This is a genomic window from Dactylosporangium sp. NPDC049525 (assembly GCF_040676755.1).
Lineage (GTDB): Bacteria > Actinomycetota > Actinomycetes > Mycobacteriales > Micromonosporaceae > Dactylosporangium.
Window position 1 is genome coordinate 1 of record NZ_JBFAPO010000044.1, and the last position, 55369, is coordinate 55369.

Below are 55369 nucleotides of genomic sequence, written 5' to 3' on the forward strand. Positions count from 1 at the left end.
CCGTGGCGCCGTGCCGGGGGCACTGGGGCGTGGCGCGTCAATCTTGGGTGGGGCACTCGGGGGCTGCGGCCCCCGCGACCCCGCCCCCCCCCCCCCGACCCTGGTTCCGGTTGGCGCAGTTCTTTGACATGCCCTGCCGGGGGCATCAGGTCGCCGGTGACGTGATCGGCGCCGTCAGTGGGGGCACCGCCGCGGCGGCTGAGCACTCGCACGGTGTGGCCGGCGTCGCGGAGCAGCGGCACCACGAGGCGGCGACAAGTGGATCGCACTCAAGACTGACGCAACCTTTTGGTTGCTATTCGCGAGGCGATGTGCAACCGTTGAGTTGCGATGGAAGGGAGAGCAATCATGATGGATCACAAGGTCGGTACGCGTGAGGAGTGGCTCGCGGCACGGCTGGAGCTGCTCGAGGCTGAGAAGGAGCTCACGCGGCGCAGCGACGAGGTGGCTCGGCAACGTCAGGCGTTGCCCTGGGTTCGTGTCGAGAAGGAGTACCGCTTCGACACCGACGACGGGCCGGCGACGCTTGCCGACCTGTTCCGTGGCAACTCGCAGCTGCTCGTTTACCACTTCATGTTCGGGCCCGACTACACCGCCGGCTGCCCGTCCTGTTCGGCGATCGCGGACGGCTTCAACGGCTCCGTCGTCCACCTCGCCAACCACGACGTCACCCTGCACGCCGTGTCGCAGGCGCCGCTGCCGAAGCTGCAGGCGTACAAGCAGCGGGCCGGCTGGACGTTCCCGTGGGCGTCCTCGGCCGGGAGCGACTTCAACTACGACTTCCGCGTGACCCACTCCGCCGACGAGTGGCGGTCCGGCAGCGTGGAGTACAACTTCCGGCAAATGGACGTGCGACCGCCGGCGTCCGGTGAGATGCACCCGGATCTCATCGGCCTCGCGGCGGGGGTTGGCACCGACTGGTCGACGTACCGGCAGCAGGGGCCCGGGCTGAGCGCGTTCGTGCTCGACGACGGCGTTGTCTACCACACCTATTCCACATACGAGCGCGGTGTGGATGCCATCTGGGGCATGCACCCGTGGCTGGACCGGGCGCCCCTCGGCCGCAACGAGACCGGCATCTGGTGGCGGCGCAAGGACGAGTACGACCGGCACTGAGCTGCTGGATCAGGCCGTCCGGGTCTGATACGCGGCGCGGCTGGCCTCGATGTGTGGGGCGTGTTCGATCGCCCAGCCGGCAAGGGCCAGTGCGGGTGGGATCAGGCTCTTGCCGGTGGCGGTCAGCGTGTACTCGACCCGTGGCGGCACCTCGGCGTGCACCTTCCTGGCGACCAGGCCGTCGCGCTCCAGGTTGCGCAGGGTCAAGGTCAGCATGCGTTGGGAGATGCCCGGGATCTGCTGGTGCAGGTCGGTGAAGCGCAGCGTGCCCTGGTCGAGGGTGGCGACGATCAGCAGCGTCCACTTGTTGCAGATCTGGTCGAGGATCGCCCGGATGGTCTGGCCGCCGTCTCCGCGGATCATGCAGGTGTGCTCGTAGTGCGACATGACAACCCCTTGTGCCTCACGCACACGCGTGTGCCTTTTGTATGCCTCCCGATAGTGACGCATCATGTGGCTACTTACGAGTGGTAACCATCCTGGTGAGGGGCTTCTCATGGAGATCGGGTACTGGATCGTCGGCGGGCTGCTTGCGGTGTTCTACCTGTACGCGGGAGGGAAGAAGGTCGCGCAGAATCAGCAGCAGCTCCTGCCGATGATGGGCTGGGTCGACCGCGTGCCGATGCCGTTGGTCAAGACGATCGGGGTGCTGGAGGTCCTCGGGGCGGTCGGGCTGATCCTGCCGCCGGCGACCGGGATCGCCCCGTGGCTCGCGGTAGCCGCGGCGGCAGGGCTGGTGCTGATCCAGGTCGGTGGCATCGCCGTACACCTGTCCCGGGGCGAAGGCAGGCTGATCGGACTCAACATCGGCCTCCTCGTCGCCGCCGCCGTGGCAGTCTGGCTGGGCACCACCTGGCTCTGACCACCGCCGCCGCAGCGCCGCCGCAGCGCCGCCGCAGCGCCGTGCAGCGCCGTGCAGCGCCGTGCAGCGCCGCAGCAGCGTCACGCCGCCGCCGCGCCGCAGCGTGCCACGGGCACCGGCTCAGTGCAGCGTGACCTTGAGCAGGATCATCACGACGCCGAACGCGCCGGCGACCGCTGCCGACACCAGACGTTCGATCCGGGTGAGCTGACCGTGGCGGCCCATCTCCCAGCCCGCCAGGCACAACAACAACGCACTGCAGACGAGGGCCGAGAGCACCGTGGTGCGGAGCGCGACGCCCACGAGGTTCAGCGCGGCCAGGACTGTCACCGGCACGGCGGAGGCCGTCACGATCTCCCAGCCGCCGCTCAGCTGTGACCGGACCTCGTGCGCGGTCAACCGCCGGCCCTCGTGGATGCGTTGGGCCACGAGGCGGGCGTACCGCTCGGCGCTCCAGTAGATGACCAGGGTGACCAGGACGGCCACGATCACCGCGCCGGCCGACGTCGCGTGGGACGAGGCCATCACGGCCGCGCCGATGATGACGCCGTAGACGCCCGCCGCCGTGCCTTCCTCGGTGGGGCCGGTCACCCTGAGCCGGTGCCCGAGCGGGTGCTGCATGTGCGTGGTCACCGTCCTGATCGGCTGAGGCGGGAGCGCGGATTCTCCCCCGCGTTGGGCGATGGCGGGTCGTGGTGGCGGGTGAAACGTGGGTGGAAACGAGCGATGGAGGGAAACATGGCGACGTTTTCAGCGAGACACGGCGACGCCCCACGGCGTGGCGTGGCACATGGGTCCTCCGCGGCGGTTGCCGTGCCGTTCTGGCAGACCTTGACGTTGGGGTTGGTCACCGCGTTGTTCGGGATCGTGGTGCTGGCCTGGCCGGGTGAGACGTTGCGGGTCCTCGGCGCGCTGGTCGGCGTCTGGCTGATCGTCGCCGGGGTGATGCGGGTGGCGTCGGCCCTTGCCGAACATCACGGGCTGGGACGGCGCATCCTGACCGGGGTGGTGGGCGCCGCGTTGATCGTCGGTGGCGTGGCGTGCCTGCGCAACGTGGCCAACGGTGTGGTGGTCCTCGCGTTGATCGTCGGGCTGGCCTGGCTGCTGACCGGCCTGTCGGAGATCGGTATCGGGCTGATGACGCACGGCCGGTCCCGGCTGTGGCTGACGACCATGGGCGTCGCGTCGCTGGTCGCCGGCATTGTGTTCGTCGTGTGGCCGGGCGCGTCGCTCACCGCGATGGTGCTGCTGACCGGGATCAGCGCCCTGGTGATCGGGTGTGTGGAGATCGCGATCGCGATCATCATGCGCCGCGACGCGGCCACCGCCACATAAGAAAAGCCGCAAAGAAGAGGGCGCGAGCGACGGCGGCGCACAGGGCGCCGCCGTCGCTTCCTGTCATCCCCGCGTCATTTCGACTCGGATTTGCGGGCATGGGACCTGCTGGCCGTGGCCTTCGCCGGCGGTGCGGTGTTGCCCGCCGGCTCCTCGTCGCCCTCCAGGACCTTCATGATCCTGGGCGTGAGCGCCTCCGCCAGGGCCGGCGCGAGCGCGTCGGCGAGCACTCCGGCGAGGGCCTCGGCGATGAGTACCCGCTCCAGCGTCGAACTGCGGGGACCGACCCGCGACATGGCGGAGCGGACGCCCTCGAGCAGGCCGCCGGGCAGCGGGGAACGACCTCGACCGGCCGCGACCTTCGACGGCTGTCCCTGCTCGGCGCTGTCAAGGATCTCCAGGATCAGCTCGTCGATCAGTGCCTCGACATGCTGATGTGATTGGTCCGGATCGTTGGGTACTGGCGAATCAGCCGCCACGATGGGTGCCTCCCTCCTTCGGGTGGGCAAACGTCCCGCGTCCCCCGGCCGCGAACAGCCGGAGGACGGGATCACGATGGGCGGGCGCCCCTGCTCAGTTGCGTGCCATCAGCGCGGCCAGCAGCAGGGGGTTCTCGACGATGTTCTTGCCCCGCCGCTTGCGGCTCGCGAGAGCCATGAGCATCAGCGGGTGCTCCATGATGCCGCCCTCGCTGTCGTCGTCGCGGCGGCGGCGGGCCAGCGCGGCGAGGAGCAGCGGGTGCTCGATCATGCTGCTCTCGCTGTCGTCGTCGCGGCGGCGGCGGGCCAGCGCGGCGAGCAGCAGCGGGTTCTCCATGATGCTGCTCTCGCTGTCGTCGTCGCGACGGCGGCGGGCCAACGCGGCGAGCAGCAGCGGGTTCTCCATGATGCTGCTCTCGCTGTCGTCGTCGCGACGGCGGCGGGCCAACGCGGCGAGCAGCAACGGGTGTTCGAACAGCGCGTCACCGCGCTCTTCGCGGCGGGACATCAGCGCGGCCAGCAGCAGCGGATGCAGCGAACCCTCATCCCCTTCCCGCTCGCCGGATTCGGAACGGGCACGTTCAGCGGTGGAACTGGTCACGGGTACTCCCTTGATCAGCAGATCCGTCACGAGCCGCGTCGCGACCCGTGCGCTTACGCATCCACCATCCGCGCGGCCGACCGGCGTACACCACACCCGACCGGCATGAGCCGCCCGGGAAGGTTGGACGGGCTGTGGTGCAATCTTCGCTGTGACCGTTGCGATCCTGGCCCGTGGGCAGAACACCGCGCTGCCGGTGGCGTCGTCCTACACCGTCGTGGTCAGTCATGCGGCCGGGCCCGAGGTGGACCTCGTGGCGTTCCAGCTCGACGAGGCCGGCCGGGCGCCCGGGGACCATGCGATGGTCTTCTACAACCAGCCCGCGGGGGCCGGCGTCCGGTGGTCGCCGCCCGAGACCGCCGGCGGCGTCACCCGGCACCGCCTCGAGGTCACGCCCGGCGGCTGGGCGAGCACGACCGCCCGGGTCCGGATCGGGTTGACCGTCGCGGATGGCACGTTCGCCGCTGTGGCGGGGCTGCGCGCGGCGGTACACGGTGCGGACGGCGAGCTGTACGCGCTCGACCTCGGCACCCCCGACGTCCAGGACGCACTCATCGTCGGCGACGTCTACCGGCACCGCGACGCGATCAAGGTGCGCTGCGTCGGCGACGGCTTCACCGACGGCCTGCGCGGACTCATCACCGACGTCGGCCTCACGGTCGACGACGAGCCGGCACCGGCAGCGGCGGCAGTTGCGGTACCGGTGGCACAGCCCGCCGTCACATTGACCAAGGCGAAGCAGATCAGCCTCGCGAAGCCCGCCGCCGGTGCGTCGAGCGTCGACCTGCGCAAGTACGCCGTCGCGGTGTCGCTGGTCAAGAGCGGCCTGGACGGGCGCACGTTCCGGGTGGTGCTCGCGATCGACTGCAGCGGCTCGACGAAAAAGCTCTTCCGCAGCGGCGTCATGCAGCGCTCGCTGGAGCGGATGGTCGCGATCGCCGACCTCCTCGACGACAACGGCGAGATGGAGGTGTGGTTCTTCGGCGACTTCCCGGTCCGGTCCGCGCCGGTGCGCACCACCACCGCGCCCGACTACCTGGAGCGCCAGGCCGCCGACAAGAAGCGCGCCGAGGGCGGCAACTTCGAGCCCCGCGTCATGAAGGAGATCCTGGACTGGAGCACGGCCGAGCCGTCCCCGCACCCGACGCTGGTGCTGTTCTGGTCCGACGGCGGCGTCCACGCCGAGAAGCAGATCACCGAGCTGCTGGTCCGTTCGAGCAACCGCCCGGTGTACTGGATGTTCCTCGGCCTCGGCGTCGCCGACTACGGCGTCCTCGCCCGCTTGGACAACGTCCGCGGCGGCGTGGTCGACAACGCCGGTTTCCTCCCCATCGACGACATCGACCTGCTGTCCGACGACGACCTGTACGGCCAGATCTTCGGCACCTTCGTCAGCCGCTGGCACACCGCCGCCGCGGCCGCCGGTATCCTGCACTCCTGAATTCGCAGTCACCCCCTGGAGTGAGGTGCCGGCAGCCGTAAGGACCCGGTAAGCGCGCATCGTCTGGTGCCGATCATCGACGGCCGGTTCACTCGGAGACATGACGCGCAGACCGTTGACGTGGGTGCTGGTTGCCGTGCTCGCCGTAGGGGCAGGGGTCGGGCTGTACTGGTTCGCGCCGTGGCGGCTGTTCACCGACACCACCGTGCGCGAGGCGCTCACCGCGACGGACGCACCCACCGCCGGCCCCACCGCCGGCCCCGCTGCCAGCTCCGTGACCGGGCCGGCTGCCACGGCAGTCGTCGTGGCGCGGGGGGCGTTCGTGGCGCATGAGCACGACACGTCCGGCAGCGTGCGGGTGGTGCGGCTGGCCGACGGCACGCATCGGCTGGAGATCGAGGGGCTGGACACGTCCGACGGGCCGGACCTGCGGGTGTGGCTCACCGACCAGGCGGTCGTCACCGGCAAGGCCGGATGGCAGGTCTTCGACGACGGCCGGTACGTCGAGCTCGGCCGGCTCAAGGGCAACAAGGGTGACCAGGTGTACCCGATTCCCGCCTCGGCCGACCTCGCCGGCCTGCGCTCGGTGACGATCTGGTGCAAGCGCTTCTCCGTGTCGTTCGGGGCCGCGCAGCTCGCCTAGGCTTCTGCGGTGTGACGATCCGCGTGCTCATCGCCGACGACCAGCCGATGGTCCGGGACGGGCTGCGCCGGATCCTCACCGCCGAGCCTGACGTCGACGTGGTCGCCGAGGCCGCCGACGGGGTCGAGGCGCTGCGGCTCGCCCGGGAGCTCGCGCCGGACGTCGCGCTCCTGGACATCCGCATGCCGCGCATGGACGGCCTCACCGTCACCCGGCACCTCGCCGGCGGCCCGACCAGGGTCGTCGTGGTCACCACGTTCGACCTGGACGAGTACGTGTACCCGGCGCTGCGCGACGGTGCCTCCGGCTTCCTGCTCAAGCGGTCCGGCCCGGCGTTGCTGGTCGAGGCGGTCCGCGCGGCGTACGCCGGTGACAGCCTGATCAGCCCGTCGATCACGGTGCGGTTGCTGAAGCATGTCACCGGTCCCCGGCCGGCCCGGCCCGCACCGGTCGAGGCGCTCACCGAGCGGGAGCTGGAGGTGGCCGCGCACGTCGGCGCCGGCCGGACCAACGCGGAGATCGGCGCCGAGCTGTTCATCTCGGCCGGCACGGTGAAGACGCACGTGGCCGCGATCCAGCGCAAGCTCGGCGTCCGCAACCGTGTCGGCATCGCCGTGTGGGCCTGGGACACGGGCACCGTGGCACCGTGACGCGGCCGAAGCTGCTGACGCTGCTCCTGCTGGTGGTGCCGGTCGGGCTGCTGGGGCTGTGCGCGCTGCCGCTGACCGGCCCTGCCGGGATCGTCCCGGCCGTCGCCGCGGTCGCCGCCGTGGCGGTCGCGGCGCTGGCTCGCTCGCCCCGCCCGGCGATCGCCGCCGCCGCGCTGTCCCTGCTGGCCGACGGGCTGTATCAGGGGCCGCCGCAGCCCGCCGCGCTGTGGGCGCCGGTCGAGTTCGCGGCGCTGACCGTCCTGCTGGTGTCGCTCGCCCGCCGCGCGCCGGCCCGCGCCGTGGTCGTCGTCGCCCTCGCCGCCACGGCGCTGCCGCTGCGGATGTCCCTGCATGTGCCCGGCGACCGGGTCGAGGCGTCGGTGCTGCTCGTCGCGGCCGCGTTCACCGCGACGGTGTGCGCGGCCGGCGCCGGGCTGTACCTGCGGCTCGGTGACCACCGGCGGCGGCTCGCGGAGGAGCAGGCCCGCCGGGCGCACCGCCTCGACCTGGCCCGTGACCTGCATGACCTGGTCGCGCACGAGGTCACCGGCATCGTGATCGCCGCGCAGGCTGCGGCGCTGCCGGAGATCGAGGCCGCGGGCCTGCGGGCCCTGGACGCCATGGACCGGATGGTCGGCACGCTGCGCGGTCCGGTCTCGCAGCGCGTCCACGGCGTCGCGGACCTGCCGGACGTGGTGCGCCGCTTCTCCGCGACCGGCCCGACCGCGGCCACGCTGTCGATGCCGGTCGTGCCGGACCTGTCGCCGGACGCGTCGAAGGCCGCCTACCACGTGGTGATCGAGGCCCTGACCAACGTCCGCCGCCACGCCCCGGCCGCGACCACCGTGACGGTCGCCGTGACCGCCAAGGCCGGCCGGATGGAACTGACCGTCGCCAACGACGGAAGCACCACAACCGACCCAAGCAAAGCGAGCGAAGCAAGCAAAGCGAGCGAAACAACGAGAACCGGCGGCGGCACCGGCCTCGCCGGCCTGGACGAGCGGGTCACCGCACTCGGCGGCGACCTCCACGCCGGCCCGCGCGGGGCCGGCTGGCAGGTGACCTGCCACCTACCAGCCGGCTGACCGGGTCAGGAGTCGCTGGTTGCGACGATGATGACGATCAACGCGATGATCAGGATGAACGGCATGAACAGCCCGATGATGCTGATGGGGCGGGCGAGCAGCCGCTTGCCCGGGTCCATCGGCTGGCGGGCGCCGCCGTAGGGGGACGGCTGCGGCGGGGCGAGGCTGGCGACCTTGCCCCGGTTGATGATGTTCCACAGCACGATGAACGGCGTGATCACGAACGACGCGTAGCCATACCAACCCTGGATGAGGGTCTTGGAGGTCATCTCGCGGAACGTGGCCATGCCGCAGTCCCGGCAGAACGGGCCGTCGACGTGGCGGAACTGCATCATGATGATCATGCCCCGGTGGCCGCGGAACTTGGTCTGCGCGGTGGGGACGTTGTTGCAGAAGCGGCAAGGCGTGAGCTGGGCAGCCTGCTGTTGCTGCTGAGCCGAAATGGACATGGTCTTTCCTCCCGTGGAAGCGGCAACAGGCTACGACATCCGCGCCGGTCGTGGGGGGCACCGGATCTGCCGTTCGGCAGATGTGCGCGGCGCCGCCGGCGGAGACGCTCGGTGGATGCTGGAACTGATCGACATCACGAAGGTCTACAAGGGCCGCAAGCGCGCCGTCGACGGGCTGACGCTGCGGCTCGGGCCGGGGCTCGTCGGCCTGCTGGGGCCGAACGGGGCCGGGAAATCCTCGCTGCTGCGCATCGCGGCGACGGTCACCCGGCCGACGGGCGGGCAGGTGCGCTTCGACGGCGGCGACGCGGTGGCCCGGCCCGGCCCGCTGCGCCGGGCGCTCGGCTACCTGCCGCAGGACTTCGGCGTGTACCCGCACCTCACCGGGCACGAGTTCCTCACCTACCTGGCCGCCGTCCGCGGGCTGGCGGGACGCTCCGCCCGGGCCCGCGTCGGCGAGCTGCTCGAACTGGTCAACCTCACGCACGCCGCGAAGCGCCCGCTCGGCGGGTACTCCGGTGGCATGCTGCGGCGGATCGGGATCGCGCAGGCGCTGCTCGCCGACCCGAGGATCATCGTCGTGGACGAGCCGACGGCGGGTCTCGACCCGGAGGAACGGGTCCGGTTCCGCAACCTGCTGAGCGACCTGTCCGCGGACCGGTCGGTGCTGCTGTCCACGCACATCGTCTCCGACGTCGAGTCGGTCGCGACCCGGATCGTCGTCGTCACCGGCGGCCGGATCCGCTTCGACGGCGAACCCGTCGAGCTCCAGCGCAGCATCGCCGGGCACGTCTGGGAGCTGGCGGTGCCGCCGGCCGAGCTGACCGGCGTCCAGCAGCGCCTGCCCGTGACCCGCCTGGTGCGCACCGCCGAGCACGTCCGGGTGCGGGTCCTCGCCACGCACCGGCCGGCGCCGGACGCGACCCCGGTCCCACCGGATCTGGAGGACGCTTACCTGGCCGTCGTCCACAGCTCCCGGGCCACCCGATGAGCGCGCTCTGGGGCCTGGCGGTCGCGGACTTCCGGGAGCGGGTGCGCCGGCCCGCGTACCTGGTGATGCTGATCTCGGCGGTCGGCCTGGGCTGGCTGGCGGTGCCGCCCACCGACGCGCGGTGGGTGGTGCTCGACGCCGGCGGCTCCCGCGGTCTCTACACCAGCGCCTACGTGGGCCTGGTGACGGCGCTGACCAGCGCGCTGTGGCTCACGTTCGTCGGTTTCTACCTGGTGCGCGACGCCGTCGCCCGCGACGTGCGCACCGGCGTCGGCCAGCTGCTCGCGGCGAGCCCGCTGCGCACGCCGGTGTACCTGGCCGGCAAGTTCGCCAGCAACCTCCTCACCCTCGGCTCGATGGCAGGGACGATGGCGGTGACCGCGCTGGTGCTGCAGTTACTGCGGGGCGAGTCCCGCACCGTCGACCCGGCCGGGCTGCTGGCGCCGTTCGTGTTCCTGGCGCTGCCGATGCTGGCCGTGACCGCCGCCGCGGCGCTGCTGTTCGAGACGACGCCGGTGCTGCGCTCCGGGTTCGGCAACATCCTGTGGTGCTTCGTGTGGATGGCCGGCGCGATCGGCGGCCAGTCAGCGTCGGCACCGCTGGGTGGCATCGGCGTCGCCCAGCTGGCCGGGACGATGCCGGCGACGGCCGACACGTTCGGGCTGGGCCTCATGTACGTCGACCGTCCACTGCGGACATTCGAGTGGTCCGGGCTGCCGCTGGATGCCGGGTTCGTCGCGGGACGGGTCGCGGTGACGCTGCTCGCGGTGGCCGTCGCGCTGCTGCCGGCGCTGTGGTTCCACCGCTTCGACGTCGCCGCCCGCTCCGCCGCGGCCCGGTCGCTGCCCGAGCCGTACACCGTCTACAAGGGACTCCCGCCGACGGCCGCGGTCGCCGGATCCGCGACCGGCCGGCTGCTCGCCGCCGAGGTCCGGATCCTGGTGAGCGGCGCACCCTGGTGGTGGTGGGCGGGCGCGGCGCTGCTGGCCCTCGCGGGGCTCGCCGCGCCACCGGGACCGGTGCTCGCGATCGTCTGGATCTGGCCGGTACTGCTCTGGTCCCGCCTGGGCACCCGCCGCGAGGCGGGCGCGATCCTGGCGGCGTACCCCGCGCCGCGCCGGCGCCTGCTGGCCGAGTGGGCCGCCGGTGTCCTGCTCGCCGCCACCACCGGCGCGCCGCCGGCCGTCAGGATGCTGGCCGCCGCCGACCTGCCCGGCCTCGCCGCCTGGACCGCCGGCGCGCTGTTCATCCCGGCCCTCGCCCTGGCGCTCGGCACGCTCACCGGCGTACCCCGCACCTTCCAGGCGGTGTACACGATCCTCTGGTACCTGGTGATCAACGACGTCGCGGCGCTGGACTTCATGGGGGCGCTGCGCGTGCACGGCCACCCGGCGGGCCCGCCGGCGCCGCTGGTGGCGGCGGTGGCGGTGGCGCTGTTCGGGGCGGCGTTCGGGGCGGTGCGGCTCCGCCACGCGCGCCGCTGAGGAAGTCCGGCGACACGCAGAACATCCGGCGGCGGTGGGAGCGTCTGTTGGACGTGACATTCGAGGAGTTCGTGCACAGCAGAGGCGCCGCCCTGGTGCGCTTCGCCCGGCTGCTCACCGGCGACGAGCACCGGGCCGACGACCTGGTCCAGGAGGTCCTGGCGAAGGCGTTCGTGCAGTGGCGCCGGGTCGCGGCGGCGGAACGCCCGGACGTCTACGTGCGCCGGATGCTCGTCAACGCCAACACCTCGTGGTGGCGGCGCCGCTCCAGTGGCGAGATCACCGTCGCCGAACCAACCCCGGGCCTGGTCGGTGCCGACATCGGCACGGAGGTCGCCGCCCGCGACGAACTGTGGCGGATGGTCCTCGCCCTACCCGTCCGCCAGCGGGCGGTGCTGGTCCTGCGCTACTACGAGGACCTCGACGACGGCCAGATAGCCGAGATCCTCGGCTGCTCGACCATCACCGTCCGGACCACCGCACTGCGGGGCCTGAACACGCTGCGCGCCCGCCACCGGCCCAACCCCGTTGACGCACCGAGGAGCTCGCTATGAACGACCAGCTCGAGCAGGACCTGGCGACCGCGTTCGGCGAGCACGCCGGCGGCGTCGTGGACACCGGCGTCCTCGCGGTCTCCGCCACCCGCCGCGGCCGGCGCCTGCGGGCCAGGACGTACGCGGTGCGCTGCGCCGCCGCGGTCGCCGTCGTCGCGGTCGTCACCGCCGGCGCCCTCTCCGTGCACCGCTCCCCCGTCGTGCCGCTGCCCGGCGGCTCGGCCTCCGCTCCCGCGTCACCGGACCGGGACTGGATCCAGTACCCGCCACCCGACGGGTGGTCCGTGCCCCCGCTGCCCGCCGCCGGCGTCCCGGCCGACCCGTCGAAGGTCGGCACCGACCCGTCGCTGCTGCACTTCACGGTCGACGAGTGGGCCGTCGACTCCCCGTACACCACATGGCGTTCCACCGCCGGGCTCGAGACGATCTCGTTCAGGCGGGGCGACGCCGCCTACCAGGTGTTCCTGGCGAAGGCCGCCGACACGCTCGACTTCGAGCTGTCGAAGCAGGGCGACGGCAACATCCACCACGAACGCTGGCAGCCCGCCCCGGGTCTCTGGGCGGAGGTGTTCAGCCGGAACGCCCTCGACGCCGCCGCCGACGCCGGCCAGATCAAGTCCCGTCTCCGGCTGGACACCACCGTGCGCTGCACGACCCCGATCCAGCTCAGCAACCTGCCGGCGGGCGCGGGACTGCTCGGCTGCGAGGTCACCCTCGCCGGCGGCGACCTGCCCGGGCGCCTGCTGAACTCGACCGTGTGGGTCGGCGAGAACAACAGTGACCAGGCGCAGATCATGGTGACGCGCCGGAACCCGTCGCCCTCGCCCGGCACCTTGACGCTCGGCGGACGCCCCGCCCGGGTGTTCACCGACGACCAATTCCGCCCGAGTGTCGAGTTCCCCGACGCCAACGGCCTGCGGATCCATCTTGCCGGCACGGGCACATACGGGAGCCCGACGCTGATCGTGATCGCCGAGGGCCTGCGGATCGCCTCGTCCGCCCTCGACCCCACCACCTGGCCCGTCCGCCTCGTCATCTGACCGCGGCACGCTCCGACCGGCGAGCGAACCACAAGCCGAACTCTGCACGAAACGTGCAGTCGACAATGTCCACTTGTGCAGGAAAGCTTGTGAGGCGCGCATGAACACGCAACGCTGGTGGGCATGACGGACACTGCGGACGAGATCGCCAGCCAGCCCGAGACGTGGACGCGGGCACGCACCGTGGACGGCACCGCCCTGGTGGCGCCCGGGGAGCGGGTGCTGGTGCTCGGCTGCGGCACGTCGTGGTTCATGGCGCAGAGCCTGGCCGAGCTGCGCGAGTCGGCCGGGTTCGGCGAGACCGACGCCGCGTGCGCCTCGGAGTTCGTGCCGCGCCGCCGGTATGACCGGGTCATCGCGATCACCAGGTCCGGCACGTCGACCGAGGTGCTCGAGGCGCTGCGGCAGGTGCCGGAGGAGACCCACCGGGTGGCGGTGACCGCCGTGGCCGGCGAGCCGGTCGACGGGCTCGTCGACGAGCGGATCCTGCTGGACTTCGCGGACGAGCGCAGCGTCGTGCAGACGAGGTTCCCGACCACGCTGCTGGCGGTGGCCCGGCACGCGTACGGGGAGGACCTGGCGCACCTGATCGCCGACGGCGAGGCGGCCCTGGCCGCGGACCTGCCGGGCGACCCGGCCACCACGGAGCACCTGGTCTTCCTCGGCACCGGCTGGACGGTGGGGCTGGCGCACGAGGCGGCGCTGAAGGTCCGCGAGGCGGCGCAGGCGTGGTCGGAGTCGTATCCGGCGATGGACTACCGGCACGGACCGGTCGCCGTGGCCGGGGCGCGCAGCCTGGTCTGGGCGTTCGGCGCGGTGCCGGCGTCGCTCGACGAGACGATCCGCGGTGCCGGTGCGGCGCCGGTGCGCAACGGCCTGGACCCCCTGGCGCAGCTGGTGCTGGCGCAGCGGTTCGCCGTCGCGCTCGCGGAGCACAAGGGGCTCGACCCGGACCGGCCCAGGCTGCTGACCCGTTCCGTGATCCTGGCCCGTTCATGATCGTCACGGTGACGTTGAACCCCGCGCTGGACCTGACGTACACCGTCGACGCGCTGGTGCCGCACGCCACGCACCGCGTCGCGCGGGTGGCGCAGCGGGCCGGCGGCAAGGGGCTCAACGTCGCCGCGGTGCTGCACGCGCTCGGGGAGCCGGTCCTGGCCACCGGACTGCTCGGCGGGGCGACCGGCGCGGCCGTCCGCGCGATGGCGGCCGTGCCGCACAGCTTCACGACCATCGGCGGGGAGACCAGGCGGACCGTGACGATCGTCGACCGGGTCGACGCGACGGGCCTGTGGGAGCCGGGGCCGGTCGTCACCGCCGAGGAGTGGGCCGCGTTCCAGGCGCACTACGTGACCCTCGTCAGGGACGCCGCCGTGGTCGTGCTGTCCGGCTCGCTGCCACAGGGGCTTCCGGTGGACGCGTACGCGGAGCTGGTCCGGCTGGCACACCAGTACCGCTGCCGCAGCGTGCTCGACACCAGCGGCGAGGCACTGCGGCTGGGTGCGGCCGCCGGGCCGGACGTCGTCAAGCCCAACGCCGACGAGCTGCCCGCGATGGGCCCGGCGCGAAACGCGGTCGTCGAGTCGCACGGGCCGGAGGGGCTGATCGCGCGGACGCCGCAGGGGTCGTGGCGGGCGGCGCCGCCGGAGGTGGTGACCGGCAATCCGACCGGCGCCGGCGACGCGTGCGCGGCGGCGCTCGCCCGCGGCCTGCGGGACGGCACGCCGTGGCCGGAGCTGCTCGCGGACGCGGTGGCGCTGGGCGCGGCGGCGGCCAGCACACCGGTCGCCGGAGAGATCGACATCAACCACTACCGAGCGACGAGGGACCGGGTCAATGTTCAGCCCCACGGGTGAGATCGTCGAGGCCGCACGGGCGGCGGGCGTCGGTGTCGGCGCGTTCAACGTCATCACCGTCGAGCACGCCGAGGCGATCGTCGCCGGGGCGGAGGCCGCGGGCTGCGCGGTGGTGCTGCAGATCAGCGAGAACGCGGTGAAGTTCCACGGCGGGCGGCTCGGGCCGATCGCAGCGGCGGCGCGCCGGGTGGCGGAGCTGTCGAGCGTGCGGGTTGGGCTGCACCTGGACCACGTGGAGAGCGACGAGCTGTTCGACCTGGCCGCGGCGCACGGGTTCGGGTCGGCGATGTACGACGCGTCGAAACTGCCCTACGCCACGAACGTGGCGGCGACCAGGAAGGCGGTCCTGCGGGGGCGCGCGGCCGGGCTCTGGGTGGAGAGCGAGCTCGGCGAGGTCGGCGGCAAGGACGGCGCGCACGCCCCGGGAGCGCGGACCGACCCGGCGGAGGCGGCGGCGTACGTGGCGGCCACCGGCGTCGACGCACTCGCGGTCGCGGTCGGGTCGAGCCACGCGATGACGACCCGGACGGCGGCGCTGGACCACGCGCTCATCGCGCGGCTGCGCGCCACGGTGCCGGTGCCGCTGGTGCTGCACGGCTCGTCGGGCCTGCCGGACGACGAGCTCCGGGCGGCGGTCCGGGGCGGGCTGGTGAAGATCAATATCGGCACGGCGCTGAACGTCGCGTTCACCGGCGCGATCCGCGCGGCCCTCGACGATCCGGCGGTGGTCGACCCGCGCCGATACCTGAAGGTCGCCAGGGCCGCGATGGCGGAGACGGTGACGCAGTCACTGCGCGTGGTAACTCAGCTTTAGGCCACCTTTACGTTCGACTTAGATCTCCCCGGAACGCTTGAGAGAGCGCTCTCCAGCTGTCTACGGTCGCGTTGCTCGCCCCAACCAGACCCGTTCCCGGAGGGCTCATGCCGACCCAGCGGCAGACCAGACGACGTACCTTGCTCGCCCTGCTCGCCGTGCCGGTCGTCGGCGCGGTGGCCACCACCGTCATCGTCACCACCAGCGCAGGCGCCGAACAGTCCGACACCGCCGGCCTCGTCCAGGCCGAGGCGTGGAGCGGGCAGTCCGGCGCGAAGACCGAGAACACCGGCGACACCGGCGGCGGCAAGAACGTCGGCTGGCTCGCCAACGGTGACTGGATGCGCTACGACGCCATCGACCTCGGCAGCACCGGCCCGCTGACCGCCAGCGTCCGGGTCGCCGCGGCCAGCCGCGCCGGCGGCACCGTCGAGCTGCACGCCGGCTCCCAGACCGGCGAACTGCTCGCCAGCTACCCGGTGAACTACACCGGCGGCTGGCAGACGTGGACGACCAAGACCGCCGTCAGCCCGACCGCGCTGACCGGCCCGCAGACCGTCTTCGTCGTGCTCAAGAGCGACCAGGCGAGCGACTTCATCAACATCAACTGGCTGCAGTTCAAGCGGACCCCGACGGCGACCGTCCCCGGCTCCCCGACCGGCGGCACCACCACCAAGCCGCCGACCGGCGCGCCGACGAGCGCCCCGCCGCCCCCGCAGACCGGCTGGCCGACCGTCGACCCGGCGAAGCAGGCCGCCGACACCGCGGCGTTCTTCGCCCGCAAGCCCAAGCCGATCACGAACAACCCGGTGAAGGTCCCCGAGTTCAACGCGCAGTGCACGGTGAGCCACCACAACAACGACGACCCGATCGTCTTCCCCGGCCTGACCGGCGCCGCGCACAACCACACGTTCTTCGGCAACAAGACCACCAGTGCCGCCTCGACCACCGACAGCCTGTTCGCCGGCGCCACGACCTGCAACCCGGCCGGTGACCACTCGGCGTACTGGATTCCCACGCTGTACCAGAACGGCAAGGTCGTCGACCCGAAGGGCGCGGTGACCGTCTACTACGGTTCGCGCCTGAAGGATCCGAGCAAGACCCAGCCGTTCCCGCTCGGCCTGCGCATGATCAGCGGTGACGCGAAGACCCAGACGGACACGCCCGACAAGCAGGGCAACCACTTCTGGTGCGCGGGCATCGGCGGCTCGACCGGCCGCACTCCGGACGGGGAGTACCCGGTCTGCGCCCCGACGGCCGAGCTGGTCCGCCAGATCACGTTCCCCGACTGCTGGGACGGCGTGCACCTGGACAGCCCCGACCACAAGTCGCACATGGCCAACGGTGACTACACCGGCGCCTGCCCGAAGTCGCACCCGGTGCCGATCCCCTCGGTGTCGTTCGTGATCGCGTACCCGCTGAACACGAACACGACCGGGATCACGCTCTCCTCCGGCAACGGGTACTCGATGCACGCGGACTTCTTCAACGCGTGGGAGCCCGAGGAACTGGCCCGCCGGGTCCGTGACTGCCTCGACCAGGGCTACAAGTGCAACTCGGCAGGCAACTTCTAGGAACAGAGGACTCGGAAAGGCCACCCGCCGCCACGGGTGGCCTTTCCGCATTTCACAGGCTGCTGCCACCATCGCCGGACCCGGCTGCCAGGGGCGGCCGCGAGAGTTGCGGCCAGCGGCCCTCCCGGAGCGGGCCGACCGAGCGCGGGAGCGACAGGATGAACGACACCGAGCAGACCATCCCCGTCTGGGCCGAGCCGATCGCCGTCAACGGCACGCCGGTGCCGCACCTGACGGACCCGAGTGGCCGGGGCCGAGCCGGTGGCAGGCGCCGCGGCCGTGCCGGTGGCGGGCGCCGCGGCCGCGCCGGCCAGGTCGTCGAGGTTCAGGACCGCCATCGTCGGCGCCGTCGCGGCGCTGGTCATCGGCGGTGGTGGTTTCGCGGTGATCCGGGCGTCCAGCAGCGGTGGCGCGTCGACAAGCCAGCAGACCGGCGCGCAGGGGGCGCAGGGTGCCCAGGGGGTTCAGGGCGGCGGCCAGGGTGCTCCGGGCGGCATGGGCGGCGGCGGTACGGGCGGCATGGGCCGCGGCGCCAGCGGGCTGGCCGGAGTGATGTACGGGGACTTCGTCGCCTCGGACGGCAGCGGCGGATACGTCACGCGGCGCCTGCAGACCGGCACGGTCTCCGCGGTGAGTGCCACGTCGATCACGGCGAAGAGCGCGGACGGGCACGGGACGACGTTCGCGGTCACGTCGTCGACCACGGTCGGCAACGGCGCGATCGGCGACGTCAAGGTCGGCGACACCGTGACCGTGGTCGGCACGCTCAGCGGCGATGCCGCGACTGCCACCACGATCACCGACTCGACGCTCAGCCAGGCGAACGGCGGCCAGCAGGGCGGTGCCCCGCAGGACGGCCAGTCGCCGGCCACGAACTAATGCCGGGGACGTCAGACGGCGGCGAGGGCACGGGTGCACAAGGTGCGGGCCCACTGGATGCGGTCGAGCGCGACCTCGGGGCGGTCGCCGAAGACCTCGGCGGCGCGGGCGTAGCACTCGTCCGCGCCGAGCTGATCGAGGGTCCGGTCGACGGTGTCGCGAACGGTCGCGTCGTCGAGGTCGGCGTGGTTGGGGGTGTCGGAGACGAACAGGGCCATGCACAGGACCGGGTCGACCAGGCAGGTCGTCATCGTGGCTCACCTCTCACAGAGGTCGTGGGTGTCCTGTCCACCGTCGCTCGGGTGAGGGTGTGAGGCATCTGCGCCAGCATGCGTCCGGCCCTGCGGGTTTCCCGACCCGGATATACCCGCTGGCCGCCACCGGCTTCTCAACCGGCGTCACCCTTCGCGGGTGCGGCAGCGAGGGGGATCCGGATCTCCAGTGTCGTGCCCCGCCCGGGACGGCTGGCGATGTGCATCGTGCCGCCGAGTGCGGCGACCCGGTCACCGAGGCCGATCAGGCCGGTGCCGGTCTGCGGATCGGCGCCGCCGACCCCGTCGTCCTCGATGGAAAGCTCGAGCGTGCCCGCGTCGGATTCCGGCTCGGGGTCGCCGCCGCCGGTGTCCACGATCGAGGCGCGGATGCAGATGAGCGTCGCGTGGGCGTGCCGGATCGCATTGGTGAGTGCCTCGGCGACGACGTAGTAAACCCCGATCTCGATCTTCGTGTCGAGGCGGGAGGGTAGCGTGAGGCGGACCTCCACCGGTACCGGCGACCTGCGGCCGAGTGACTTGATCGCCGGCACCAGACCACCCTCGGACAGGATCGACGGGTGGATGCCGCGGGCCAGCTCGCGCAGCTCGTCGATGGCCTCGGCGAGATCGGTGCCGATCACGCGCAGCCGGTCCTGCACCCCGTCCTCGACCTGGGTCTCGGTCGCCCGCAGCTGCAGCAGCAGGGCGATCAGCCGCTGCTGGGTGCCGTCGTGCAGGTCGCGTTCGATCCGGCGGCGGCTCTCGTCGGTCGCGGCGACGACCCGGGCCCGGGAGGCGGTCAGGTCGGCGCGGGCCTGCGAGTTGGCGATCGCGCTGGCGATCAGGTCGGTGAACTCCGCGGCCCGGGCCGCGTCGTGCTGCAGCAGCGGCCGGGCGCGGGTCGACAGGGCCTTCAGCACGCCCCAGGTGCGGCCGGCGACGAGGACCGGCGCGCCGATCGCGGAGCGGATCGACAGGTCGCCGAACTCGCGGCCGAGGAAGTCCGCGCTCTTGGGCCCTTCGAGGCGGATCGGCTTGCCGGAGCGCAGCACCCGGCCGGTGACGCCTTCGTGCTCGAGCTTGACCTTGCCCAGCGAGATGCGGTGCGAGACGTCCCAGCTCCAGCTGGCCACGACGGTGGCGCTGCCGTCGGGTTCGAAGCGGAGCAGGGCGGTGGCGTCGGCGCCGAAGAGCTTGCCGGCCTCCTCGGTGACGGCGCCGAACACGGCCTCCGCCGGTCTGCCCTTCGCCGCGACGGTCGCCACCCGGCGCAGCGCCGCCTGTTCCGCGGCGATCGAGCTGAGCGTGGCGCGGCTCTGCTCCAGGGCGCCGACCATGGAGTTGAACGTGCGCTGCATGCTGCCGACCTCCACCGGCCCGTCGGTGGCGACCCGGACGCTCAGGTCACCGCGGGCGACCTTGTCGGCGGCGGACACCAGCCGGTGCAGCGGGCGGGCGACCATCACGGCGAGGGACCGGGTCAGGATGGCGACGCCGATCAGCGAGGTGGCGAAGCCGGCGACCCCGGCGACGAGGGCCCGCTGCCCGGCGATCATCGCCTCCTGCCGGCCCTGTTCGACGGTGGTGCGCTGCGCGTCGGCGAAGTCGTCGAACTGCTCGCGCAGCGCGGAGATCTGCTGCTGGCCGGCGAGGATCGACTCGGCGTTGATGTTCTTCGGAACGGCGCCCTCCTGCATGGCGATGGACGGGTCGGCGTAGTCGTCGAGGTACGCGGTGATCGCCACGTTGATCTGGGCGATCCGGTCGACCTGGGCGGGTTCGCCGGCGACGGCCGCCTCGAGCTCCTCCTGGCGGGCGGGGATCTGGTCCTGTGCCGCCTTCCACGGCACCAGCAGCGCCGGGTCGCGGGTGAGCGCGAACCCGCGGCGGCCCGCCTCCACGTCCAGCAGGAGCCGTTCGAGGGTGGTCGCAGCCGAGACGGCGCGCTCGGCCCTCGTGACCGCGAGCACGGATTCCCGCAGCTGGTAGACGGACAGCAGGATGACGGCGAATGCCGTGCTGATCAGCAACGTGAACAGTGCGCAGGTCACTCCCAGGCGGAGCGTCAACCCCCCGTGCATGGGGGTGTCTTACCCGGTTATGCGGGGATATGTTGGCTTTGATGACATCTGTGGTGGTCGCTGACGATGACGTGCTGCTCCGGGAAGGCCTCGCGAGCCTGCTGGACCGTCATGGGTATTCCGTGGTCGGGGTCGCCGACGACGGGACGCACCTGCTGCGGCTGGTCGAGGAGGTCAGGCCGGACCTGGCGGTCGTGGACATCCGCATGCCGCCGACGCATACCAACGAAGGCCTCGCCGCGGCACGGGAGATCAGGACCCGGTTCCCGTCGGTGGCGATCCTGGTGCTTTCGGCGTTCGTGGAGGTGGAGCACGCGATCGAGTTGCTGGCCAGCGGCGAGCGCATCGGTTATCTGCTCAAGACCCGGATCACCGACGTCGAGGAGTTCTTGGAGACGCTGCACCGGGTCCAGGACGGGGGGACCGTGGTGGATCCGGCCGTTGTGCAGGAGCTGGTCGCCGCGCACCGGCGGCGGGACCCCCTGGACGTGCTGAGCCCGCGGGAGCGGGAGGTCCTCGCGCTGATGGCGGAGGGGCGCTCCAATGCGGGCGTGGCCAGGCAGCTGTGGGTCACCGAGGGCACCGTGGAGAAACACGTGCGATCGATCCTGACGAAGCTCGACCTGCCCGAGACCGACGAGACCCACCGCCGGGTCCTGGCGGTGCTCACGTTCCTCGAAGCCGCGTCAGCAGGCACCTGATCGCGGCGGCGGACAGGTGCTCCTTCGGCAGGAAGCCGATGGCCTTGCTGTCCGCGAGCAGGTCCGCGATCTCCTCGGCGGCGAACGCCGACACCATGATCACCGGGCTGGTGTCAATACGGGCGGCGAGGTCGAAGCCGCTCTCCTCGCCGAGGCCGACGTCCACCAGCACTACGTCCGGCGCCTGTTCCTGCACGGCGCGCAGCGCCTCCTGGCTGTTTGCCGCGTCCGCGACGACGGTGATGCCCTGTGCGGTCAGCAGGCGCCTGGCACCGACGCGGAAGCGCTCCGAGTCGTCGACGATGACGCAGCGGATCGTCATACCGTGAACGGTGCCAGGTGTAGCCGCTTCCGACCTTGCGGCTAGCCGGAAAGAGCAGACCTCACACTGCCACCGTGGCCGGGACCGCCTCGGCGGCGGGTTCAGCCGCGGCGGGGCGGCGAGCGGTGCGCGCCGCCGCCAGGCCGGCGAGGACCAGGCCGAGGGCCGCCCAGCCGAGCAGCACCCAGACGTGCGGTGCGGCCGCGTGACCGTCGAAGAACGCCGTGCTGCGCAGCAGCGATCCGGCCGCGCCCGGCGGCAGGAACTGGCCCAGGGTGCCCCAGCCGGACGGCAGCATCTCCGGTGCGCTGGACAGTCCCGACAGCGGGTTTCCCAGGAGCATCATGCTCGCCGCCCCCAGGCCCAGGCCGGCCGCGCCGAGCAGGGACTCCAGGCCGAGGATGGTCAGGGCGGTGGCGGCGATGCCGAGCGCGACGGCGCCGGAGTTGAGCCAGTAGGAGCCCTCGACCGAGCCGAGCCAGAACTGCAGGATCGCGACGAGGGCGAGCGCGCCGGTGACGGCGAACGCGAGCGCACCGGCGAGGCGGCGGGCGACGCCGACGACGAGGCTGGTGAGCACGCCGGCCGCCGCGATCCCACCGAGGACGAGGGGCAGGGCACCCGCGGCCAGCCCGGCGCCGCGCGGGTCGTCGGCGGGCAGCGGGACGAGGTCGCGGACCGGCACGCCGGCGTCGGTGCCGCCGAGCGCCTGGGCCACCTGCTGGAGGGCCTGCGCGACGGCGGGACTGGCGGCCGAGGCGATGATCAGCTGCGGGTGGCCGCTGGAGACGTCGATCGCGCCGTAGACCTCGCGGTCGAGGATGAGCCGCTCGGCGGCGGCGGTGCCGTCGACGACGGTCACGTCGAACGTGCCGGGGCGCTTCGCCGACAGCTGCTGGGCGACCTGCGCGGTGGCGGCGGAAGGGCCGGCGACGGCGATCGGGATGTCGTGGACGCTCGAGCGGGTCGCGGGCCAGGCGAACGCGATCATGATGACGCTGAGCAGCGCGGTCAGCAGGAGCACGATCGCGCCGACGCGAGGCCAGGGCGACCGGGTTGCGGTGGGTGCCATCGGAATCTCCTAAAAGGAACGTTCGTTCACTCACTGCCGAGCATGCGACACTCGGCCGATCGCGTCAAGAACGAACGTTCGCTTTGACAGGGTGGTGTGTGACACGCCGCGCCGCCTCCGGCAGGGTGAACACGAACCGCGAGCCGCCGCCCGGGTTGTCCGTGGCCACGATGGAGCCGCCGTGCCGCTCCACGATCCGCTTGCAGATCGCCAGGCCGAGGCCCGTGCCGGCGTAGCCGCCGGAGCGGTGCGCCCGGTGGAAGTTGTTGAAGATCGCCTCGTGCTGCCCCGCCGGGATCCCGATGCCGTTGTCGGTGATCTCGACCCGGACGAGGTCCCCGCCGGCCCGCGCCGAGCCGATCTCGATCCGCGGCACGACCCCGGGCGCGGTGTACTTCACCGCGTTGCCGATCAGGTTGTCGACCAGCTGCCGCAGCAGCACCGGGTCGGCGTGGACGTCGTGCAGCCGGCCGAGGGCGAACAGCGGCGCCGGCGTGCCACCCGCGGCCGCCAGGTCGGCGCGGGCCGTGGTCACGTCCACCACCAGGTCCCGCAGCGGCACGTCGACGGGCGCGATGACGGCGTTGCGGGTCGTGGTGTACGCGAGGAGATCGTTGATCAGGTGCCGCATGCGGCCGGAGGCGCGCACGATCCGGCTGAGGCTGTCGGTGGCGTCGCGCTGCTCGGCGGTGTCAGGCATGCCGCGCAGTGTGTCGTCGAGGTTCTCGGCCCAGCCGTCGATCGTGGTCAGCGGGTTGAGCAGGTCGTGCGCGACCACCCCGGCGAAGGACGCCAGCTCGTCGCGCTGCCGCCGCTCGGCGGTGACGTCGTGGAACACGACCACGACCCCGTCGTCACCCTGCAGCCTGCGCGCGCTGACGCTCACGACCCGGCCGTCCGGGACGCCGCTGTTGCGCACCAGCAGCTCCATGTTGTGCACGTCCTCGCCTGCGAAGGCTCTGGTGTGCGCCATGTCCGCCGCCGGCAGCGGCGTACCGTCGGGATGGAAGAGACCGTAGTGGCCGGGCTCGGCAATGGTGCCGGTGCCGCTGGTGACGCCGCCGAGCAGCGCGACCGACGCGGGGTTGCGCATCGCCCAGCTGCCGTCGGCCCGGATCACCGCCAGGCCGTCGCTCATCGAGTCGACGATGGTGGTCAGCAGCCGGGCCTGCGCCGCGGCGGCCCGCCCGGTCTCGGTGAGCTGCCGCAGCAGCTCCGCGCGCTCGTCGCGGCCGAGGGCGATCGACAGCCCGACGATGGCGACCATGCCGACGAACGCCTGCGCGACCAGCGCCCGCGCCTGGAACGACTCGATCATGGCGAACGGCCCGTCCCCGTGCAGCGTGAAGAGCACCGCGAGGCTGCCCAGGCACAGGTCGTGCAGCACCACGAAGGTGGTGTGCAGCCGCAGCGCCGCCCAGACCGTGACCGCGAGCAGCGGAAACGCCAGCGGCAGGCCGTGGTTCACGGCGAAGCCGACGACGTACGCGCTGATCGAGCACACGATCAGTGCGCCGTACTCGGCGAGGCGCAGCGCCGGGACCCGCCGGGTGTGCCAGCCGTCGCGCCAGTGGTGGCCGATCCGCAGGCCGACCGCCGCGATCAACAGGATGCTGACCGTGTTGCGGGTGAACCAGACGGCGGCGTCCACCCACGAGACGTGCCCGGAGATCAGCCACACGGCGGGCGGCCCGATCGCGGCGCCGGCGAGGGTGCCCGCCGCCGTGGCGAACAGCAGCCGCCACAGGTCGGCGGAGCGGGCCAGCGGCGCGTCGCCGCCGGCGCCCCACAGGTGCGGGCTGACCCGGGCGTGCACCCGCAGGAACACCGCCACCTGGGTCAGGTTGGCCACGACGAACCACAGCGCCAGGGCGGGCGGCGCCCCGGTCGCCACGTTCACCAGCAGGGTGATGACCGCCAGCATCAGCGGGTCCGCCCAGCGCAGCCGGGCCCGGCGCTGCATGGAGAACCACAGGACCGTGACGCCCGCCGCCGGCCAGACCAGGCTGAGGCTGGTGCCGTCCATGATGGTGAGCCGGCCCGCGAACGTGGCGAGGACGCAGAGCGCGGACCAGGCCATGGTCCGCGCGAGCGAGCCCGTCATCCGGGCACCAGCACCATGTCGAGCGCGGTGCGGAGGCTCTCGGTGGTGAAGGGTTTGCGCAGGTACAGGGCGCCGGTGTCGCGGACCCGGGCGACGACCGCGCCGTCCCACAGCACGGTCAGGAACATGGCGGGCAGGTCGGCGCGGCGCTCACGCAGCTGGAGCAGCAGCTCGATGCCGTCGATGCCGGGCAGGTCCACGTCGAGGATCGCGGCGTCCGGCAGCCCGTGCCGGGCGACCGCCTCGAGCGCCTCGGCACCGCTGCCGGCGGCGAGGCACTCGTGCCCGTCGGCCCGCAGCCGCTTGACGATCAGTTCGAGGACGTCCTGCTCGTCGTCCACGACCAGAATCCGCGCCATACCGGCCCCCTGCCTGTCACCCTGATGATCGACAGGCAGGGGGCGGTGTTGAGCTTGCTTGCGTGCGTCGCGGAGCGGCGCACGGGCGAAACCGCGACCGTCAGGCCGGGCGGCCAGTGACAGCGTTACCGCTTGCTGGGGATCACGTCCTGCAGGTGGCGGCCGTTGACGGAGGCGCGGCGGCCGGCGTCGACCTCGCGCTTCCAGGTGCGGACGTAGTTGGACGCGGTCAGCCGCTCCACGTCGTTGAGCTCCAGCAGGTCACCGACGAACGACGTCAGCGCCATCGTGTCGCGGGGGTCGTTGTCCGGCACGTGCTCGTGCAGCGCGGCGTGCACCTGGCTGCGCAGGGAACCCTCGCGGATCGCCCGGCTCGGAGTGAGAGTCGGCTCGTCGCCCAGATCCGGCGCGGACGCCTGCTCAGGGCTGATGACCTTCGACTGGCCGCGGGCCCGGCGCGGCGTCGGCGGCACCAGGATCTCCGCGATCTCCCCGCGCCACTCGCCGAGCGGCGAGACGGCCGGCTGCGGCGCCTCGGGCGCCTCCGCCACCTCGGGCACCGCTGCCACCTCGGGCAACGTCAGCTGCTCGTCGACCGGCTCCTGCGCCGCCTCGGTGATCGCGGGGCGGTGCGGCGGCTCGTCGACAACCGAGATGACCCGCGCGTCGGACGCCAGCCGGGCCGGCGACAGGTCCGCGGCGATGAGCGCGGTGAGGCCGTCGTAGTCGGCGCCGTCGGCGAGCCGCACGGCGATCTCGTCGAGGTCGTAGACGGCGACCGCGATGTCGGCCGTCGTCGGGTCGACCGCGGCGCGGATCTTGCGGTGCAGCACCTTGGCGATCGCCTTCGTGCGCACCTCCTTGCGCTTCTCGGACCGGGCCGCGGCCAGGGACGTGTAGAGCCCGAGCCGGTCGTCGGCCTTCGCGAGGTTCTTGGCCCGCAGCGTGATCCACGGGTGCCGGATCCAGTGCCCGACCACCTCGTACGCCGGGGTGGTGGGCGGCAGGTCGCCTTTGGCCCGCAGCCGGTCGCGGCGCTGGTTCTCCGTGTGCATCAGCCACACCAGGTAACCCAGCGCGGACATGCCGGCGAAGAACCCGGCGAGGAGCTTGTTGTCGTGTGCCATCCAGTTGAAGGCGACGGCGAATCCGGCGATGGCCGCGGACAGCACCCGGGAGGCGGTGGCCCGCTCACCGAGCCGGCGGCGCACGTCGGCGTTGGCGAGGACGACGATGCCGCCGAGCTCGAGCGCGCCGACGGCCGGGATCGCCCACAGCAGCGGGATGCCGAGCGCCTCGACGGCGCCGGACACCTGGCCGGCGAGGGCGACCAGCAGCACCACGAAGTAGAACAGCTGGCGCATGTATGAGGTGCGCCGGACCGTCCGTTGCAGGTCCGCGTCGAGTTCGACAATTCCAGGTCGAGCATTGCCCGGCGTGGTCACCGGCTTCTCCTGTCATCCGTTGCGGGCAGCGGGTAGCCCCGAGCCGCGAGGAACTCGGCCAGCGCGAGGTCCACGGAGCTCTGCACCGTGGTGTTGTGGTCTTCGACGAAGCGCTGGAGCATCTGCTCGATCTCCACCCGGACCCGCGTGTTGAGCTGCACACGCTCGAACCGCGGACGCTGCGGCGGCATCGCCACCGCCTTCTCTGTCGCTTCCAACCCACACTCCTGCTAGCCGTTTGCTAGCGGCGACGCTAGCAAAGGACACGTCGATGTCCTCAATCGACGCGCCGGGCCAGGGCGATTCCTGTGGCGGCCGCGGCCAGCACGCCGCCGGTGCCGGCCACGATCAGGGTGGTGGGCGCGTCGGTGGCGTCCAGCAGCAGGCCGCCGCCCACGTAGGACAGCGCGGCGGACGCGCCGACGGCGCCGTACAGGTTGGCGAACACCCGGCCCAGCAGCGCGTCCGGAACGAGCCGCTGCAGCAGCGTGTTGCTGGCCACGTCGATCGCGGCGATGCCGAGCCCGCGGCCCGCCTGCATCGCGAACACCACCGCGGCGGCCCACATGGCGTGCGCGAACACGCCGGTGAACAGGTTGCCGGCCGAGCTGACCGCGAACCCGGCGACGAGCAGCGCCGTCATGCGCAGCCGGTCGCCGAGCCGCGACAGCAGCGCGTAGCCGGCGGTGAGGCCGAACCCGACCGCGCCGAGCAGCAGCGCCGCCACCGAGTCACTCGTGCGCAGTTCCTCCTTGGACAGCACGACGAGGGCCACGTCGTCGACGCCGGTGCAGAGCACGACCGCGCAGAAGCCGAGCGCGACGATCCGCACCGTGCGATGCCGCGCCAGGTATCCCAGGCCGGTGCGGGCGCCCTTCCACAGCGACTCGACCTCCAGCGCCGCCGGCGCGAGCCGCGGCAGCCGGGTCAGCAGCGCGGCGGACACCAGGAACGACGCCGCGTCGACGGCGAGGACGCCGCGCGTCCCCAGCCACGGCAGCAGGGCCGCGGCCAGCAGCGGGCCCGCCAGCTCCGCGACGTTGGTGACCAGACCCAGCCGGGCGTTGCCCGCGGCGAGACCCTCCGCCGGCACCAGCGAGGGCACGGCGGCCCGCGACGCCGGCTGGAAGACCTGCCCGGCGACAGCCCGGGCGGCGACCAGCGCGAGCAGCAGCCACACCGAGGGCAGGAACAGCGCGATGACGAAGACGGTCAGCGCCTGCACCAGCTCGCAGCCGATCATCAGCCGGCGGCGGTCGAACCGGTCCGCCAATGCCCCGGCGAACGGCGCCACCAGTGACGGCACGAAGTCACCGGCGAGCAGCAGGGCCGCGACCGCGAGGGCCTGACCGGTCGACGTGGCGACGTGCAGCATCAGCGCGACCATGCTGAGGGCGTCGCCGGCGTAGGAGATGCCGCGCGCCGCCAGCAGCGTCCGGAAGCCCCTCGGGGTTGTCTCGGGGTCGCTCCCTGATGCGTCTCTTACACGCTCGGCCATACCGTCATCCACATGACCGAGTGGCTCGAACCGCTGTACAGCCTGCCCGCCGCCCTGCTCGGGCTGGCGCTGGGGCTCGTCATGCTGCTCGACTCCATCCCGTTGCTCGGCATCCTGATCCCGGCCGATGTCGCGATCCTCACCACGGCCGGCGCGGCCGATCCGTTCAGCAGTCTTGGCTGGATCATCGCAGGCTGCCTCGCCGGCTGGTCACTGAGTTTCTTCGCCGGCTGGACGTTCGGGCAGCGCCTGCGCGAAGGGCGCTTCGGCCGCTGGATCGGCGAGGAGCGCTGGGCGAAGGCCGACCACGTGGTCCGCACCGGCGGCACCCGGATCCTGGTCACGGCGCCGTTCCTGCCGTTCCTGAACACCCTGGTCCCGCTCGCCGCCGGCGGCCTGCGGATGCCGTATCTGCGGTTCCTGCGCTCCGCCGCGCTCGGGTCGGCCCTGTGGGGCGGGCTCTACGTGGGCCTGGGTGCCGGCGCCTCCCGGCTGTCGGGCCTGCTTCCGACCGGTGACCTGACCACGGTCGCGACGGTCGGCCTGGGGCTCACGTTCGGCTGGGTGGCGCTGTTCACGACCCGCCGCATGGCTACCGTCAGTAGCTGACCGGACGCGTTCTCGGACCTGTGCTTCCGGGTGACAGTCGGTAATCTGACGACGGATCGCCTGGCTGCACCCCCGCGGCTTCGCGGAAGGGACAGCGTTGCGGAAGCGCATCATCGCCTCGCTCCTCGTGGCGCTCGTCATGATCGGCGCCTGGGCCGTGCCGGCCGGTGCCGCGCCGGGCGACCCGACCGCCGCACCGGACGAGGGCAGCGCCAACATGACCCTCGGCGAGCTGCTGGAGAAGGCCAACGGCGACTTCCTCGACGCCCAGGGCATTCTCGAGGTCTCCAAGAAGCGCCAGGCGGAGCTCAACACGCAGATCGAGTCGATGCAGCGCGAGCTCGACGTGATCCTCGCCGAGGTCAACGTCATCGCCGGCGCCGCCTACCGCACCGGCGGGGTGCGCACCGCCGCGGCGCTGCTGCAGAGCCAGAACACCGAGTCGTTCATCGAGCGCACGATGATGGTCAACACGATCGCGCGCTACAACGACCGCCAGATCGGGCGGCTGACGAAGCTGCAGACGGAGCTCACCGAGGCGAAGAAGGCCGTCGACGCGGAGGTCGCGCAGCAGCAGGCGCAGACCGACGTCATGGCGAAGAAGAAGAAGGACGCCGAGACGGCTCTGGTGAAGATGGGCGGCCGGGCCAACGGCTACGTCAACGCCAACTCGCCGCTGGCGACGCCGGCGCCGCGCAACGCCGACGGTTCGTGGCCGAAAGAGAACTGCATCATCGACGACCCGACCACGTCCGGCTGCGTCACCCCGCGCACCATCCACGCGGCGAAAGAGGCGCAGAAGGCCGGCTTCACCCGCTACTACTCGTGCTTCCGGCCCTCCGGCCCATACGAGCATCCGAAGGGCCGGGCGTGCGACTTCGCCGCGGCGGCCAACGGCTTCGGCGGCGTGGCGACCGGCGGGGACAAGACCTACGGCGGCAACCTGGCCGCGTTCTTCGTCCGCAACGCGAGCGCGCTCGGCGTGCTCTACGTCATCTGGTTCCGGCAGGTGTGGACCCCGGCGGCCGGCTGGCACTCATACAGCGGCGGCAACGGCGACCCTTCCAGCGACCACACCAACCACGTGCACCTCTCCGTGTACTAATTACTGTGCGTGAATTGGCGTTGATCCGACGAAGGTCAGCGTCCAGGCGTCCTCCCAGCTGGCGACCGTCCGAGCGATGGTCAACGGCGAGCTGAACACCTACGGACACGGCACCGTCATCGGCATTCTGGTGATTTCCGCGATTCTGACGATGATCAACCTTTTTGCGCTGGTCGCCATGCGCCGCCGCGACTTCGGCCGCCGGCAAGCGCTCGGGGCCACGCAGCATCTCATTGTTGCGCGTTCCCTAGCACCGATCGGCGGGTGTCCTGGCAACAGCGGTGAGGCCGGGGGCCGCGGGATGCCCCGGCCTCATCCCTGGCGAGCCGGCCCACTACCCCGCGGCGATCTCGGGCGCAGGTGGTGCGATCGGCCGGCGCCAGCCGAAGAGGTCCTCGACCGTGCCGCGCTGGATGCCGACGAGCAGGTCGCGGATCTGTGCGGTGACCGGGCCCTCGACCGCGCCGGAGACGGTGAACTCGTCGGCGGCGGTGCGGGCGGTGCCGATCGAGCTGATGACGACGCCGGTGCCGCTGGCGAAGGTCTCCTTGAGCCGGCCCGAGCGGGCGTCGTCGCGCCACTCGTCGAGCGCGTAGGGCCGCTCGCTGACCTTGAGACCCAGGTGGGCGGCGAGGCGCAGCACCGAGTCGCGGGTGACGCCCGGCAGGATCGAGCCGTTGAGCGGCGGGGTCACCAGCTCGCCGTCGTAGACGAAGAAGAGGTTGTTGCTGCCGGACTCCTCGATGTAGCGCCGCTCCACCGCGTCGAGGAAGACGACCTGGTCGCAGCCCGCCTCCTGGGCCTGCGCCTGGGCGCGGAGGCTGGCGGCGTAGTTGGCCGCGGTCTTCACCGCGCCGGTGCCGCCGGGCGCGGCCCGCGAATACTCCTGGGAGACCCACATGGTGACCGGCTTGGCACCGCCGGCGAAGTAGGAGCCGGCCGGCGAGGCGATGACGGCGAACAGGTACTCCGAGGACGGCCGGACGCCGAGGAACGGATCGGTCGCGATCATGAACGGGCGCAGGTAGAGGCTCTGCCCTTCACGCGCGGGCACCCAGTCGCGGTCGGCCTCGACCAGGACCTCGAGGGACTTCAGGAAGAGCTCCTCGGGCAGCTGCGGCATGGCGAGGCGCTCGGCGGTGACGTTGAGCCGGCGGGCGTTGGCCTCCGGGCGGAACAGCGCGACGCCGCCGTCGGGCTGTGCGTAGGCCTTGAGCCCCTCGAAGATCTCCTGGCCGTAGTGCAGGGCGGCGGTCGCCGGTGAAAGGTTCAGCGGGCCGAACGGCTCCAGGCGGGCGTCATACCAGCCCTTGCCGTCGGCATATTTGACCGTGACCATGTGGTCGGTGAAGACGCGCCCGAACCCGGGGTCGCTCAACAGGGCCGCGCGCTCGGCCGCGGGGCGGCGCGGCGCGGGAACGGTTGCGAAATCAAGCATTCCGCGACTGTAATTGCTCACTGAACGATCCCTAAGTTCCTTCCCGGAAACTGGGCGGTAGTAAAGCTCGAGTGGGAGCGGAGCGAGCATGGGGGTGTGGGGATGCACAGCCCCCCACGGAACCGCCGGCGAAGCCGACGGAGCCAGGAACAGCTAGAAGATGCCCGCGGGGGGCGCCGGTGACTGCGTGGCGATGGCGTCGGTGACGACCCGGGCGCCGGCGACCAGGCGGTCGAGGTCCTCGCCGTGCACGAGCCGGGCCGGGAACGCGTCGGCGGCGCCGGCCCGGGCGAACCCGGCGACCGGCAGCGGCGCCGACGACGCGGCCAGGATGACGTTGCCGAACCGGCGGCCGCGCAGGACGGACGGCTCGGCGAGCAGGCACACGTCGGCGTAGAGCTGCCGCAGCGTCGCGATCTGCCCCCGCGCGAACGCCAGGCCGGTGCCGTCGGCCAGGTTGGCGGTGTAGACGCCGCCGGGGCGCAGCAGCTTCGCCGCGGCGGTCAGGAACTCCAGCGACGTCAGATGGGCGGGCACCCGGGCGCCGCGGTACACGTCGGCGACGATGAGATCGAAGCGCCCGCCGGACATCGATTCGACGGCGGCGCGGGCATCCATCGCGCGGACCCTGATGTCGGCGGTGCGCGGCAGCGGCAGCACCCGCCGCACCAGCGCGATCAGCGCCGCGTCGAGCTCGACCACCCGCTGTGACGAGCCGGGCCGGGTCGCGGCGACGTAGCGGGCCATCGTCAGCGCGCCGCCGCCGAGGTGCAGCACCGACAGCGGGGTGCCGGCCGGTGCGACACCGTCGACGATCGAGGCCAGGCGGCGCATGTACTCGAAGTCGAGTCGCCGGGGGTCGTCCAGGTCGACGGCGGACTGCGGGTAGCCGTCGACGAGCAGCGTCCACCGCCCCGGCCGCCCGTCGTCGGGGTGCAGTTCGGCGACGCCGCCGTCGATCTCCTCGACGATGCCGCCCACGCGCTTCTGTCGACCCATGGCCCCAACCGTAGTGACACAGTGTGTGAAGAATTTTTGTCACCGGGTGTTGTTCAATGTCGCCTTTAGGACGAACATTCTCCCGTTGGAGCCCGAACGAACTCCTCACGCGGAGGCGCGATGCAAGTACCCGCCGCATTCGAATATGCAAAGGCAACGACGGTGAGCCAGACGCTGGACCTGCTGGCCCAGTGGGGCGAGGACGCCCGCGTCATCGCCGGCGGTCACAGCCTGATCCCGATGATGAAGCTGCGCCTGGCCCGACCCACGGCGCTGATCGACATCAACGACGTCGGCGAACTGTCCTACATCAAGGTCGAGGGCGGTGAGCTGCGGATCGGTGCGCTGACCCGGCACGCCGAACTGCTCGACTCGGCGCTCGTCGAGGAGCACTACCGCATCTTCCGCGACGCGGAGCGGGTGATCGCCGACCCGATCGTGCGCAACCGCGGCACCATCGGCGGCTCGCTGTGCCAGGCGGACCCGGCCGAGGACCTCTCCGCGGCGTTCGCGGCCGTCAACGCCTCGGTGGTGATCCAGGGTGCGCGGGGGTCGCGTACCGTGCCGCTCACCGAGTTCCACGTCGGCCCGTACGAGACGGTCGTCGAGGCCGGCGAGCTGCTCACCGAGGTGCGCGTGCCGATCCGCCCGGGTGGCGGGTCCGCGTACGTCAAGGTCGAGCGCCGCGTCGGTGACTGGGCGGTCGCCGCGGCCGGTGCCGCGCTGTGGACCGACGCCAGCGGCAACGTCAGCAACGCCGGCATCGGCCTGGCCGCCGTGGGCGCCGCGCACTTCCGGGCCGCCGAGGCCGAGGCGTACCTGGTCGGCAAGCCCGCCACCGAGGAGAGCTTCGCCGAGGCGGGACGCATCGCCGCCCAGCACAGCAACCCGGTCGCCGACCAGCGCGGACCGGTCGACTACAAGCGGCACCTCGCCGGTGAGCTGACCGTGCGCGCGTTGCGCGCCGCGGCCGCCCGCGCACGGGGTCAGGAGGCCTGAACCATGCAGATCACCGTGACGGTGAACGGCGAGAGCCACACCCGCGACGTGGAGCCCCGGCTGCTGCTGGTCCACTTCCTTCGCAACGACCTGGGCCTCACCGGGACCCACTGGGGCTGCGACACGTCCAACTGCGGCGTGTGCACCGTGACCCTCGACGGCGTACCGGTCAAGTCCTGCACCGTCCTGGCGGTGATGGCCGACGGCAAGCAGGTCGGCACCGTTGAGGGCATGGAGCAGGCCGACGGGCTCGACCCGGTGCAGCAGGGCTTCGTACAGTGCCACGGCCTGCAGTGCGGATTCTGCACCCCGGGCATGATGCTCACCGCCCGCTGCCTGCTCGACAAGAACCCGGACCCGTCGGAGCACGAGATCCGTGAGGCGATCTCCGGCCAGATCTGCCGGTGCACGGGCTACGAGAACATCGTCCGCTCGGTCCGCTGGGCCGCGGAGCACGAGGCCGCACAGAAGGCCGCGGAGAAGGCAGAGGCGACGTCATGACGGTGACCGAGAACCCGACTCCCATGGGCTTCGGCCGCATGCACCGCAAGGAAGACGCGCGGTTCGTGCGGGGCAAGGGCAACTACGTCGACGACATCAACCTGCCGGGCATGCTGCACGGGTCGTTCCTGCGCAGCCCGTACGCCCACGCGAAGATCGTCTCGATCGACACCAGCGCGGCCGAGGCGCTGCCCGGGGTCAAGGCCGTCATCACCGGCGCCGTCCTCGAGACGCTGAGCCTGGCGTGGATGCCGACCCTGTCCTACGACACCCAGGCGGTGCTCGCGACCGACAAGGTCCGCTTCCAGAACCAGGAGGTCGCGTTCGTCGTCGCGGACAACCACTACATCGCCCGCGACGCCCTGGAGCTCATCGAGGTCGAATACGAGCCGCTGCCGGTCGTCGCCGACGCGAAGCAGGCGCTCGCCCCTGGCGCCCCGGTCATCCGGGACGACAAGGAAGGCAAGACCGACAACCACATCTTCGACTGGTCCGCCGGCGACAAGGAGAAGACCGACGCGGTCTTCGCCTCCGCCGAGGTGGTCGTCGCGGAGGACATCCTGTACCCCCGGGTGCACCCGTCCCCGCTCGAAACGTGTGGCGCGGTCGCCGACTTCGACAAGGTCACCGGCAAGCTGACGATCTACTCGACCACCCAGGCGCCGCACGCGCACCGGACGGTCTACGCGCTCGTCGCGGGCCTGCCGGAGCACAAGATCCGGGTCATCTCCCCCGACATCGGCGGCGGCTTCGGCGGCAAGGTCGGCATCTACCCCGGCTACGTCCTGGCGATCGTCGGCTCCATCGTCACCGGCAAGCCGGTGAAGTGGATGGAGGACCGCAACGAGCACCTGACCGCCACCGCGTTCGCCCGCGACTACCACATGCGCGGCGAGATCGCGGCGACGAAGGACGGCAAGATCCGGGCGCTGCGGGTCGACGTGCTCGCCGACCACGGCGCGTTCAACGGCACGGCCCAGCCGACGAAGTTCCCGGCCGGCTTCTTCCACATCTTCACCGGGTCCTACGACCTGGAGGCGGCGTCCTGCAACGTCAAGGGCGTCTACACCAACAAGGCACCCGGCGGCGTCGCGTACGCCTGCTCGTTCCGGATCACCGAGGCCGCGTACCTGGTCGAGCGCATGATCGACGTGCTCGCCTTCGAGCTGAAGATGGACCCGGCCGAGCTGCGGATGAAGAACCTGCTCCAGCCGGCGCAGTTCCCGTACACCACGCCCACCGGCTGGGAGTACGACTCGGGCGACTACCCGAAGGCACTGCGCCTGGCCATGGACATGGTCGAGTACGAGAAGCTGCGGGTCGAGCAGGCCGAGAAGCTCCAGCGCGGCGAGTACATGGGCATCGGCATCAGCTTCTTCACCGAGGGTGTCGGCGCCGGCCCGCGCAAGCACATGGACATCCTCGGCCTGGGCATGGCCGACGGCGCCGAGCTGCGGGTCCACCCGACCGGCAAGGCGGTGCTGCGGCTGTCCGTACAGACCCAGGGCCAGGGACACGAGACGACCTTCGCGCAGATCGTCGCGGAGGAGCTCGGCATCTCCCCCGACGACATCGACGTCGTGCACGGCGACACCGACAACACGCCGTTCGGCCTCGGCACGTACGGCTCCCGCTCCACCCCGGTGTCGGGCGCGGCGACCGCGATCGTGGCCCGCAAGGTCCGCGACCGGGCCCGGATCGTGGCGTCGGCGATGCTCGAGGTGTCCCCGGACGACCTGGAGTGGGAGAAGGGGAAGTTCTTCGTCAAGGGCGACCCGGACCAGGCCAAGACGATCCAGGAGATCGCCATGGCCGCACACTCCAGCCTGGAGCTGCCCGACGGCGTCGAGGGCCACCTGGACGCGACCACGGTCTACAACCCGCCGAACCTGACCTACCCGTTCGGCGCGTACATCTGCGTCGTCGACGTGGACCCGGCCACCGGCCAGGTCAAGGTCCGCCGGTTCATCGCGGTCGACGACTGCGGCGTGCGGATCAACCCGATGATCGTCGAGGGCCAGGTGCACGGCGGTCTCGCCGACGGCATCGGCATGGCGCTCATGCAGCTCATGGCGTTCGACGAGGACGGCAACCACCTCGGCGCGTCGCTCATGGACTACCTGCTGCCCACGTCGCTGGAGTGCCCCTCGTGGGAGCTCGGCGAGACGGTCACGCCGTCGCCGCACCACCCGATCGGCGCCAAGGGCGTCGGCGAGTCCGCGACCGTCGGTTCGCCGGCCGCCGTGGTCAACGCGGTCCTCGACGCGCTGAAGCCCTTCGGGGTCCGGCACGCCGACATGCCGCTCACCCCGTCCAACGTGTGGCGCGCCGCGCAGGGCCGCCCGATCCGCACAGATATGGCCATTCAGTAATGGACCTCCTTCATCGCGCCGACCGGTTGCGCGCGGACCGCACCCCGTTCGTCCTGGCCACCGTGGTCCGCGCCGAGCGGCCGACCAGCGCCAAGACCGGCGACCGCGCCCTCGTGCTGCCGGACGGCACGATGGAGGGGTTCGTCGGCGGCACCTGCGCCGAGTCCACCGTCCGTCTCCAGGGGCTGCGGCTGCTGGAGACGGGCGAGTCGACGCTGCTGCGGATCACGCCCAGCGGCGACGACGACGAGCGGGAGGGTCTGCTCACGATCAGCAATCCCTGCCTGTCCGGGGGGACCCTGGAGATCTTCCTGGAGACGATGATTCCGGCGCCGCTGGTGTACGTGCACGGCGAAGCTCCCGTCGCCCGCGCGATGGTCGACGTGGCGCAGGCGGTCGGCTGGGCCGGTGTCCGCGGGCCCGCTTCGGCGCTGCCGCTGGATGCCTCGGCGGTCGTCGTCGCCTCGCACGGGCGGGACGAGGTCGAGGTCCTCACGGCCGCGGTGCGCGCTGACGTGCCGTACATCGCGCTCGTCGCCAGCCGCAAGCGCGCCGCCGCGGTGCTGGATGAATTGCCTTTGACGGCTCAGGAGAAGGCGCGGATTCACGCCCCGGCCGGCCTGGACATCGGGGCCCGGACGGCGCCGGAGATCGCGCTGTCGATCCTGGCCGAGGTCATCTCCAGGCGGCCCCGGCAGACGGCACCGCCCCCGGGCCGCCTCGACCTGCCGCTGCTGCAGCCGCAGGTGCGGCCCGTGTCGCAGGTCGCGGTCGCCAAGGACGTCGTCTGCGCGATGGACGTGGCGATCTCGCCGGACGCGCTGCAGTACGAGCACGAGGGCACCATGTACTACTTCTGCGGGTCCGGCTGCCGGCGGGCGTTCATCGACGACCCGGCCCGGTACCTGTGATGGAGTCGATCGAGGAGCTGGTCGACGGCCTCTCGGGGCAGGGGTACCTCGCCGACCAGAGCCTCGCCACGGCGCTGTTCCTGTCGGTGCGGCTCGGCCAGCCGATCCTGCTCGAGGGCGAGCCCGGGGTCGGCAAGACCGCCGCCGCGGGCGCCCTCGCGGCGGCGATGGACACGCCGCTCATCCGGCTGCAGTGCTACGAGGGCCTCAGCGCCGCCGAGGCCCTCTACGAGTGGAACTACCCCCGCCAGCTGCTGGGGATCCGGCTCGCCGAGGCCCGCGGCGAGGTGCCCCGGGAGGCGGACCTGTTCGCCCCCGAGTACCTGCTGCGCCGGCCGCTGCTCGCCGCGATCGAACACCCCGGCCCGCGCCCGGCGGTGCTGCTCATCGACGAGGTCGACCGGGCCGACGACGAGTTCGAGGCGTTCCTCTTCGAGCTGCTCGCCGAGGGGTCGGTGACCATCCCGGAGCTCGGCACCCGCACCGCGATCGTGCCGCCGGTCGTCGTGCTCACCAGCAACCGGACCCGTGACCTGCACGATGCGCTGCTGCGACGCTGCCTGTACCACTGGATCGGCTATCCGGACGCGCACCGGGTCGCGGCGATCATCCGGCAGCGGGTGCCGGGCGCCGACGAGCTGCTCGCCGCCCAGGTCGCGGGCGCGGTGTCCCGGCTGCGCGGCCTGGACCTGACCAAGCCGCCCGGCGTCGCCGAGGCGATCAGCTGGGCCAACGCGCTGCGCCTGCTGGGGCTGCCGCTCGATGAGAAGTCCGCCGAAGCGACGCTCGGCGCGGTGCTGAAGTATCGCGAGGACGAGGAACTGGCCCGCGGCACGGGACTGGCGGACCTTGTCTCGTGACGTGGGCAGGGGTGACCTGGCCGGGCTCGTCGCGGCGTTCGGCGCGGCGCTGCACGATGCGGGCCTGCCCGTCGGCCCCGACCGCGGCGAACGCTTCGCCCGTGCCGTCACGCTGCTGCGGCCGACCACGACCGCCGAACTGCACCGCTGCGCGCGGGCGACGCTGACCTGCCACCCCGAGCAGTTCGAGATCCTCGACCGGGTCTTCGACGCGGTCTTCCGCGGCTACGCCGACGACCCGGCCGACTTCCGCGGCGACCCCAACGCCGCCGGCACGTCCACCACCACCACTTCCGCGGGCGGCACCCCGTCCGCGGGGCCGCCGTCGGCGTCCTCCTCCACGTCGTCCAGCACCCGCGAGATCGAGATCCCGATGGCGACCGTCGGCAGCGCGGCGGAGCGGCTCGCCGGGCGGGACTTCGCCACGCTCACCGCCGAAGAGCTCGCCGAGCTCATGGACCTGATGCACCGCCTCGCCGTCGCCACGCCGCTGCGCCGGACCCGCCGGATGCGTGCGACGGCCTTCGGCAACGCCGTCGACCTGCGGGCCACCCTCCGCCGGGCCCGGCGCACCGGCGGGCACCCGCTGCGGCTGATGCGCCGCGAACCGCGCCTGCGGCCGCGGCGACTCGTCGCGCTCTGCGACATCTCCGGGTCGATGGAGCCCTACGCCAGGGCCATGCTGCAGCTGCTGTACTGCGCGGCCGGCACCTCCCGCGCCGAGGTGTTCACGTTCGCGACCAGGCTGACCCGGCTGACGAAGGTGCTCGCCCGCACCCGCCCTGCAGTCGCCCTCGCCCGCGCCGGGCAGGCCGCCCCCGACTGGTCCGGCGGCACCCGCATCGGCGCCGCGCTGAAAGCGTTCAACGACGGCTACGGCCGCCGCGGGATGGCCCGCGGCGCGGTCGTCCTCATCGTCTCCGACGGCTGGGAGACCGGCGACCCGGCGCAGGTCGGCGTCGAGATGTCCCGGCTGTCCCGCCTCGCCCACCGCATCGTGTGGGTCAACCCGCGGACCCAGAGCCCCCGTTACCGGCCCCTGGTCGGTGGCATGGCCGCCGCGTGGCCCTACTGCGACGCGGTGGTCAGCGCACACTCCCTCGCCTCCCTGGCACCCCTCCTCGCTGCCCTTGAAGGACGTGACCGTCATGCTGCTCACCAATGAGTTCGTCGTCCACCGCCCCCTCGACGAGACCTGGGCCGCGCTCACCGATCTGGAGCGGATCGCGCCGTGCATGCCCGGCGCCCAGCTCACCTCGGTGCAGGGCGACGAGTACCACGGCAAGGTCAAGGTGAAGGTCGGCCCGATGACCGCCCAGTTCTCGGGCGTCGCCACGTTCAAGGAGCTCGACGCCACCGCGCACCGCGCCGTGATCGACGCCCGCGGCCGCGACGCGACCGGCAAGGGCCGCGCGTCTGCCCTGGTCACGGCGGTGCTGGTGCCGGACGGCGACGCGACGAAGGTGACCGTGGAGACGGACCTGACGATCGCGGGGCCTCTGGCGCAGATGGGCCGCAGCACGATCGGCGACATCAGCACCCGCCTGCTCGGCCAGTTCGTCACCAACCTGGAGGCGCAGCTGGCCGCCGACCCGCCCGTCACGGCCCCGGCCGCCGCCCCCGTCGCCGCCCCCGCTGCCGTCTCGGCCGACGCCCCCGCCGCCGCCGCTGAGCCGGCTGAGCCGGCCGCCGCTGACCCGGCCGCGGCCGCCGCGCAGGTGGACGAGGTTGTCGCGGTCCTGCCGGGCACCAACGTCGCCGACGCGAACGGCGCCACCACCGCACCGGCCCAGCAGGCCGCCGCGCAGACCACCGCTCAGGGCGCCGTCCCCATCCGCACGATCGACGGACCGGAGGCGGAGCCCGTCAACCTGCTCGAAACGGCCGGCACCACCAACCTCATCAAGATCGCGGTCCCGGTCGTCGTCCTCGTCGCGGTGGTCGTCGCCCTGATCATCTGGCTGACCTGAGTCGACCCGCACAGGGCGAGGGGCACCGGCCGGGTCGCGGTCGGTGCCCCTCTCTTTTCCTCACCCCATCCGATGCGGCCGCCCAATCAACCGCAGGTGAAGACTGCCGGGGTCGCGTTCGGCCCCCATGCCACCTTGCCGATCAGCAGGATCGTCGTCGACTCTCCCGGCTTCAGCTTGGCCTGCCACGGCTTGACCTGCACCGAGGCGCCGGTCTGCGTGGCGGTGCCGTTGACCGCCAGCTCGACCTTCTGCGTGCCGGTGTAGGCGAAGCGCAGCGACCAGTTGTTCAGCGTCTGCTTCGAGGTGTTGCGGACCGTCGCGGAGGCGATGTAGACGCCGCCGAGGTCCAGGACCTTGCTGTAGGTCACGGTGCACGGCGACTTCGGCACCGCGCCGCCCTCGCCCTGGTCGGCCAGGAACGACGACACCCACGACAGCGTCGAGTTCCAGTTGATGGTGATCTCGTTCGTCGACCACGACTCGATATCGTCCAGATAGCAGAACTGCGGCTTGCAGCCCGGCAGGATCTTGGACGCGACCGGGTCCTGGATCGAGGAGTTCGGGCCGCCGGACAGCGATCCCACCGGCGGGCTGGGCAGCGCCGGGTTGAGCTGGTGGGCGTACATCCGCGAGTGCTGGTTGTGCGACGCCCGCTCGCCGTAACCGGTCACGTAGGACTGGTTGAGCGCGTTGCGGCCGAGGATGTAGTCCATGCCCGACAGGACGCCGTCGCGGAACTTGGTGTCGCCGCTGATGTCGTACGCGGTGGCGATCACCACGAGGTTGTTCATGATGAGGCCGTTGGAGCCCCAGTCGAACTTCCCGTTGCTCGGGTTGTAGGCGATGTTGTACGCGTTGCCGCGCACCGTCGCCAGGTAGCCCTGCGCACCGTCGACAACGGACTGCCGCACCCGCGCCCGGTCGGGCAGCGCGTTGGGCACGGTGGCCAGGTCGAGCCGGCCGGCCGTCGCGGTGAACTTCCAGTCGAAGCCCTCCGGGCGGAACACGTCGGCGGTGTGCCACGGCGACGCGACGACCGCGTCCTGGTAGGCCTTCTCGCCGGTGCTGATGAACAGCTCCGCCGCCGCCCAGTAGAACTCGTCGGTGACGTTGTCGTCGTCGTACGCGCCGCCGCCGGTCCCGTCCGTGACGAGGGCGTAGCGGGCCGGGTTGGCCAGCGCCGCGGCGTAGGCGGTCTTCGCGGCGGCGAGCAGCTTGGCCGCGAACGCCTTGTCGTACGGCTGGAAGAGCCGGGCGCCCTGAGCGGCGGTCGCGGCGAGGTTCAGCGTCGCGGCGGTCGACGGGGCGTGCAGCTCGCGCGGCTGCGGGTCGGCGGCCGGGTCGAGCGGCAGGCCGGTCCAGGCGGCGTCGTGCACCTTGTGGTGGACCATGCCGGCCAGAGGCTTGCCGGTCGGCACCTGCATGCGGAGCATGAACTCGAGCTCCCAACGGGCCTCGTCGAGGACGTCGGGCACCTGGTTGCCGTGCTCGGGGATGCGCAGCGAGCCGTCGCCCAGCTTGTCCGCGCGGGCACCCGCGGCGACCTTGGTCCGTTCGAAGGTGTTCAGCAGCTGGTACACGGAGATGCCGCCGTTGACGACGTACTTGCCGTGGTCGCCGGCGTCGTACCAGCCGCCGCGCACGTCCAGGCGGTAGTCGCAGACGCCGGGCTGGCACGGCACGTCGGTGTCGCCCTGGTTGGGTGCGACGCCGAGGTGGCCGGCGGCGCGGGCGTAGCCGGGGGCGATGCTGTCGAGGATCTCGATGCCGCTGCGCTGCGTGTAGTACCACGACAGCGAGTCGGCCCGCAGCTTCTCGTAGGCGGCGTTGACGCCGATGTCGAACGGCACGCTGGTCTCGCCGTCCGCGGTGAGCGTGTACCCGGTGCCTTTGACGACGTACGAGCTGAAGTCGGCCGTCTGGACGTTCTGGCCGGACGTGGCGTCGACGCCGGCCGGGGTGGTCGTGCCGGTGGCGACGACCGTGCCGGCGGCGTTGCGCAGCTGCCACGGCAGGGCCGCGGTCGCCTCGGTGACGACGGTGGCGGCCTTCGGGCCGTTGGCGAGATAGCCGACCTGGTTGACCCGCACCCGCGGGCCGGTGTCAGGGACGTACACGGGCGGCGGTGCACCTCCCTGCAGCGAGATGTCGTCGAGGCACAGCGTCCAGGCGACGGGGCTGCCGCCGACCTGAAACGCGACCTGGCCCGCGTCGGTGTCGGCCGCCGCGGTGAAGGTGTAACTGTAGGTCTGCGGCGCAGTGGTGAGCGCCGGCGCGGCGGAGAGCTCCTGGGTGTAGGGCGGCGCCGCGAGCTGGACGTTGGCGCGGACGGTCACCGGGGTGGTGGCGCTGGCGGTGAACGCCAGCCGGTAGGACTCGCCGGCCTGCAACTTGACCGCGTTCTGCCCGATGATGGCGTCCCACGGGTTGGTAGTCCCGGCCGGGATGGTCGCGCACAGCCTGCCGTCCACGACGGCGGCCGGCGCGTTGCCGGTCCACCACCACGGGTCGGTGCCGCTGTCGAAGGTGCCGTTGACGAGCTGTTCGGCCGGGTCGGCGAATGCGGCGGAGGCGGTCATCGGCGCGACCAGCACCGCCGCTGCTAAGGCAAGCGAAAGTTTGCGCTTCACACAGACACCCCTTGTGGCGGAAGGGAAATGGGAGCGCTCCCACTGTGGCCCAAGCCACACGGAGTGTCAATACTCAAAACCCACCCGGCGCGTGATCGGCGTCTGATCAGCGCTTCAGCGAGGGGAACACGTACCAGACGACGATGAAAGAGACCCCGAGCGCGGCGGCCACGGCGATCGCCCACGACAAGGCGACCACGACCTCGAAGACCAGGAACACCGCGCCGACGACCGACAGCCACAAGAACACCAGCCCGACCCCGGCCAGGTTGCTGCTCGTGTCGACGAGCTCCTTCTTGCGCCCGCGACGGAACAGAATCCGGTGGTGGCTCACCGGGGCGATCAGGCATAGCGTCGCGAGGGCGGTGAGCAGCAGCGTCACGATGTAGGTGGCCCGCTGGACGTCGGTGATCTGGTCGAAGCGCTGGTTGAACGGGATCGTCAGCAGGAACGCGAACAGGATCTGGACACCGGTCTGCGCGACCCGCAACTCTTGCAGCAATTCATTCCAGTTGCGGTCGAAGCGCTCATCCGGGGTCTCGTCGCGATCGGCCATGCGGGTTCTTTTACCCAACGGGTCGGCAGACCGAACTTGGCGATCGGCCCAAACCCGGCGCGTCGGGGCTGCGACCGGTTGCATGCTGGGCTTATGGTCGCGAGGGTGAGCGCACCCTTCGATGAGTTGACATCCGGTCGACGCGCGTGGATCGCCCGGGCCGGACTGGCCGAGCTCGCGTCCGCCGTCGGACGACCCGGCCGCGTGGCGGTGTCCGCCCGGCCCGACCTGCTGGCGCGGGTCGACCAGCACGCCGCCGCGATCCGGGAGTCCCTCGGCGGCACCCTGCTCGACCCGGTGGCCCTCGCCGGCTACGCGGCGGCGATCCGCGATGCCGCCCGGGATGCGGGCGAGACCCTTGACGACTGGTCCCGCCCGACCTGGGCGATGCTCCGCCTGTTGGCGGTCTGCTCGCTGATCCCTTCCTGAAGGGTTACTTCAGGAAGCGCTTGTCGGCGTGCAGCGAGTCCGTCAGCCGGATGGTGATGAACTCGTTGTTGTCCGCCTGGCCCGCGGTGCGGCCGTTGGAGAACGGGAAGTTGTTGTCGTTGACCACACCGAGGGTGCGGTCGTCGAGGATGACGACGTCCTCGATGGTCTGGAACGGGAACGTGAACGTGTCCGAGCTGCCGCCGAGGTGGCGCGGGTCGGCGATGTCCATGAGGTCCGCGACGAGGGTCTTGTCGAGCTTGCCGTCCCGGTTGCGGTCCCGCTTGTCGGCCAGGTAGATCCGCTTGAACTTCGCGGTCGCGCCCTGCCCGTTGTCACGCTCGATGATCAGGAAGCGGTCGTCGTCCACGGCGATGGCGTCGCCGATCGCGTTGGCCGGGTCCTCCAGCTGGTAGATCCAGCGCTTGCCCGTGTACTTCCCTGAGGCGATGTCGAACTCGTTGAGCCGCAGCCCGCCGGCCGCGTCACCGGCGACGACGCCCTCCAGCAGCGCGTACAGCTTCCGGCCGTCGGGCGACTGCGCGAGGCCCTCGAAGCCCTTGCTGCTGTTCAGATTCGGGTTGCCGGCCGGGTTCTCCGGCGCGCGGACCCCGTCGAGCGGGATCGGCGCCTGCAGCAGCCGACCGGCGCGGTCGAAGTGCAGCAGGTACGGGCCGAACTCGTCGCCGATCCAGTACGTGCCGTCCTTGGCCCGCTGGATCGACTCCACGTCGAAGTCGGACCCGGTGAGCACCCGGTCGGGGCGGGTCAGCGCGAACGGCACGAGGTTGTTCGGGTCGGTGAGGTTGATGCCGCCGAGCACGTCCACGGTGTGGTTGCCGTAGTTGGGGCCCACCCGGTGGATGCGCAGCACGAAGTCGGCGCTGTTGGCCTTGTTGCCGTAGCCGTTGTCGGAGAGCACCTCGAACGTGCCGTCTCCGTTGCGGACGATGCCGCTGAAGCCCTGGATCGGCTGGTCGTCGAAGGGCGGGGTGATCCCGTTGGACGGCGTGCCGCCCAGCAGCGAGCCCGACGGGTCGCTGGCGGAGACGAACGTCGCCGCCGGCAGCGCGGCGAAGCCGGTCAGGGTGGCACGACCGAAGGTGCCGTGGGCGGATGCGCTGGGGGCGGCGAGGGCGAGCGACAGCACGCCGAGACCGACGCCGACGCCGGCTCGTCTGAGACTTCTCATGAGCCGCGACGCTAAGAGACCGGGATGAACCTCTTACGTTTTCTTGGTGATGGCCCCGAGAAGGGTGTGCAGCCGCCCGACGACGGCGGGCGCGTCGGTGATGCTGCCGCCGTCCTGGTAGTACACGAGCGACACCCGCACGACCAGCTCGCCGCTGGCGGTCTCCACGTGCGCCTCGCCGGTGCCCGTGGACGAGTACGTCGTCTCGTCGATCGACTTCGCGTCCGTCGCCGCGTTCTTGTCGTAGGCGACCTGCTGGACGGCGCCCATCGACGGGCGGACCAGCACCACGAACAGGTAGAAGTCGCCGGAGACGCCGTCGATCGAGCACGCCTTGAGCGAGTCGGTGTCGCGGCGCTCCTTGGCGCCCGGCGCCTCGCCGAGCGCGGCCTGGAGCTGCTCGTCGGTGGCGAGGCCGCACACGTCCACGGCGTCGTAGAGCGCGCCGTTGCGTTTCGTCTCCGCTGGTTGGGCCGGTCCGGGCTTGCCATCGCCGCAGCCGGCGAGCGCCAGCAGGACGCTCGCCGACAGCACGGCTCTACGTAGGGTCACACAGTGTTTGTACAGGGTTTCAGACGCGGCCGAAGTCCTGGGTCCAGTACGGGGTCCCGTCCGCCTTGTACGCGACGCCGACGCCGACCGCGACGCTGGCGCAGTTGAGGATGTTGGCGCGGTGCCCGGCGCTGTTGATCCAGCCGTCGACGACCTCCTTCGGCGACCGGTAGCCCCAGGCGATGTTCTCCGCCGAGGCCCCGGTGGTGTACCCGGCGCCGACCTCACGCTGCACGAACGTGCTGCCGTTGGAGCCGGTGTGGCTGAAGAAGTTGTTCGTCACCATGTCGGTGCTGTGCGTCCGGGCGGCGGCCACGAGCCGGGTGTCGATGCGCAGCGCGCCGCAGCCGTTCGCCGTGCGGTAGTTGTTGGTCAGCGTCACGACCTCCGACTCCAGCGTGCTGCTCTCCAGCGGCTTGGTGGCCGGGGTCGTCGGCTTGACCGTGGGGGCGGTCGTGGGCTTCTTGGCCGGCGTCGTCGCCGGCTTCTTGGCGGCCGCCTTCTTCTTCTTTTTCTTCTTCTTGGACACCGCCGCGGCGACGTCGACGACCGCGACCGCGTCACCCGCGGCGGAGACGACCTGCGCGGCGGCGGGGGCGGCCGCCGCTGCGGTGGTGGTGAGCGCGAAGCCGAGCGGCGCCGCGAGCAGCACGGCGGCGAGGATGGTGGCACGGCGAGGGAACCGGGTCACGATGAGGAGCCTTCCGTCGGTGAGCGTTGACGCAGTTGGTATCGGGTCGCTCACAGCCCTCGTGAGCAGGTCAACTGCCCCGCAACGGTCGGCAACCACTCGGCTACCCGTGCGGGTGGGTCCCTAGTGGAGCGACCGTGGAAGTTCGGTCAAAGGTTGGAGGGCGACGGCCCCGGGCATCCATACCGTTGAGCTACACACCGTTGAAGGAACTTGTCGAAGGAGCAGCAATGTCCAGACTGGTCAGGCCCCGGGACAACCGTTGGATCGCCGGCGTCTGCTCCGGCCTCGCCCGCCGGTTCGGCCTGTCGCCCAACGTCATGCGGCTCATCTTCGTCATCTCGTGCCTGCTGCCGGGGCCGCAGTTCGTGGCCTACATCGTGCTGTGGGTCCTGATGCCCGACGAGTCGAACTCGCACAGTTACAACTGAGGTCCGCTCGGGTGCGCTCCGGGTTCACCGGTCAACCGGCCGGCCGGCCGGTCGAACTCGGAGGCATGTTCAAAGACCTCGCCGAAGCCACCCGCCACACCGCCGCCCGCTCGACCCTCAACGGGTTGATGACCTGGCTCGGCGAGTCCGGCCTGGCGGCCGCCGCCGCGTCCGGCGGCCTGCAGGCCGCCGTCGACCAGCACGCCGCCTCGGTCCGCGACGCCCTGGGCGACCCGGAGCACGGCCCGAACGCGATCGCCCTGGCGAGCTACGCCACCGGCGTCCGCGACACGCTGATCGACGCGCAGTGGCAGCTCCCGCCCACCTCGGAGCTGGACTGGTCGAAGGCGTCATGGCCGACCGTCCGCCTGATCGCCATCTGCGCACTCGCCCGCGCCGGCGGCCACGTCTAGCACCTGCTGCCCGCGAACGCTCCCGGCGCCACGCAGATCGAAGCCGTCCCGCGGTCGTCCGGGCGTCAGGCCGACCAGCCCGCGGCTTCGATCACGCGGGGGTGAGATCGCCGTCCGGAGCGACCAGGCGCCAGGGGTGAAGACCGCCGTCCGGAGCGACCAGGCGCCGGAGGCTAAGATCGCCGTCCGGAGCGACGAAGGTGCGACCGCGGAGCGGCGGGCCGCCGCCTGATCCGTCAGGAGCGCTCCGCCTCGGATCCGAGCCGCCGGGGCGACCCGAGGAACATCGCGGCCACCGCACCCAGCAGGCACACCGCGGCCGTGATCAGGAAGATCTCCCGATACTCGGTCCGCAGCGCGGCCTGCAGCGCATGCGTGTAGGCCGTCAGCAGGCGCTTCTGCTCGTCCGCCGGCTTGCCGAACACCAGCGGAAAGTCCAGGTGTGCGGTCAACGAGTGGAACCGGTGCAGCCCCCACGCGGTCAGCGCGGCGACGCCGATCAGCATGCCCATCGTCCGTGCCACGACGACGGCCGACGAGGCCACGCCGTGCTGCGGCGGCGGGGTCGCGCGCAGCGCCGCCGCGGACAGCGGGGCGATGACCAGGCCGAGGCCGAGGCCGGCCAGCGCGAGGTCGGTGTCCAGCCGGGGCAGGACGCCCGCATAGCGGGCCGCGAGCACGTCCGTGGGCCAGCCGGCGACGAGCACGTAGGCCAGCGCTGCCAGCAGCAGCCCGCCGACGGTGACGATGCGCTCGCTGAGCCGGCCGGAGCGCAGGAGCAGGCCGCCGAGGACGGCGCCGACCGGCAGGGCGACCAGGAAGCGGGTCAGGACCAGGGTGGCCTGCACGCCGCCCTTGCCGAGGAGGGTCTGCGCAACCAGCTCGACGTCGACCAGCGTCACCATGAGCGCGACGCCCGCGCACCAGCTCGCGGTGAGGGCGGCGAAGAACGGCCCCTTCGCGGCGCCGGTGAGGTCGAGCAGCCTGGTGCGCGCCCGGCGCTCCCACAGCACGAACAGCACCGTCACGGCGCCGGCGCCGGCGAGGACGGGCCAGCCCCACGCGGGCAGGACGGACCGCTCGGGGTCGGGGTTGTACAGCGCGACGACCACGGCGCCGAGAACCACCGCAAGCAGCAGCCCGCCGACGATGTCGGTCCGGCGCGGCGCGGTGGCGGTGGGCGGCCCGCCCGGCACGGCCCGCCAGACGAGGATGATCGCGACGGCGACGAGCGGCAGGTTGAGCCAGAAGATGCCGCGCCAGCTGCCGAGGAGGGCGGCGACGGCGACCCCGTAGAGCGGGCCGAGGACGCTGCCGAGCTCCTGCGCCGCGCCGATGTTGCCGAGGACGAGGTGGCGGTCACGGTCCGGCCACAGGTCGCTGACGAGGGCGACGGTCACCGGCAGCAGCGCGCCGCCGGCGATGCCCTGCAGGGTGCGGCCGCCGGTGAGCAGCCAGATCTCGCCGCCGGAGGCGGCCGTGAGCACAGCACCGGAGGCGGCCGTCAGCGCGGAGCCGAGGCCGAAGCCGAGCAGGCTCGCGACGAGCAGCGCCCGGCGGCCGAAGCGGTCGGACAGCGAGCCGAGCAGCGGCATGCCGGCGACATAGCCGAGCAGGAACCCGGTCACGACCGGGGTGACCCGCTCCAGCCTGGTGTCGGCGATGTGCAGCGAGTCCATGATGTCGGTGAGGACCCCGACGACCACATAGGCGTCGAGCGCGGCGAGCAGCACCGCCACGCCACCCACGCTGATGGCGAGCCGCCGCCGCGGGCCGCCGCCGGCCGTGGCGGGCACGGCGGTGGCGGCGCTCGTGGGCTGCGTCGACGTCATCGGACTACTTCGGCGCGGTGATGGTGACCGGGGCGTCGAACTCCTTGAACGTCACGGTAACCGTGCCGCCCTTGGCCTCGCCGACGGCGGGCAGGGTCCACGCGGCCTTCAGCAGCTTCTTGCCGTCCTTGGCGATCCAGAACTTGCCGGGCACCGAGCCGGTCACCCCCGGCACCACGTTGACCAGGGTCTCCGAGGAGGAGTTGGCGGCCACCCGGTAGGTCTCCTGACCGTCGACGGACTCGGTGGCCTCGGTCTTGCCGCCGGTGGCGGTGCCGAGGACCTTGGCGATGCCGCGGTTGGGGTCGAGGATCGCCGACGGGTCATACACGGAGGCGGCGAGGGCGAGCGGCAGCTGCTGATAGTCACCGGTGGGGCCCTTCAGCCACATCGTCTGCCCCACGATGGTGAACGCCAGCTCGACCGTCGCGCCCATCTGCTCGACCTGGGCGGTGCCCTGCGCGTTGCCCTCCTTGGTCAGCACACCCTCGGCGCGCTTGAGGGCGACGCCGGCGATGGTGCCGTCGGCGGTGATGAGGAACTTCGCCGACGTGATCCCGCCCATCGCGGTGGCGGACTCCTTGAGCAGCCCTTCGGCAGCCGGCTGGTTGGGATCCGCCTTCCCGGCTTCGTCCTCTTTGGACTTGCTGGAGCAGCCGGTCAGGGTGACGAGAAGCAGAGCGGCGGCGGTGGCGCCGGCCAGCAGAGCGCGGGTGCGGGACATACCGGCATGCTAAACCCAGCAGCGAAACAACAGGCGCGCCGTGACCGTGCGCGACGTCGATGTCACCGGCCGGCGAGCAGCTCGGCGACCGCCCGGCCGGAGGCGGCCGTCGCGCCGAAGGTGGCGATGTGCAGGTCGCCCCGCGGTGCGGCGGGGACACCCATCTCGACCACGACCGCGTCGGGTCGCACGGCGAGGGATGCCCGCAGCGCGTCGGTGATCCAGGCGTACCGGTGCGGGTCGCGCACCACCAGCAGCAGCGGCCGGCCGAGGGACGCCTGCAACGCGTCGGGCAGCCCCACCTCCGACGACAGGCGCACCCCGGACGTGTCGGGCACCAGCTCGGCGAGCGGCGCGATGAGACCCCACGGCGTCTCCGGGGCGATCGCGAAGTTGAGCTCCGGCTGGAACTCGATCACGTACGCCGGGCCGGTGAGCGGGAAGGCGGCGTCCGGCGCCGTGATGCGCAGCGCCCGGCGGGCCGCGGTCAGCCCGAGGGCGGTCGCCTTGGGGTCCTGCGGCACCCGCGGCGCGGCGGCGGACCAGGCCGCGAGCCGGGCGACCCGCGCGGCGGCGTCGGCGAGCCGCGACTCGGGCAGCTCACCGGAGCGCACGGCGGCGACGATGGCGTCGCGGAGCAGGTTGGCGGTGTCCTCGTCGGCGTGGTCGCCGCCGACACAGATCGCGTCGGCGCCGGCGGCCAGGGCCAGCACGGTGGCGTGGGCGAAGCCGAAGCGGTCGGAGATGGCCCGCATCTCGATGCCGTCGGTGACGATCAGGCCCTGGAAGCCCAGCTCGTCGCGGAGCAGGTCGGTCATGATCCGCCGGCTGAGCGTGGCCGGGAGGTCCGGGTCGAGCACGGGGACGCGCAGGTGGGCGCTCATGACAGCCTGCACGCCCGCGGCGATCGCGGCCCGGAACGGCACCAGCTCGGTCGCGTCGAGCTCCGGCCGTCCGGCCTTGATGATCGGCACGTCCAGGTGTGAGTCGACGCTGGTGTTGCCGTGCCCCGGGAAGTGCTTGGCGCAGGCAGCGACCCCGGCCTCCTGCAGGCCGGTGATCCACGCGGCGGTGTGCCGGGCGACGCGGTCGGGCTCGGCGCCGAACGCGCGGGAGCCGATGACCGGGTTGTTGGGGTCGGAGTTGACGTCGGCGTCGGGCGCGTAGTCGAACGTGATGCCGACCGAGGCGAGGTCGCGGCCGATGTGGCAGGCGACCTCGCGGGTCAGGGCGGCGTCGTCGATGGCGCCGAGGGCCAGGTTGCCGGGCCACGGGCTGCCGTTGTGCGCGTCGATGCGGGTGACGTCGCCGGCCTCCTCGTCGATCGCGACGATGATGTCGGGGCGCTCGGCGCGCAGTGCCGCGGTCAGCTCGGCCACCTGGTCGCGGTCGACGACGTTCCGCGCGAACAGGACGACACCGCCGAGCCCCTCGCTCAGGCGGCGGCGGACCCACGGCGGGGGCTCCTTGCCCACGAATCCTGGCTGGAGCACGGCATTCGCCATGCTGACCAGGTCGTCCCCCGTGCTTGCGTCCATGCGTCAACCACCCTTCGCGCCTGGCGAGAATGGTCACATCACATCTCAGTAATAGTCAAGAAACCTTCCAGTAGTTAACGGCCCTGTCATCGATGTGGACGGATGGTCCAGACGACCGTCATCTCGGTGGTCACGGCCCCGTCCGCGCGCGTGACCTCGATCGCGACGGGAAACTCGGGGCGTTCGCCGGCGGCGAGTTCGGCCAGGACGTCACGCACCGGACGGCCGAGGCGGGCGACAGCCTGGACGGGTCCGACGGCAAGTTTTCGGTACGCGATCTCCGACCGCACCGCGAGCGGGGTACCGAGGGCGAGGTGCTCGCCGAACGCGGCCATCACCACGGCGCCGGACGCGGTCTCGGCGAGCGTGAAGATGGCGCCGGCGTGCGGCCCGGCAACGTGGTTGTGCAGCCGCTCCTCATCGGGGAGCGTGGCGGTGGCACTGATGTCGTCACCGTCTACGCGCACGTCGGCGATCTCGATACCGACGGTGCGCGCGAACGGGACTGCGGCGATCAGACTGGCGGCAAGTGTTGGGGGGTCAACGGTCATGCCGCCGATGTTACCGGCTGGTAGCTACTCTTAGAACAGCTCGCCGATCGTGTGGATGATGTTGACGTAGAAGTTGCCCTCGATCGGCCGGAACACCTGGAACGGCTCGTACGGCTCGCCGACGAACGGGCGCAGCGTCTACGCGAGCTGGGTCCCGACGAAGCCGAAGAGCAGGATCCACACGTGCAGCAGCGTCATGCTGGCCGGCCGCTCACCCGCCGGCAGGGCGGTGGCGGCCGCCGCGACCGGGCGGACCCCAGATGCCAGCGGAGCCACCGGATACGCGGAGCGGCCGTCCGGCAGCAGCAGCGGCTTCGGCGGATACACCGGCAGGGGCGGCGCAGCGGTCTGGACCGCAGTTGCCGCACCGTTGGACACCTGCGGCTGCGCCGCAGGCCCGGCCGACACCGACGCGGCCGGGACAGCCGCACTCTCATCCGTGTCCGTCTCCGCGTCCGGGCCGGAGCCCGTCGGCGCCGGCGACACCGGCGCGTCTGCGGACGGGTGGCCAACGCGGCCACCGCCCGCTCCTCGGCCTCCTGCTACGCGCGCTTCGCCGCGGCGGCCGCGGCCGTGTGGGCGTTCAGCGCGTGCATGCCGCCGGTGAGGAACTTCAGGCCGACGAACGCGGTCATCGTCAGGATGGCCACGTTGAGAATCTTGTAGAACGAGTAGCTGAACGCGGTGAGCAGGAAGAACAAGCTGATCGGCGCGAATGCCAGCGACAGCACCGCGGTCACCGTGATGGTGACCATGACCAGCGCGAGCGCCTGCCGGACCTGCAACCTGGCACCGAACACCAGGTTGAACAGGTAGAGCGTGGGCAGGCAGATCGCCAGGTCATCAGGAACAGATCGCCGCAGGCTAGAGCAGCCGCGTTACTCAGCGCCACCCCACATCGATGCGTTGTCCCCTTTCGTCGAAAAAGTGCAGTGCCTCCATGCGGACGGCAACGGTCAATGGGTGACCATGCGTAACCGCGGGGTACGGCGCGAGTCGCACCGCGAGCTCCGCCGGGCGGCGGTGGTGGCGGCCCGGGTCGCTCAGGACGCTGTCGCGCTGGGGCGCGCGACGGCCCCGACCGTTGCCGGCGCCGACCAGCTCCAGCTCGTCCGAGCTGCCGCTGCGACCAGTGAACTTGCTGACGAACCGCTTCAGGCCGCCACCGTTGATCGGGATGTCGGTCGGCGGCGCGCCGATCTCGTCGACGATGACGGCGGTCGCGCCGATGTCGAGGAACGCGAGCGACTCGTGGCCGTGGTGCTCCAGGTAGCGGATCCGGCCGCGCAGGACGTCGCCGCCGGTCGTGTCCGGCACCGGGGTGAGCGCCTCGGCGCGCACACCGATGACGATCCGCTCGCCGTGGAAGTGCGCGACCTGGCGCGAACGCAGATCGTTCCACGGCAGGTGCAGCACCTGGTCGCCCATGTGCAGCGCGATGTGCCGGTCGAGGTGCACATACACCTCGGCCTCGAGCAGGTTCATCCGCGGGCTGCCGAGGAACGCCGCGACGTAGAGGGTGGCGGGCCGCCCGTACACCTGCGTCGGGGTCCCCACGTCCTGCAGGACGCCCTTGCGCAGGATCGCGACCCGGTCCGCCATGGTCAGCGCCTCGGCCTGATCGTGCGTGACGTAGATGGTGGTGACGCCGAGCTCGCGGACCAGGCCGGAGATCTCCGCGCGCAACTCCGCGCGCAGGCCGCTGTCCAGGTTCGACAGCGGCTCGTCCATGAGGAAGAGCTTGGGCCGGCGCACGATGGCGCGGCCCATCGCGACCCGCTGGCGCTGGCCACCGGACAGCTGCCCGGGCTTGCGGGCCAGCACGTCACCGATGCCCAGCGCGCTGGCGACCTCGGCGACCTGCTCGGCCCGCGGCTCCGGCTCGACGCCGGACAGCCGCAGCGGGAAGCCGATGTTCTCCCCCACGGTCATGTGCGGGTAGAGCGCGAAGTCCTGGAAGACCATCGCGACACCCCGCTCCCGTGGTGGGAGATCGTTGGCCAGGTCGCCGTCGAGCATGATCGCGCCCGAGGTGGGGTCCTCGAGACCCGCGACCATGCGGAGCAAGGTCGACTTCCCGCAGCCACTAGGGCCGAGGAGCACCATGAACTCGCCTTGCCCCACGTCAAGGTTCACTCGATCGACGGCCACCGTGCCGTCGGCGAATACCTTCATCACATCTTTGAGTGCGACGGTAGCCACCGTCACCTCCGCCCCAGGTCAGCAAAGCAGTTCGCGGATAACTCAGTTACCCCGAGTCAAGTACTGTGACGAGGGGCACGCTATTGGTCCATCGGGTAAATGACCAGTGTTCAGCGTGTTACCGCGCAACTACCGTTAGGAAAGCTTGCAGTTGCCCCGCGTTACGACGCCGGGAAGTTTACGGTCACGGACGTGTATCCGAGTGCCCCGAGGAACTGCTGCAGCATCTTCCTGGTGTTCTCCTCGGCCCGCTTGCTGAGACCGGCCTCCTTGGCCGCCGCGCCGATCTTCTCCTCGGACAGCTTGTAGACCTCCTGCAGCCGGTTCGGGTCCGACTTGAAGGCGTCCGCGAGCCGGTTGAAGAGCCCGCGATCCTCCTGGTAGACGTAGCTGCGGTCGTTGTTGATCCGCACCGGGCGCAGCTGCGGCGCCGGCAACGTGATCTCGACCGTGCGCCGGTCCTCGGACTCCTTCACCGCGCCCTGACCGATCCCGGCGAAGTCGACGTAGACCTCCACCGACCCGGCGGCGACGAACAGGATCCGCTCGTTGAGCAGGAAGTCCGGGATGTACTTGCGGTCCTTCTGCACGTCGACGATGACCTCGAAGTTGCCCTCGGCGGCGACATACTGGCTCAGGTCCTGCACCGACTTGAGCAGCGCGGGGCCGCTGCGGTCGGTCTGCTCCTTCGCGAACGGGTTCTTCAGGTCGGGGAACAGCCCGATCGTCTTGGCGCCCAGCACCAGCGCCACGATCAGCCCGATCGTGGCGACCAGCCAGAACAGGCCACGCATCGCGCCGCCGCCGGACTTGACCGGCAGGATCACCGGCGCGTCCCGGTCGGGACGGTCGCGCGGGTCGACCGGCTCACCGATCTTCGGCGACCAGCCGCTGCCGGAGGTCGGCGCGGTGTCAGCGGGCCGTGCCGTGATCTCGGGGTACTCAGAGGTCTTCGGGTCCGGTTCGCGCCGTTGCGTCGGCACGTCGTCCGAGTCGTCGGGGGTCACGGTTTCGTCGTTGCGGGCCATGCTGACTCCTCCGGGAGGATCTTCTCCCTATCACGGTAGAGGGGTCGGTAAAGCGCCGCGAATCGATCTCAGCCGAATGCGGCGAGCCCGGTCAGCTTCTGGCCGATGACCAGCTGATGGATCTCCGAAGTCCCCTCGTACGTGAGCACCGTCTCCAGGTTCGCGGCGTGCCGCATGACCGGATACTCGGCGCTGATGCCGTTGGCGCCGAGGATGGTGCGGCACTGCCGGGCGATGGCGAGGGCCTCCCGGACGTTGTTGAGCTTGCCGACGCTGACCTGCTCCGGCGTCAGCACCCCGGCGTCGGCGCGCCGGCCGAGGTGCACGGCGAGCAGATACCCCTTCTGCAGCTCGACGGCGGCGTCGGCGAACTTCGCCTGGGTCAGCTGGAAGCCCGCGATCGGCTTGCCGAACTGCTCGCGGGCACCCGCGTAGTCCAGCGCGGTGTGCAGGCTGTCACGGGCGGCGCCGAGAGCGCCCCACACGATGCCGTACCGCGCCTCGGTGAGGCACGACAGCGGCGCCTTCAGCCCCTTCGCGGCCGGCAGCAGCGCGTCGGCCGGCAGCCGGACGCCGTCCAGGACGATCTCGCCGGTGCAGGAGGCACGCAGCGACAGCTTGTGCTTGACCTCCCGGGCCGTCACGCCGGGCGTGTCCATCGGCACGACGAACCCGTTGACGCCCGCCTCGGTGCGGGCCCAGATCACGGCGACGTCGGCGACCGGCGCGTTGGTGATCCACATCTTGGTGCCGTCGAGGATCCAGTCGTCGCCGTCGCGGCGGGCCCGGGTGGTCATCGAGCCGGGGTCGGAGCCGTGGTCGGGCTCGGTCAGCCCGAAGCAGCCGATGAGGTCGCCGGCCGCCATGCCGGGCAGCCAGCGGTCCTTGTGCGCGTCGGAGCCGTACTTCCAGATCGCGAACATCGCCAGGGAGCCCTGGACGCTGACCAGGCTGCGGACGCCGGAGTCGCCGGCCTCCAGCTCCAGGCAGGCGAGGCCATAGGCGACGGCGCTGGACCCGGCGCACCCATGTCCGGTCAGGTGCATGCCGAGGAGCCCGACGGCTGCGAACTCCTTGGCCAGGTCGCGGACCGGCACCTGGCCCCGCTCATACCAGTCGGCGACATTGGGTCGCACGTGGTCGT

59 protein-coding genes (1 of these 59 cut by a window edge) are annotated in these 55369 nt (G+C 71.7%); 29 read left to right on the forward strand and 30 right to left on the reverse strand.

Annotated elements, in window-relative coordinates; translation table 11 throughout:
- Positions 1–348 precede the first annotated feature (348 nt).
- Entirely contained in the window at positions 349–1116 is a 768-nt protein-coding gene (locus AB0K00_RS40925; protein ID WP_363532663.1) for a DUF899 family protein, read from the forward strand.
- Between the two features lie 9 nt (positions 1117–1125).
- Here AB0K00_RS40925 and AB0K00_RS40930 read toward each other — a convergent pair whose 3' ends face one another.
- Positions 1126–1503: a helix-turn-helix domain-containing protein gene (locus tag AB0K00_RS40930; protein WP_363532666.1), complete on the reverse strand. Its 378-nt coding sequence runs from the start codon at positions 1501–1503 to the stop codon at positions 1126–1128.
- Between the two features lie 109 nt (positions 1504–1612).
- On the opposite strand from AB0K00_RS40930, the gene AB0K00_RS40935 reads away from it, so the two are divergent.
- Positions 1613–1978: a DoxX family protein gene (locus AB0K00_RS40935; protein WP_363532669.1), complete on the forward strand. Its 366-nt coding sequence runs from the start codon at positions 1613–1615 to the stop codon at positions 1976–1978.
- 120 nt (positions 1979–2098) lie between these two features.
- On the opposite strand, the gene AB0K00_RS40940 is transcribed toward AB0K00_RS40935, so the two are convergent.
- Complete coding sequence (locus AB0K00_RS40940) at positions 2099–2599, reverse strand: hypothetical protein (RefSeq protein ID WP_363532672.1); 501 nt, start codon at positions 2597–2599, stop codon at positions 2099–2101.
- On the opposite strand from AB0K00_RS40940, the gene AB0K00_RS40945 reads away from it, so the two are divergent.
- On the forward strand, positions 2579–3313 hold the full coding sequence (locus AB0K00_RS40945) for a DUF308 domain-containing protein (protein WP_363532674.1): 735 nt from the start codon (positions 2579–2581) through the stop codon (positions 3311–3313). The genes AB0K00_RS40940 and AB0K00_RS40945 overlap by 21 nt on opposite strands.
- A 74-nt stretch (positions 3314–3387) precedes the next feature.
- On the opposite strand, the gene AB0K00_RS40950 is transcribed toward AB0K00_RS40945, so the two are convergent.
- Both AB0K00_RS40950 and AB0K00_RS40955 read right to left on the reverse strand, forming a co-directional pair.
- On the reverse strand, positions 3388–3792 hold the full coding sequence (locus AB0K00_RS40950) for a hypothetical protein (protein ID WP_363532677.1): 405 nt from the start codon (positions 3790–3792) through the stop codon (positions 3388–3390).
- 94 nt (positions 3793–3886) lie between these two features.
- A complete protein-coding gene (locus tag AB0K00_RS40955; protein ID WP_363532680.1) occupies positions 3887–4393 on the reverse strand; it encodes a hypothetical protein in 507 nt (168 codons plus the stop codon).
- Between the two features lie 151 nt (positions 4394–4544).
- Here AB0K00_RS40955 and AB0K00_RS40960 point away from each other — a divergent pair, with 151 nt between their 5' ends.
- The 4 genes from AB0K00_RS40960 to AB0K00_RS40975 all read left to right on the forward strand — a co-directional run bounded on the left by AB0K00_RS40960 (position 4545) and on the right by AB0K00_RS40975 (position 8212).
- Positions 4545–5834, forward strand: coding sequence for a VWA domain-containing protein (locus AB0K00_RS40960; RefSeq protein ID WP_363532683.1), 1290 nt, complete (start codon positions 4545–4547; stop codon positions 5832–5834).
- Positions 5835–5934: 100 nt separating this feature from the next.
- A complete protein-coding gene (locus tag AB0K00_RS40965) occupies positions 5935–6477 on the forward strand; it encodes a DM13 domain-containing protein (protein WP_363532686.1) in 543 nt (180 codons plus the stop codon).
- A gap of 11 nt (positions 6478–6488) precedes the next feature.
- Positions 6489–7127, forward strand: coding sequence for a response regulator transcription factor (locus tag AB0K00_RS40970; protein ID WP_363532689.1), 639 nt, complete (start codon positions 6489–6491; stop codon positions 7125–7127).
- Entirely contained in the window at positions 7124–8212 is a 1089-nt protein-coding gene (locus AB0K00_RS40975) for an ATP-binding protein (protein ID WP_363532692.1), read from the forward strand. The genes AB0K00_RS40970 and AB0K00_RS40975 overlap by 4 nt, the downstream gene beginning before the upstream one ends.
- 5 nt (positions 8213–8217) lie before the next feature.
- On the opposite strand, the gene AB0K00_RS40980 is transcribed toward AB0K00_RS40975, so the two are convergent.
- Entirely contained in the window at positions 8218–8661 is a 444-nt protein-coding gene (locus AB0K00_RS40980) for a hypothetical protein (protein ID WP_363532695.1), read from the reverse strand.
- A 115-nt stretch (positions 8662–8776) separates the two neighbouring features.
- On the opposite strand from AB0K00_RS40980, the gene AB0K00_RS40985 reads away from it, so the two are divergent.
- The 9 genes from AB0K00_RS40985 to AB0K00_RS41025 all read left to right on the forward strand — a co-directional run bounded on the left by AB0K00_RS40985 (position 8777) and on the right by AB0K00_RS41025 (position 17853).
- Positions 8777–9652: an ABC transporter ATP-binding protein gene (locus AB0K00_RS40985; protein WP_363532698.1), complete on the forward strand. Its 876-nt coding sequence runs from the start codon at positions 8777–8779 to the stop codon at positions 9650–9652.
- Positions 9649–11136 carry a hypothetical protein gene (locus AB0K00_RS40990; RefSeq protein ID WP_363532701.1) on the forward strand — a complete coding sequence of 496 codons (1488 nt, stop codon included), beginning with the start codon at positions 9649–9651 and terminating at the stop codon, positions 11134–11136. Before AB0K00_RS40985 ends, AB0K00_RS40990 begins: the two co-directional genes overlap by 4 nt.
- Before the next feature lie 53 nt (positions 11137–11189).
- A complete protein-coding gene (locus AB0K00_RS40995) occupies positions 11190–11690 on the forward strand; it encodes a SigE family RNA polymerase sigma factor (RefSeq protein ID WP_363532931.1) in 501 nt (166 codons plus the stop codon).
- Positions 11687–12730 (forward strand): hypothetical protein, encoded by a 1044-nt coding sequence (locus AB0K00_RS41000; protein WP_363532704.1) that lies wholly within the window; start codon positions 11687–11689, stop codon positions 12728–12730. Before AB0K00_RS40995 ends, AB0K00_RS41000 begins: the two co-directional genes overlap by 4 nt.
- 123 nt (positions 12731–12853) lie before the next feature.
- Positions 12854–13729 (forward strand): sugar isomerase, encoded by an 876-nt coding sequence (locus AB0K00_RS41005; RefSeq protein WP_363532707.1) that lies wholly within the window; start codon positions 12854–12856, stop codon positions 13727–13729.
- Positions 13730–13737: 8 nt separating this feature from the next.
- On the forward strand, positions 13738–14586 hold the full coding sequence (locus tag AB0K00_RS41010) for a PfkB family carbohydrate kinase (protein WP_363532710.1): 849 nt from the start codon (positions 13738–13740) through the stop codon (positions 14584–14586).
- A complete protein-coding gene (locus AB0K00_RS41015) occupies positions 14567–15400 on the forward strand; it encodes a class II fructose-bisphosphate aldolase (protein ID WP_363532712.1) in 834 nt (277 codons plus the stop codon). The genes AB0K00_RS41010 and AB0K00_RS41015 overlap by 20 nt, the downstream gene beginning before the upstream one ends.
- 107 nt (positions 15401–15507) lie before the next feature.
- Positions 15508–16974, forward strand: a complete 1467-nt coding sequence (locus tag AB0K00_RS41020; RefSeq protein ID WP_363532715.1) for a DUF1996 domain-containing protein — start codon at positions 15508–15510, stop codon at positions 16972–16974.
- 243 nt (positions 16975–17217) lie between these two features.
- A complete protein-coding gene (locus AB0K00_RS41025) occupies positions 17218–17853 on the forward strand; it encodes a hypothetical protein (protein ID WP_363532717.1) in 636 nt (211 codons plus the stop codon).
- Positions 17854–17864: 11 nt separating this feature from the next.
- Here AB0K00_RS41025 and AB0K00_RS41030 read toward each other — a convergent pair whose 3' ends face one another.
- Positions 17865–18104, reverse strand: coding sequence for a hypothetical protein (locus AB0K00_RS41030; protein ID WP_363532720.1), 240 nt, complete (start codon positions 18102–18104; stop codon positions 17865–17867).
- Between the two features lie 137 nt (positions 18105–18241).
- Complete coding sequence (locus tag AB0K00_RS41035; protein WP_363532723.1) at positions 18242–20176, reverse strand: CHASE3 domain-containing protein; 1935 nt, start codon at positions 20174–20176, stop codon at positions 18242–18244.
- A 53-nt stretch (positions 20177–20229) separates the two neighbouring features.
- Between AB0K00_RS41035 and AB0K00_RS41040 the strand changes: the two genes are divergently transcribed.
- A complete protein-coding gene (locus tag AB0K00_RS41040) occupies positions 20230–20889 on the forward strand; it encodes a response regulator transcription factor (RefSeq protein ID WP_363532726.1) in 660 nt (219 codons plus the stop codon).
- Here AB0K00_RS41040 and AB0K00_RS41045 read toward each other — a convergent pair.
- From AB0K00_RS41045 to AB0K00_RS41075, 7 genes are all read right to left on the reverse strand, one after another.
- Positions 20855–21211: a response regulator transcription factor gene (locus AB0K00_RS41045; protein WP_363532728.1), complete on the reverse strand. Its 357-nt coding sequence runs from the start codon at positions 21209–21211 to the stop codon at positions 20855–20857. The genes AB0K00_RS41040 and AB0K00_RS41045 overlap by 35 nt on opposite strands.
- A gap of 61 nt (positions 21212–21272) precedes the next feature.
- Entirely contained in the window at positions 21273–22283 is a 1011-nt protein-coding gene (locus AB0K00_RS41050; RefSeq protein ID WP_363532731.1) for a hypothetical protein, read from the reverse strand.
- A 64-nt stretch (positions 22284–22347) separates the two neighbouring features.
- Positions 22348–24387 (reverse strand): ATP-binding protein, encoded by a 2040-nt coding sequence (locus AB0K00_RS41055; protein WP_363532734.1) that lies wholly within the window; start codon positions 24385–24387, stop codon positions 22348–22350.
- Positions 24384–24746, reverse strand: coding sequence for a response regulator (locus tag AB0K00_RS41060; RefSeq protein ID WP_363532737.1), 363 nt, complete (start codon positions 24744–24746; stop codon positions 24384–24386). Before AB0K00_RS41060 ends, AB0K00_RS41055 begins: the two co-directional genes overlap by 4 nt.
- A gap of 125 nt (positions 24747–24871) precedes the next feature.
- The gene (locus AB0K00_RS41065; protein WP_363532740.1) at positions 24872–26191 is read right to left on the reverse strand and encodes a hypothetical protein; all 1320 of its coding nucleotides are present in this window, start codon (positions 26189–26191) and stop codon (positions 24872–24874) included.
- Entirely contained in the window at positions 26188–26409 is a 222-nt protein-coding gene (locus tag AB0K00_RS41070) for a hypothetical protein (protein WP_363532743.1), read from the reverse strand. Before AB0K00_RS41070 ends, AB0K00_RS41065 begins: the two co-directional genes overlap by 4 nt.
- A gap of 59 nt (positions 26410–26468) precedes the next feature.
- Positions 26469–27689, reverse strand: a complete 1221-nt coding sequence (locus AB0K00_RS41075; protein WP_363532746.1) for an MFS transporter — start codon at positions 27687–27689, stop codon at positions 26469–26471.
- A gap of 12 nt (positions 27690–27701) precedes the next feature.
- Here AB0K00_RS41075 and AB0K00_RS41080 point away from each other — a divergent pair, with 12 nt between their 5' ends.
- Both AB0K00_RS41080 and AB0K00_RS41085 read left to right on the forward strand, forming a co-directional pair.
- Positions 27702–28298 carry a VTT domain-containing protein gene (locus AB0K00_RS41080; protein WP_363532748.1) on the forward strand — a complete coding sequence of 199 codons (597 nt, stop codon included), beginning with the start codon at positions 27702–27704 and terminating at the stop codon, positions 28296–28298.
- Between the two features lie 97 nt (positions 28299–28395).
- Entirely contained in the window at positions 28396–29403 is a 1008-nt protein-coding gene (locus AB0K00_RS41085) for a hypothetical protein (protein WP_363532750.1), read from the forward strand.
- 334 nt (positions 29404–29737) lie between these two features.
- On the opposite strand, the gene AB0K00_RS41090 is transcribed toward AB0K00_RS41085, so the two are convergent.
- Together AB0K00_RS41090 and AB0K00_RS41095 are read right to left on the reverse strand one after the other, a co-directional pair.
- On the reverse strand, positions 29738–30841 hold the full coding sequence (locus AB0K00_RS41090; protein ID WP_363532753.1) for a branched-chain amino acid aminotransferase: 1104 nt from the start codon (positions 30839–30841) through the stop codon (positions 29738–29740).
- 153 nt (positions 30842–30994) lie between these two features.
- Positions 30995–31840 (reverse strand): fused MFS/spermidine synthase, encoded by an 846-nt coding sequence (locus AB0K00_RS41095; protein WP_363532756.1) that lies wholly within the window; start codon positions 31838–31840, stop codon positions 30995–30997.
- Positions 31841–31960: 120 nt separating this feature from the next.
- Between AB0K00_RS41095 and AB0K00_RS41100 the strand changes: the two genes are divergently transcribed.
- From AB0K00_RS41100 to AB0K00_RS41130, 7 genes are read left to right on the forward strand one after another with little or no spacing between them, the layout of a single operon-like run.
- The gene (locus AB0K00_RS41100; RefSeq protein ID WP_363532759.1) at positions 31961–32839 is read left to right on the forward strand and encodes a xanthine dehydrogenase family protein subunit M; all 879 of its coding nucleotides are present in this window, start codon (positions 31961–31963) and stop codon (positions 32837–32839) included.
- Positions 32840–32842: 3 nt separating this feature from the next.
- Positions 32843–33340, forward strand: coding sequence for a (2Fe-2S)-binding protein (locus AB0K00_RS41105; protein ID WP_363532762.1), 498 nt, complete (start codon positions 32843–32845; stop codon positions 33338–33340).
- On the forward strand, positions 33337–35712 hold the full coding sequence (locus tag AB0K00_RS41110) for an aerobic carbon-monoxide dehydrogenase large subunit (protein WP_363532765.1): 2376 nt from the start codon (positions 33337–33339) through the stop codon (positions 35710–35712). Before AB0K00_RS41105 ends, AB0K00_RS41110 begins: the two co-directional genes overlap by 4 nt.
- Positions 35712–36623, forward strand: coding sequence for an XdhC family protein (locus tag AB0K00_RS41115; protein WP_363532768.1), 912 nt, complete (start codon positions 35712–35714; stop codon positions 36621–36623). The genes AB0K00_RS41110 and AB0K00_RS41115 overlap by 1 nt, the downstream gene beginning before the upstream one ends.
- Positions 36623–37483 carry a MoxR family ATPase gene (locus tag AB0K00_RS41120; protein ID WP_363532770.1) on the forward strand — a complete coding sequence of 287 codons (861 nt, stop codon included), beginning with the start codon at positions 36623–36625 and terminating at the stop codon, positions 37481–37483. The genes AB0K00_RS41115 and AB0K00_RS41120 overlap by 1 nt, the downstream gene beginning before the upstream one ends.
- A 1-nt stretch (position 37484) precedes the next feature.
- Positions 37485–38648 carry a VWA domain-containing protein gene (locus AB0K00_RS41125; RefSeq protein ID WP_363532773.1) on the forward strand — a complete coding sequence of 388 codons (1164 nt, stop codon included), beginning with the start codon at positions 37485–37487 and terminating at the stop codon, positions 38646–38648.
- On the forward strand, positions 38632–39453 hold the full coding sequence (locus AB0K00_RS41130; RefSeq protein ID WP_363532776.1) for an SRPBCC family protein: 822 nt from the start codon (positions 38632–38634) through the stop codon (positions 39451–39453). The genes AB0K00_RS41125 and AB0K00_RS41130 overlap by 17 nt, the downstream gene beginning before the upstream one ends.
- An 86-nt stretch (positions 39454–39539) precedes the next feature.
- On the opposite strand, the gene AB0K00_RS41135 is transcribed toward AB0K00_RS41130, so the two are convergent.
- Complete coding sequence (locus AB0K00_RS41135) at positions 39540–42035, reverse strand: glycoside hydrolase family 9 protein (RefSeq protein WP_363532934.1); 2496 nt, start codon at positions 42033–42035, stop codon at positions 39540–39542.
- Positions 42036–42192: 157 nt separating this feature from the next.
- On the reverse strand, positions 42193–42726 hold the full coding sequence (locus AB0K00_RS41140) for a DUF6328 family protein (RefSeq protein WP_363532779.1): 534 nt from the start codon (positions 42724–42726) through the stop codon (positions 42193–42195).
- Positions 42727–42747: 21 nt separating this feature from the next.
- On the opposite strand from AB0K00_RS41140, the gene AB0K00_RS41145 reads away from it, so the two are divergent.
- Entirely contained in the window at positions 42748–43071 is a 324-nt protein-coding gene (locus AB0K00_RS41145; protein WP_363532782.1) for a DUF6401 family natural product biosynthesis protein, read from the forward strand.
- Between the two features lie 4 nt (positions 43072–43075).
- Here the strand turns inward: AB0K00_RS41145 and AB0K00_RS41150 are convergent, their stop codons facing one another.
- From AB0K00_RS41150 to AB0K00_RS41160, 3 genes are read right to left on the reverse strand one after another with little or no spacing between them, the layout of a single operon-like run.
- Positions 43076–44263 (reverse strand): esterase-like activity of phytase family protein, encoded by a 1188-nt coding sequence (locus AB0K00_RS41150; protein WP_363532784.1) that lies wholly within the window; start codon positions 44261–44263, stop codon positions 43076–43078.
- A 33-nt stretch (positions 44264–44296) separates the two neighbouring features.
- Positions 44297–44815: a hypothetical protein gene (locus tag AB0K00_RS41155; RefSeq protein ID WP_363532786.1), complete on the reverse strand. Its 519-nt coding sequence runs from the start codon at positions 44813–44815 to the stop codon at positions 44297–44299.
- Between the two features lie 19 nt (positions 44816–44834).
- Complete coding sequence (locus AB0K00_RS41160; RefSeq protein WP_363532788.1) at positions 44835–45506, reverse strand: CAP domain-containing protein; 672 nt, start codon at positions 45504–45506, stop codon at positions 44835–44837.
- Between the two features lie 230 nt (positions 45507–45736).
- Here AB0K00_RS41160 and AB0K00_RS41165 point away from each other — a divergent pair, with 230 nt between their 5' ends.
- Both AB0K00_RS41165 and AB0K00_RS41170 read left to right on the forward strand, forming a co-directional pair.
- On the forward strand, positions 45737–45937 hold the full coding sequence (locus tag AB0K00_RS41165) for a PspC domain-containing protein (RefSeq protein ID WP_363532791.1): 201 nt from the start codon (positions 45737–45739) through the stop codon (positions 45935–45937).
- An 11-nt stretch (positions 45938–45948) separates the two neighbouring features.
- Entirely contained in the window at positions 45949–46350 is a 402-nt protein-coding gene (locus AB0K00_RS41170; protein ID WP_363532794.1) for a DUF6401 family natural product biosynthesis protein, read from the forward strand.
- Between the two features lie 236 nt (positions 46351–46586).
- Here the strand turns inward: AB0K00_RS41170 and AB0K00_RS41175 are convergent, their stop codons facing one another.
- The 9 genes from AB0K00_RS41175 to AB0K00_RS41215 form a co-directional block, all read right to left on the reverse strand.
- Entirely contained in the window at positions 46587–48182 is a 1596-nt protein-coding gene (locus tag AB0K00_RS41175) for an MFS transporter (protein WP_363532797.1), read from the reverse strand.
- A 4-nt stretch (positions 48183–48186) separates the two neighbouring features.
- Entirely contained in the window at positions 48187–48906 is a 720-nt protein-coding gene (locus AB0K00_RS41180; protein WP_363532800.1) for an LppX_LprAFG lipoprotein, read from the reverse strand.
- Between the two features lie 62 nt (positions 48907–48968).
- The gene (locus AB0K00_RS41185; protein WP_363532803.1) at positions 48969–50444 is read right to left on the reverse strand and encodes a glycoside hydrolase family 3 N-terminal domain-containing protein; all 1476 of its coding nucleotides are present in this window, start codon (positions 50442–50444) and stop codon (positions 48969–48971) included.
- Positions 50445–50530: 86 nt separating this feature from the next.
- Positions 50531–50995 (reverse strand): DUF4442 domain-containing protein, encoded by a 465-nt coding sequence (locus AB0K00_RS41190; protein ID WP_363532806.1) that lies wholly within the window; start codon positions 50993–50995, stop codon positions 50531–50533.
- Positions 50996–51133: 138 nt separating this feature from the next.
- On the reverse strand, positions 51134–51373 hold the full coding sequence (locus AB0K00_RS41195; protein ID WP_363532809.1) for a hypothetical protein: 240 nt from the start codon (positions 51371–51373) through the stop codon (positions 51134–51136).
- Positions 51374–51537: 164 nt separating this feature from the next.
- Complete coding sequence (locus AB0K00_RS41200) at positions 51538–51780, reverse strand: hypothetical protein (RefSeq protein WP_363532811.1); 243 nt, start codon at positions 51778–51780, stop codon at positions 51538–51540.
- A gap of 97 nt (positions 51781–51877) precedes the next feature.
- Entirely contained in the window at positions 51878–53197 is a 1320-nt protein-coding gene (locus AB0K00_RS41205; RefSeq protein WP_363532814.1) for an ABC transporter ATP-binding protein, read from the reverse strand.
- A 161-nt stretch (positions 53198–53358) separates the two neighbouring features.
- A complete protein-coding gene (locus AB0K00_RS41210) occupies positions 53359–54225 on the reverse strand; it encodes a DUF4230 domain-containing protein (RefSeq protein ID WP_363532817.1) in 867 nt (288 codons plus the stop codon).
- A 68-nt stretch (positions 54226–54293) separates the two neighbouring features.
- A protein-coding gene (locus AB0K00_RS41215) for an acyl-CoA dehydrogenase family protein (RefSeq protein WP_363532820.1) crosses the window boundary here: on the reverse strand, positions 54294–55369 show its 3' portion. 94 nt of this gene lie beyond the right edge of the window; the window shows 1076 of its 1170 coding nt (coding positions 95–1170); its start codon lies beyond the right edge, outside the window — the gene reads right to left on this strand; its stop codon occupies positions 54294–54296.

What these genes read in the sequence shown, in the direction of transcription:
- AB0K00_RS40925 (WP_363532663.1), top strand. Translation starts at nt 349, where the DNA reads ATGATGGATCACAAGGTCGGTACGCGTGAGGAGTGGCTCGCGGCACGG.
- AB0K00_RS40930 (WP_363532666.1), bottom strand. Translation starts at nt 1,503, where the DNA reads ATGTCGCACTACGAGCACACCTGCATGATCCGCGGAGACGGCGGCCAG.
- AB0K00_RS40935 (WP_363532669.1), top strand. Translation starts at nt 1,613, where the DNA reads ATGGAGATCGGGTACTGGATCGTCGGCGGGCTGCTTGCGGTGTTCTAC.
- AB0K00_RS40940 (WP_363532672.1), bottom strand. Translation starts at nt 2,599, where the DNA reads ATGCAGCACCCGCTCGGGCACCGGCTCAGGGTGACCGGCCCCACCGAG.
- AB0K00_RS40965 (WP_363532686.1), top strand. Translation starts at nt 5,935, where the DNA reads ATGACGCGCAGACCGTTGACGTGGGTGCTGGTTGCCGTGCTCGCCGTA.
- AB0K00_RS40980 (WP_363532695.1), bottom strand. Translation starts at nt 8,661, where the DNA reads ATGTCCATTTCGGCTCAGCAGCAACAGCAGGCTGCCCAGCTCACGCCT.
- AB0K00_RS40985 (WP_363532698.1), top strand. Translation starts at nt 8,777, where the DNA reads ATGCTGGAACTGATCGACATCACGAAGGTCTACAAGGGCCGCAAGCGC.
- AB0K00_RS40990 (WP_363532701.1), top strand. Translation starts at nt 9,649, where the DNA reads ATGAGCGCGCTCTGGGGCCTGGCGGTCGCGGACTTCCGGGAGCGGGTG.
- AB0K00_RS41000 (WP_363532704.1), top strand. Translation starts at nt 11,687, where the DNA reads ATGAACGACCAGCTCGAGCAGGACCTGGCGACCGCGTTCGGCGAGCAC.
- AB0K00_RS41005 (WP_363532707.1), top strand. Translation starts at nt 12,854, where the DNA reads ATGACGGACACTGCGGACGAGATCGCCAGCCAGCCCGAGACGTGGACG.
- AB0K00_RS41015 (WP_363532712.1), top strand. Translation starts at nt 14,567, where the DNA reads ATGTTCAGCCCCACGGGTGAGATCGTCGAGGCCGCACGGGCGGCGGGC.
- AB0K00_RS41020 (WP_363532715.1), top strand. Translation starts at nt 15,508, where the DNA reads ATGCCGACCCAGCGGCAGACCAGACGACGTACCTTGCTCGCCCTGCTC.
- AB0K00_RS41030 (WP_363532720.1), bottom strand. Translation starts at nt 18,104, where the DNA reads ATGACGACCTGCCTGGTCGACCCGGTCCTGTGCATGGCCCTGTTCGTC.
- AB0K00_RS41040 (WP_363532726.1), top strand. Translation starts at nt 20,230, where the DNA reads ATGACATCTGTGGTGGTCGCTGACGATGACGTGCTGCTCCGGGAAGGC.
- AB0K00_RS41045 (WP_363532728.1), bottom strand. Translation starts at nt 21,211, where the DNA reads ATGACGATCCGCTGCGTCATCGTCGACGACTCGGAGCGCTTCCGCGTC.
- AB0K00_RS41050 (WP_363532731.1), bottom strand. Translation starts at nt 22,283, where the DNA reads ATGGCACCCACCGCAACCCGGTCGCCCTGGCCTCGCGTCGGCGCGATC.
- AB0K00_RS41055 (WP_363532734.1), bottom strand. Translation starts at nt 24,387, where the DNA reads ATGACGGGCTCGCTCGCGCGGACCATGGCCTGGTCCGCGCTCTGCGTC.
- AB0K00_RS41060 (WP_363532737.1), bottom strand. Translation starts at nt 24,746, where the DNA reads ATGGCGCGGATTCTGGTCGTGGACGACGAGCAGGACGTCCTCGAACTG.
- AB0K00_RS41075 (WP_363532746.1), bottom strand. Translation starts at nt 27,689, where the DNA reads ATGGCCGAGCGTGTAAGAGACGCATCAGGGAGCGACCCCGAGACAACC.
- AB0K00_RS41080 (WP_363532748.1), top strand. Translation starts at nt 27,702, where the DNA reads ATGACCGAGTGGCTCGAACCGCTGTACAGCCTGCCCGCCGCCCTGCTC.
- AB0K00_RS41090 (WP_363532753.1), bottom strand. Translation starts at nt 30,841, where the DNA reads ATGCTTGATTTCGCAACCGTTCCCGCGCCGCGCCGCCCCGCGGCCGAG.
- AB0K00_RS41095 (WP_363532756.1), bottom strand. Translation starts at nt 31,840, where the DNA reads ATGGGTCGACAGAAGCGCGTGGGCGGCATCGTCGAGGAGATCGACGGC.
- AB0K00_RS41100 (WP_363532759.1), top strand. Translation starts at nt 31,961, where the DNA reads ATGCAAGTACCCGCCGCATTCGAATATGCAAAGGCAACGACGGTGAGC.
- AB0K00_RS41105 (WP_363532762.1), top strand. Translation starts at nt 32,843, where the DNA reads ATGCAGATCACCGTGACGGTGAACGGCGAGAGCCACACCCGCGACGTG.
- AB0K00_RS41110 (WP_363532765.1), top strand. Translation starts at nt 33,337, where the DNA reads ATGACGGTGACCGAGAACCCGACTCCCATGGGCTTCGGCCGCATGCAC.
- AB0K00_RS41115 (WP_363532768.1), top strand. Translation starts at nt 35,712, where the DNA reads ATGGACCTCCTTCATCGCGCCGACCGGTTGCGCGCGGACCGCACCCCG.
- AB0K00_RS41120 (WP_363532770.1), top strand. Translation starts at nt 36,623, where the DNA reads ATGGAGTCGATCGAGGAGCTGGTCGACGGCCTCTCGGGGCAGGGGTAC.
- AB0K00_RS41130 (WP_363532776.1), top strand. Translation starts at nt 38,632, where the DNA reads ATGCTGCTCACCAATGAGTTCGTCGTCCACCGCCCCCTCGACGAGACC.
- AB0K00_RS41135 (WP_363532934.1), bottom strand. Translation starts at nt 42,035, where the DNA reads ATGACCGCCTCCGCCGCATTCGCCGACCCGGCCGAACAGCTCGTCAAC.
- AB0K00_RS41140 (WP_363532779.1), bottom strand. Translation starts at nt 42,726, where the DNA reads ATGCAACCGGTCGCAGCCCCGACGCGCCGGGTTTGGGCCGATCGCCAA.
- AB0K00_RS41150 (WP_363532784.1), bottom strand. Translation starts at nt 44,263, where the DNA reads ATGAGAAGTCTCAGACGAGCCGGCGTCGGCGTCGGTCTCGGCGTGCTG.
- AB0K00_RS41165 (WP_363532791.1), top strand. Translation starts at nt 45,737, where the DNA reads ATGTCCAGACTGGTCAGGCCCCGGGACAACCGTTGGATCGCCGGCGTC.
- AB0K00_RS41175 (WP_363532797.1), bottom strand. Translation starts at nt 48,182, where the DNA reads ATGACGTCGACGCAGCCCACGAGCGCCGCCACCGCCGTGCCCGCCACG.
- AB0K00_RS41180 (WP_363532800.1), bottom strand. Translation starts at nt 48,906, where the DNA reads ATGTCCCGCACCCGCGCTCTGCTGGCCGGCGCCACCGCCGCCGCTCTG.
- AB0K00_RS41185 (WP_363532803.1), bottom strand. Translation starts at nt 50,444, where the DNA reads ATGGACGCAAGCACGGGGGACGACCTGGTCAGCATGGCGAATGCCGTG.
- AB0K00_RS41190 (WP_363532806.1), bottom strand. Translation starts at nt 50,995, where the DNA reads ATGACCGTTGACCCCCCAACACTTGCCGCCAGTCTGATCGCCGCAGTC.
- AB0K00_RS41210 (WP_363532817.1), bottom strand. Translation starts at nt 54,225, where the DNA reads ATGGCCCGCAACGACGAAACCGTGACCCCCGACGACTCGGACGACGTG.